At 67.4% G+C, this 57,298-nt stretch carries 51 protein-coding genes, 5 tRNA genes and 1 other RNA gene (1 of these 57 cut by a window edge); 31 read left to right on the top strand and 26 right to left on the bottom strand.

Annotated features, from left to right (window positions below; genetic code table 11):
* Both FM105_RS05330 and FM105_RS05325 read right to left on the bottom strand, forming a co-directional pair.
* Nucleotides 1-1,043, bottom strand: partial view of a flavin-containing monooxygenase gene (locus FM105_RS05330; RefSeq protein WP_087005912.1) — the 5' portion only. 832 nt of this gene lie to the left of the window's left edge; 1,043 of the gene's 1,875 nt are visible here — the first part of the coding sequence; its start codon is at nt 1,041-1,043; its stop codon lies beyond the left edge, outside the window.
* Nucleotides 1,044-1,147: 104 nt separating this feature from the next.
* Nucleotides 1,148-2,359, bottom strand: coding sequence for a serine hydrolase domain-containing protein (locus FM105_RS05325; RefSeq protein WP_179207080.1), 1,212 nt, complete (start codon nt 2,357-2,359; stop codon nt 1,148-1,150).
* Nucleotides 2,360-2,539: 180 nt separating this feature from the next.
* Between FM105_RS05325 and FM105_RS05320 the strand changes: the two genes are divergently transcribed.
* The 9 genes from FM105_RS05320 to FM105_RS05280 all read left to right on the top strand — a co-directional run bounded on the left by FM105_RS05320 (nt 2,540) and on the right by FM105_RS05280 (nt 12,203).
* Complete coding sequence (locus tag FM105_RS05320; RefSeq protein WP_179207079.1) at nt 2,540-3,187, top strand: TetR/AcrR family transcriptional regulator; 648 nt, start codon at nt 2,540-2,542, stop codon at nt 3,185-3,187.
* Nucleotides 3,188-3,536: 349 nt separating this feature from the next.
* Nucleotides 3,537-4,163, top strand: coding sequence for a recombinase family protein (locus FM105_RS05315; protein ID WP_087005902.1), 627 nt, complete (start codon nt 3,537-3,539; stop codon nt 4,161-4,163).
* A gap of 19 nt (nt 4,164-4,182) precedes the next feature.
* Entirely contained in the window at nt 4,183-5,628 is a 1,446-nt protein-coding gene (locus FM105_RS05310) for a Mu transposase C-terminal domain-containing protein (RefSeq protein ID WP_256970248.1), read from the top strand.
* Nucleotides 5,615-6,520 carry an AAA family ATPase gene (locus tag FM105_RS05305; protein ID WP_087005896.1) on the top strand — a complete coding sequence of 302 codons (906 nt, stop codon included), beginning with the start codon at nt 5,615-5,617 and terminating at the stop codon, nt 6,518-6,520. Before FM105_RS05310 ends, FM105_RS05305 begins: the two co-directional genes overlap by 14 nt.
* A 266-nt stretch (nt 6,521-6,786) precedes the next feature.
* A complete protein-coding gene (gene merA, locus FM105_RS05300; protein WP_087005893.1) occupies nt 6,787-8,232 on the top strand; it encodes a mercury(II) reductase in 1,446 nt (481 codons plus the stop codon).
* A 175-nt stretch (nt 8,233-8,407) separates the two neighbouring features.
* Nucleotides 8,408-9,757, top strand: coding sequence for a dihydrolipoyl dehydrogenase family protein (locus tag FM105_RS05295; RefSeq protein WP_087005890.1), 1,350 nt, complete (start codon nt 8,408-8,410; stop codon nt 9,755-9,757).
* Between the two features lie 169 nt (nt 9,758-9,926).
* The gene (locus FM105_RS05290; RefSeq protein WP_087005887.1) at nt 9,927-10,316 is read left to right on the top strand and encodes a heavy metal-responsive transcriptional regulator; all 390 of its coding nucleotides are present in this window, start codon (nt 9,927-9,929) and stop codon (nt 10,314-10,316) included.
* Between the two features lie 25 nt (nt 10,317-10,341).
* On the top strand, nt 10,342-11,643 hold the full coding sequence (locus tag FM105_RS14505; RefSeq protein ID WP_143275828.1) for a type IIL restriction-modification enzyme MmeI: 1,302 nt from the start codon (nt 10,342-10,344) through the stop codon (nt 11,641-11,643).
* 191 nt (nt 11,644-11,834) lie between these two features.
* Complete coding sequence (locus FM105_RS05280) at nt 11,835-12,203, top strand: hypothetical protein (protein WP_087005881.1); 369 nt, start codon at nt 11,835-11,837, stop codon at nt 12,201-12,203.
* Between the two features lie 496 nt (nt 12,204-12,699).
* On the opposite strand, the gene FM105_RS05275 is transcribed toward FM105_RS05280, so the two are convergent.
* Nucleotides 12,700-12,773, bottom strand: a tRNA-Ile gene (locus tag FM105_RS05275).
* Nucleotides 12,774-12,919: 146 nt separating this feature from the next.
* Between FM105_RS05275 and FM105_RS05270 the strand changes: the two genes are divergently transcribed.
* From FM105_RS05270 to FM105_RS05260, 3 genes are all read left to right on the top strand, one after another.
* Entirely contained in the window at nt 12,920-13,411 is a 492-nt protein-coding gene (locus FM105_RS05270) for a DUF3145 domain-containing protein (RefSeq protein WP_087005956.1), read from the top strand.
* 106 nt (nt 13,412-13,517) lie between these two features.
* Complete coding sequence (locus FM105_RS05265; protein WP_256970246.1) at nt 13,518-14,186, top strand: ABC transporter ATP-binding protein; 669 nt, start codon at nt 13,518-13,520, stop codon at nt 14,184-14,186.
* Between the two features lie 26 nt (nt 14,187-14,212).
* A complete protein-coding gene (locus tag FM105_RS05260; RefSeq protein ID WP_143275827.1) occupies nt 14,213-15,655 on the top strand; it encodes a hypothetical protein in 1,443 nt (480 codons plus the stop codon).
* A 23-nt stretch (nt 15,656-15,678) separates the two neighbouring features.
* Here the strand turns inward: FM105_RS05260 and FM105_RS05255 are convergent, their stop codons facing one another.
* Nucleotides 15,679-16,476, bottom strand: coding sequence for a thioesterase family protein (locus tag FM105_RS05255; protein ID WP_087005875.1), 798 nt, complete (start codon nt 16,474-16,476; stop codon nt 15,679-15,681).
* 158 nt (nt 16,477-16,634) lie between these two features.
* Here FM105_RS05255 and FM105_RS05250 point away from each other — a divergent pair, with 158 nt between their 5' ends.
* Nucleotides 16,635-17,597: an Fpg/Nei family DNA glycosylase gene (locus FM105_RS05250; RefSeq protein ID WP_087005872.1), complete on the top strand. Its 963-nt coding sequence runs from the start codon at nt 16,635-16,637 to the stop codon at nt 17,595-17,597.
* A gap of 3 nt (nt 17,598-17,600) precedes the next feature.
* On the opposite strand, the gene FM105_RS05245 is transcribed toward FM105_RS05250, so the two are convergent.
* Entirely contained in the window at nt 17,601-18,860 is a 1,260-nt protein-coding gene (locus tag FM105_RS05245) for an EAL domain-containing protein (protein ID WP_087005869.1), read from the bottom strand.
* Nucleotides 18,861-18,954: 94 nt separating this feature from the next.
* Nucleotides 18,955-20,508 carry an MFS transporter gene (locus FM105_RS05240; protein WP_087005866.1) on the bottom strand — a complete coding sequence of 518 codons (1,554 nt, stop codon included), beginning with the start codon at nt 20,506-20,508 and terminating at the stop codon, nt 18,955-18,957.
* A gap of 58 nt (nt 20,509-20,566) precedes the next feature.
* Between FM105_RS05240 and gluQRS the strand changes: the two genes are divergently transcribed.
* On the top strand, nt 20,567-21,478 hold the full coding sequence (gene gluQRS / locus FM105_RS05235) for a tRNA glutamyl-Q(34) synthetase GluQRS (RefSeq protein WP_087005951.1): 912 nt from the start codon (nt 20,567-20,569) through the stop codon (nt 21,476-21,478).
* Here the strand turns inward: gluQRS and FM105_RS05230 are convergent.
* Nucleotides 21,462-22,643 (bottom strand): glycosyltransferase, encoded by a 1,182-nt coding sequence (locus FM105_RS05230; protein ID WP_256970245.1) that lies wholly within the window; start codon nt 22,641-22,643, stop codon nt 21,462-21,464. The two genes, gluQRS and FM105_RS05230, sit on opposite strands and share 17 nt — an antisense overlap.
* On the bottom strand, nt 22,630-23,577 hold the full coding sequence (locus FM105_RS05225; RefSeq protein WP_087005859.1) for a DMT family transporter: 948 nt from the start codon (nt 23,575-23,577) through the stop codon (nt 22,630-22,632). Before FM105_RS05225 ends, FM105_RS05230 begins: the two co-directional genes overlap by 14 nt.
* A gap of 173 nt (nt 23,578-23,750) precedes the next feature.
* On the opposite strand from FM105_RS05225, the gene FM105_RS05220 reads away from it, so the two are divergent.
* A tRNA-Asn gene (locus tag FM105_RS05220) sits at nt 23,751-23,823 on the top strand.
* Nucleotides 23,824-24,013: 190 nt separating this feature from the next.
* A complete protein-coding gene (locus FM105_RS05215; RefSeq protein ID WP_087005856.1) occupies nt 24,014-24,430 on the top strand; it encodes a ChaB family protein in 417 nt (138 codons plus the stop codon).
* Nucleotides 24,431-24,576: 146 nt separating this feature from the next.
* Here FM105_RS05215 and FM105_RS05210 read toward each other — a convergent pair whose 3' ends face one another.
* The 6 genes from FM105_RS05210 to aceE form a co-directional block, all read right to left on the bottom strand.
* Nucleotides 24,577-25,818, bottom strand: coding sequence for a beta-ketoacyl-[acyl-carrier-protein] synthase family protein (locus FM105_RS05210; protein WP_087005853.1), 1,242 nt, complete (start codon nt 25,816-25,818; stop codon nt 24,577-24,579).
* Nucleotides 25,819-25,894: 76 nt separating this feature from the next.
* Nucleotides 25,895-26,146, bottom strand: a complete 252-nt coding sequence (locus FM105_RS05205) for an acyl carrier protein (RefSeq protein WP_087005850.1) — start codon at nt 26,144-26,146, stop codon at nt 25,895-25,897.
* 112 nt (nt 26,147-26,258) lie between these two features.
* Nucleotides 26,259-27,260: a beta-ketoacyl-ACP synthase III gene (locus FM105_RS05200; RefSeq protein ID WP_087005847.1), complete on the bottom strand. Its 1,002-nt coding sequence runs from the start codon at nt 27,258-27,260 to the stop codon at nt 26,259-26,261.
* Nucleotides 27,261-27,287: 27 nt separating this feature from the next.
* A complete protein-coding gene (locus tag FM105_RS05195; RefSeq protein ID WP_087005844.1) occupies nt 27,288-28,208 on the bottom strand; it encodes an ACP S-malonyltransferase in 921 nt (306 codons plus the stop codon).
* Nucleotides 28,209-28,258: 50 nt separating this feature from the next.
* Nucleotides 28,259-29,476, bottom strand: coding sequence for a PucR family transcriptional regulator (locus tag FM105_RS05190; protein ID WP_087005841.1), 1,218 nt, complete (start codon nt 29,474-29,476; stop codon nt 28,259-28,261).
* Nucleotides 29,477-29,604: 128 nt separating this feature from the next.
* Entirely contained in the window at nt 29,605-32,388 is a 2,784-nt protein-coding gene (aceE, locus tag FM105_RS05185; RefSeq protein ID WP_087005836.1) for a pyruvate dehydrogenase (acetyl-transferring), homodimeric type, read from the bottom strand.
* A 211-nt stretch (nt 32,389-32,599) separates the two neighbouring features.
* Here aceE and FM105_RS05180 point away from each other — a divergent pair, with 211 nt between their 5' ends.
* The 3 genes from FM105_RS05180 (at nt 32,600) to FM105_RS05170 (ending at nt 33,936) form a co-directional block, all read left to right on the top strand.
* Entirely contained in the window at nt 32,600-33,028 is a 429-nt protein-coding gene (locus FM105_RS05180; RefSeq protein ID WP_087005833.1) for a DUF3052 domain-containing protein, read from the top strand.
* Nucleotides 33,025-33,471: a redoxin domain-containing protein gene (locus FM105_RS05175; RefSeq protein WP_179207077.1), complete on the top strand. Its 447-nt coding sequence runs from the start codon at nt 33,025-33,027 to the stop codon at nt 33,469-33,471. Before FM105_RS05180 ends, FM105_RS05175 begins: the two co-directional genes overlap by 4 nt.
* A 72-nt stretch (nt 33,472-33,543) precedes the next feature.
* The gene (locus tag FM105_RS05170) at nt 33,544-33,936 is read left to right on the top strand and encodes an HIT family protein (protein ID WP_087005827.1); all 393 of its coding nucleotides are present in this window, start codon (nt 33,544-33,546) and stop codon (nt 33,934-33,936) included.
* A 3-nt stretch (nt 33,937-33,939) separates the two neighbouring features.
* On the opposite strand, the gene FM105_RS05165 is transcribed toward FM105_RS05170, so the two are convergent.
* A complete protein-coding gene (locus FM105_RS05165) occupies nt 33,940-34,467 on the bottom strand; it encodes a TetR family transcriptional regulator (protein WP_087005824.1) in 528 nt (175 codons plus the stop codon).
* A gap of 175 nt (nt 34,468-34,642) precedes the next feature.
* Between FM105_RS05165 and FM105_RS05160 the strand changes: the two genes are divergently transcribed.
* Nucleotides 34,643-34,719, top strand: a tRNA-Pro gene (locus FM105_RS05160).
* A gap of 128 nt (nt 34,720-34,847) precedes the next feature.
* Nucleotides 34,848-34,932 (top strand) — tRNA-Ser (locus FM105_RS05155).
* A gap of 78 nt (nt 34,933-35,010) precedes the next feature.
* Here FM105_RS05155 and FM105_RS05150 read toward each other — a convergent pair.
* On the bottom strand, nt 35,011-36,657 hold the full coding sequence (locus FM105_RS05150; RefSeq protein ID WP_087005822.1) for a hypothetical protein: 1,647 nt from the start codon (nt 36,655-36,657) through the stop codon (nt 35,011-35,013).
* 334 nt (nt 36,658-36,991) lie between these two features.
* On the opposite strand from FM105_RS05150, the gene FM105_RS05145 reads away from it, so the two are divergent.
* Nucleotides 36,992-37,068 (top strand) — tRNA-Val (locus tag FM105_RS05145).
* 39 nt (nt 37,069-37,107) lie between these two features.
* Nucleotides 37,108-39,033 carry a heavy metal translocating P-type ATPase gene (locus FM105_RS05140; protein WP_087005819.1) on the top strand — a complete coding sequence of 642 codons (1,926 nt, stop codon included), beginning with the start codon at nt 37,108-37,110 and terminating at the stop codon, nt 39,031-39,033.
* A 382-nt stretch (nt 39,034-39,415) separates the two neighbouring features.
* Here FM105_RS05140 and FM105_RS05135 read toward each other — a convergent pair whose 3' ends face one another.
* The 3 genes from FM105_RS05135 to FM105_RS05125 form a co-directional block, all read right to left on the bottom strand.
* Nucleotides 39,416-40,891, bottom strand: a complete 1,476-nt coding sequence (locus FM105_RS05135; protein ID WP_087005816.1) for a catalase — start codon at nt 40,889-40,891, stop codon at nt 39,416-39,418.
* An 81-nt stretch (nt 40,892-40,972) separates the two neighbouring features.
* Nucleotides 40,973-41,428 (bottom strand): Fur family transcriptional regulator, encoded by a 456-nt coding sequence (locus FM105_RS05130; RefSeq protein ID WP_179207076.1) that lies wholly within the window; start codon nt 41,426-41,428, stop codon nt 40,973-40,975.
* A 58-nt stretch (nt 41,429-41,486) separates the two neighbouring features.
* Complete coding sequence (locus tag FM105_RS05125) at nt 41,487-42,995, bottom strand: fatty acyl-CoA synthetase (RefSeq protein ID WP_087005949.1); 1,509 nt, start codon at nt 42,993-42,995, stop codon at nt 41,487-41,489.
* A gap of 70 nt (nt 42,996-43,065) precedes the next feature.
* Between FM105_RS05125 and FM105_RS05120 the strand changes: the two genes are divergently transcribed.
* On the top strand, nt 43,066-43,911 hold the full coding sequence (locus FM105_RS05120) for a Nif3-like dinuclear metal center hexameric protein (RefSeq protein ID WP_087005809.1): 846 nt from the start codon (nt 43,066-43,068) through the stop codon (nt 43,909-43,911).
* Between the two features lies 1 nt (nt 43,912).
* Nucleotides 43,913-44,644, top strand: a complete 732-nt coding sequence (locus tag FM105_RS05115) for a zinc ribbon domain-containing protein (protein ID WP_087005805.1) — start codon at nt 43,913-43,915, stop codon at nt 44,642-44,644.
* Between the two features lie 24 nt (nt 44,645-44,668).
* Here FM105_RS05115 and FM105_RS05110 read toward each other — a convergent pair whose 3' ends face one another.
* Both FM105_RS05110 and FM105_RS05105 read right to left on the bottom strand, forming a co-directional pair.
* On the bottom strand, nt 44,669-45,433 hold the full coding sequence (locus FM105_RS05110) for a YaaA family protein (RefSeq protein WP_087005802.1): 765 nt from the start codon (nt 45,431-45,433) through the stop codon (nt 44,669-44,671).
* A 129-nt stretch (nt 45,434-45,562) separates the two neighbouring features.
* Nucleotides 45,563-46,438 (bottom strand): SDR family oxidoreductase, encoded by an 876-nt coding sequence (locus FM105_RS05105; RefSeq protein ID WP_256970244.1) that lies wholly within the window; start codon nt 46,436-46,438, stop codon nt 45,563-45,565.
* A 157-nt stretch (nt 46,439-46,595) separates the two neighbouring features.
* On the opposite strand from FM105_RS05105, the gene rnpB reads away from it, so the two are divergent.
* An RNA gene (gene rnpB, locus FM105_RS05100) (RNase P RNA component class A) lies at nt 46,596-46,990 on the top strand.
* Between the two features lie 23 nt (nt 46,991-47,013).
* On the opposite strand, the gene FM105_RS05095 is transcribed toward rnpB, so the two are convergent.
* Both FM105_RS05095 and FM105_RS05090 read right to left on the bottom strand, forming a co-directional pair.
* The gene (locus FM105_RS05095; protein ID WP_087005799.1) at nt 47,014-47,319 is read right to left on the bottom strand and encodes a hypothetical protein; all 306 of its coding nucleotides are present in this window, start codon (nt 47,317-47,319) and stop codon (nt 47,014-47,016) included.
* A gap of 39 nt (nt 47,320-47,358) precedes the next feature.
* Nucleotides 47,359-47,946, bottom strand: a complete 588-nt coding sequence (locus FM105_RS05090) for an oxygenase MpaB family protein (RefSeq protein WP_087005796.1) — start codon at nt 47,944-47,946, stop codon at nt 47,359-47,361.
* 194 nt (nt 47,947-48,140) lie between these two features.
* Here FM105_RS05090 and FM105_RS05085 point away from each other — a divergent pair, with 194 nt between their 5' ends.
* Complete coding sequence (locus tag FM105_RS05085) at nt 48,141-48,497, top strand: iron chaperone (protein WP_087005792.1); 357 nt, start codon at nt 48,141-48,143, stop codon at nt 48,495-48,497.
* Nucleotides 48,498-48,501: 4 nt separating this feature from the next.
* Here the strand turns inward: FM105_RS05085 and ppgK are convergent, their stop codons facing one another.
* Both ppgK and map read right to left on the bottom strand, forming a co-directional pair.
* Complete coding sequence (gene ppgK, locus FM105_RS05080) at nt 48,502-49,344, bottom strand: polyphosphate--glucose phosphotransferase (RefSeq protein WP_087005789.1); 843 nt, start codon at nt 49,342-49,344, stop codon at nt 48,502-48,504.
* A gap of 63 nt (nt 49,345-49,407) precedes the next feature.
* Nucleotides 49,408-50,322: a type I methionyl aminopeptidase gene (gene map, locus FM105_RS05075; protein ID WP_087005786.1), complete on the bottom strand. Its 915-nt coding sequence runs from the start codon at nt 50,320-50,322 to the stop codon at nt 49,408-49,410.
* A 154-nt stretch (nt 50,323-50,476) separates the two neighbouring features.
* Here map and FM105_RS05070 point away from each other — a divergent pair, with 154 nt between their 5' ends.
* Nucleotides 50,477-51,190: a FadR/GntR family transcriptional regulator gene (locus tag FM105_RS05070; protein ID WP_087005783.1), complete on the top strand. Its 714-nt coding sequence runs from the start codon at nt 50,477-50,479 to the stop codon at nt 51,188-51,190.
* 85 nt (nt 51,191-51,275) lie between these two features.
* Here the strand turns inward: FM105_RS05070 and ald are convergent, their stop codons facing one another.
* Nucleotides 51,276-52,394 (bottom strand): alanine dehydrogenase, encoded by a 1,119-nt coding sequence (ald, locus tag FM105_RS05065; RefSeq protein ID WP_087005780.1) that lies wholly within the window; start codon nt 52,392-52,394, stop codon nt 51,276-51,278.
* Between the two features lie 168 nt (nt 52,395-52,562).
* Between ald and FM105_RS05060 the strand changes: the two genes are divergently transcribed.
* Genes FM105_RS05060 through FM105_RS05050 form a run of 3 tightly spaced genes read left to right on the top strand, consistent with a single transcriptional unit; the run spans nt 52,563 to nt 57,236 of the window.
* Nucleotides 52,563-52,757 (top strand): hypothetical protein, encoded by a 195-nt coding sequence (locus FM105_RS05060; protein WP_087005775.1) that lies wholly within the window; start codon nt 52,563-52,565, stop codon nt 52,755-52,757.
* A gap of 13 nt (nt 52,758-52,770) precedes the next feature.
* Complete coding sequence (locus tag FM105_RS05055; protein ID WP_087005944.1) at nt 52,771-54,108, top strand: glutamine synthetase family protein; 1,338 nt, start codon at nt 52,771-52,773, stop codon at nt 54,106-54,108.
* A gap of 2 nt (nt 54,109-54,110) precedes the next feature.
* Nucleotides 54,111-57,236, top strand: coding sequence for a bifunctional [glutamine synthetase] adenylyltransferase/[glutamine synthetase]-adenylyl-L-tyrosine phosphorylase (locus FM105_RS05050; protein WP_256970243.1), 3,126 nt, complete (start codon nt 54,111-54,113; stop codon nt 57,234-57,236).
* The last annotated feature ends 62 nt before the right edge of the window (nt 57,237-57,298 follow it).

Genomic DNA, 57,298 nt, shown 5'->3' with positions numbered 1-57,298 from the left:
AGTTCTTCCATGGTCTTCGCCGGCGGCATCTCGCGGAGTTTGGCCGCCATCACGGTCCAGCCGTCTTGGACCAGGTCGACGTCGCGCTGCTCGCCGGTCAAGAGGGCGCCGAAGTTGTCGCGGCGCTCCTGCTGCCAGCCCGGCTGCAGGCTGTTCCACCACTCCGGATCGGTCGGTTTGTTGCCACGCTCGCACACTGCTGATGGGGTGCGCTGGAAGACATAGAGGTGTTCAGCGTACTCGGCAGTGCGCGGCACGGACTGGATCGCGGTCGCGCCGGTGCCGATGATGGCGACCTTCTTGTCGCCGAGCTTCGTCATACCGCCGGTTGTGTCTCCGCCGGTGTAGTCGTAGTCCCAGCGGCTGGTGTGGAACGAGTGGCCCTCGAAATCGTGGATGCCGGGGATGCCGGGCAGCTTCGGCCGGCTGGCAGGGCCGATCGCGCTGACGACGAATCGGGCGCGGATGTCGTCGTTCCGATCGGTGGAGACCAGCCAGTGGTTGTTGGTGTCGTCCCAGCGCATCTGGCGCACGCGGGTGTGGAAGTATGCACGCTCATACAGTCCGTAGTGGCGGCCGATGCGCTTGGCGTACTCGAAGATCTCATCGACGTAGGAGTACTTCTCCTTCGGCATGTAGTCGAGCTCTTCGAGCAGCGGCAGGTAGCAGTAGGACTCGATGTCGCACTGCGCGCCGGGGTACCTGTTCCAGTACCACGTGCCACCGAAGTCTCCAGCGGCGTCGATGATCTTAAAGTCCTCGACCCCGGCCTCCATCAGGCGCGCGCTAGCCAGCAGGCCGCTGAAACCGCCGCCGAGGACCAAGACCTCGGTCTCTTCGGTGACCGGATCGCGGGTGAAGTTCGGATCAGCGTATGGGTCGGTCTCGTCGTACTTCGCGAACTTGCCGCTGACTTCGAAGTACTGATTATCGCCTTCGGGGCGGATGCGGCGCTCCCGCTCGTGCTGGTACTTCTGCCGGAGAGCTTCGATATCGAATTCAAGGGTTTGCAGGAGGTCGAGCTGATTTTCTGTCGCAGTCATAGCATTCCTTTTTCTTGTGATGGGGGAGGCGCGAGCTCGTGATGAGTACGAGCGCGCCGCGTCTCGTCCACTCGCGAGGCGGGCTTGGCGAGTGAGGAGTGGTGTCAGCGAGTCCAGACGCCGGGGGCGTTGGTGCGGTAGCCGAGTGATTCGTAGAGGCGGTCGACCAGGGATTGGCCGCGGTCGTTCATCAGCACTCCGGCTCCTTGCCGGTTCATCACGTAGCCGAACCCGATCCGTTCGGTCGGGTCTGCGAATCCGAGGCTGCCGCCGGAGCCGACGTGACCGAAGGCAGACGGACCCATGAGGACGCTCATCCCCGACTGTCCATTGGCCCGGTTGTCGATGGATTTCATGAAGCCCAGGGCAAAGCGGGTGCCGATCCGCAGGGTCTCGTCGCTGGCGGTGGCGGCCGCGATCTCCGACATCCGGGTCACCGTGTCGGGGCTGACCAGTCCACCGCCGCCGTTGGCCAGGGGTGTGTAGAGCTGGGCGAGGCCACAGGCCGTACCCACCCCACCACCACCACCGATCTCAGCAGCCCGGTTCTCTCGCACGTTGAAGTCGAGACCGGCATCAATGGTGTCCAGTGCTGACCGTGCACTGACGCTTGTGGGCTCCTCGATGATCGCTCGCGCGAAATCCGACTCATATTCGGCTCCGGGAACGTGGGCGATGATGGGTGCCACGGTCGGCTCGAGCTCCTCGGGCAGCCCGATGTGGAAGTCGATATTGCGGGGATCGGCGATCTCCCGGCGAAGGAACGTGCCCAACGACATGCCTGAGACTCGCCGGACCAGCTCGCCGACGACCCATCCGAAGGAAACCATGTGATACCCGTTGCGCGTGCCGGGCTTCCAGTACGGTTCCTGACGTGCAAGCAGGGTGCACATCTTCTCCCAGTCGGTCATGTCCAGTGGCTGGAGCGGCTCACGGAAAGCGGGCACACCAGCCTGATGGCTGAGCATCATTGCCACTGTGGTGTCTTCCTTGCCGTTGGTGGCGAACTCAGGCCAGTACTTCTTCACCGGGGCGTCCAGGTCCAGCTCGCCCCGGTCGACCAAAACGTGTGCGCAGATGGCGGTGACGCCCTTGGTGCTGGAGTAGACAACGGCGCGGGTGTTCTCATCCCATGGGCGGCCTGTCTCTTGGTCGGCCACTCCACCCCACAGGTCGACGACCGGCTGCCCGTCGAGGGTGATGTGCAGGGCAGCTCCCACTTCGCCCCGTTCGGTGAAGTTGCGCTCGAACTCCTCCCTCACAGCCTCGAACCTCGTGTCGCAGACGCCCTGAATCCCGTTAGCAGTCATAGTCATTTGCTGAGCCTTCCGTGTTTCGAACCGGCGGCGCGGGCATCTGCGACCGCGCCGGTTGTAACCAGCCCGCCTCATTGCGGACATAAGTAAGTAGTGACTTACTTACTTATGCGAGAACTGAAACACACTCTTGGAACCGTGTCAACGATCACACTGCTCGGGAGTAACTACACTGGGCTCATGCAACCATCGCCGTACCCCGCGTCCTCCCGAGCACGCCTGTCCGCGGCAGAACGCCGGCGACGTCTGCTCGACGACGCCCGCGAGGAGTTCATCCAGCGGGGTTTCAGTGCAGCGCGCACCAAGGACATCGCTGCTGCTACTGGTGTGAATGAAGCGTTGCTCTACAAGCATTTCGGCTCCAAGCAGGAACTGTTCGACTTGTCGATCCTTGAGCCTCTTGACCGCGCGATTGCCGGGCTCGTGGAGCGCAATTCGGAGCCACCGGAGACGTTCGACAGCACCGGTGACCAGGTGCGGGCGATGACAATCACCTTCGTCCGCGATCTGCTCGTGGCAATGGACGAGATCGGCCCGCTGCTGATCGCCGCATTGCACAGCGGGAACCGCTCGCCCTTGGAGGCATACAGGGACCTCATCGAGCCGTACTTTGAGACAATGAGCGAAGTCGTTGAAACGAACCTTCAGTCGTGGTCTCATCAGCCGTTCGATCCGCAATTGACCTCACGAATGGGTTTCGGTGCGGCATTCTTCATCACGCTCAGCGCGCAGGCAAAAGGCGAAGCGCTCGACCACGACGATGTCGCGGAGCAGATTGTGTCGATCTTCGTCGACGCGCTGCACACTCCAGACGCACCGCCGGCCTAGTCACGAGTGCACTCCACTCGTGGTTCTGCCGCCAGTGTCCGGTGGGTTCGGTTCCTCGACGGCGTTATCGGCTCTTCTAGCCAGGTTCCCCCCGCGGTGTCTCGAAAAGCAGCCCTTATAGCGACCCCGACCTGCCTCTCGAGTAACGAACGATTGCTGAGGCAACTGGAACGCCGTGCTGTGCATACGACTTCTGGCATTCGTGCAGGCGACTTCTGAAACTGACAGGGACACCGAAGACGAACATCCGCACCGATCGACCCCGGGCATGAATTTCCGTCCCACAAGTACGGCCCAGATTGGCATCCCATCCATCCCGTACAGAATCAGCTTTTGGTATGATCGGCGTATGGAATTGGGGTACGCGCGGGTTTCGACGGTCAAGCAAGACCTGGACCGGCAGATCGATGCTCTGGGTCAGACCGGCATCGCGGCCGAACGGATCTATGTGGACAAGAAGTCTGGGTCCACGGTCGATCGCCCCGGCCTGCGCGCGGTCCTGGAGTATGCCCGCGATGGTGACGTGATCGTCGTCCACACCCTCGACCGGCTCGGGCGCACGGTGCGCGACACGCTGAACCTGATCCATGATCTTTCTGAGCGCAACATCGGGGTGCGGAACCTCGCCGACCCGATCAAAGTGGACTCCTCCAACCCGGACGATCCGATGGCCCAGCTGTCCGTGGTGCTGCTGGCGCTGTTCGGACAGATGGAACGCACCTACACCCTGGAGCGCGCCGCCCATGCCCGAGCGGTGGCGACCGCGAAAGGCCGACGCGTCGGGCGGCCGTCTGTGGTGGATCCGGACAAGCTGGCCTACGCGGAGCACCTGCGGACGCTCGGGCACACGATGGCCGAGATCGTGGCCAAGACCGGGATCACCCGCACCAGCTTGTACCGCCATCTGCCACCGCGGCCTCCCGAATCGGTGACCGCCGGCCCGGAGCCTGCGGCCGACCCAGGCCCCGAGACCTGAACCTACGCAGGTGATCGGCATGGCGCAGATGAGCCCACAGGAGAGACTCACTCTGCTGCGCCAGCACCAGGACGGTGCCCCCTGGACACGGATCGCTGCGGAATCAGGCGTGCCAGTGCGAACACTGGCACGCTGGGCCGCGCAGTACCGTGCTGACCCAGCCTCCCGTGGCCTGCAACGCCTCCGCCGCGCCGATCACGGGACGAGGCGGATACCGCCAGAGCTGGTGGAGATGATCGAAGCTCTGGCGCTTCGCCGTCCTGAGCCCACGGCTGCATTCGTTCATCGCCGCGTCAGCGACATCGCTGAGAATCAAGGACTGACCGCGCCGAGCTACTCCAGCGTCCGGGCGATCATCGGTGCCATCGATCCGGGCCTGCGCACGCTCGCTCAGCACGGCGATGCCGCATACCGGGACCAGTTCGAAGCCGTTCTCCGCCGTACCGCAGCACGCCCGAACGAGCAATGGCAGGCCGACCACACGCTCCTCGACATCGCGATCCTCGACACGACCGGTACCCCAGCGCGGCCGTGGTTGACGGTGCTGCTGGATGACCACTCCCGTGCCGTCGCCGGCTACACCCTCTTTTTGGGCGCCCCGTCGTCCGAGCAGACGGCGCTGGCCCTGCACCAAGCGGTCCACCACAAGACGAATCCTGCCTGGCCCGTCTGCGGCCTGCCCGATGTGCTCTACTCCGATCACGGCTCGGATTTCACTTCCGCCCGCCTCGAGCGGGTCTGCCTGGACACGCAGATCCAGCTCGTCCACTCCCGGATCGGTATTCCGCAGGGACGCGGGAAGATCGAGCGGTTCTACGGCTCCATCACCACCGAGCTCCTACCGCACCTGCCCGGACATATCCCGCATGGAACGAAGGGAGAACCCCTCACGACCCCGACGCTGAGTCTTGAGCAGCTCGACGCGATCCTGGAACGGTTCATCGTCACCGAGTATCACCAGCGTCCACACTCCGAAACTCACCAAGAGCCCGCCCACCGCTGGGCAGCCTCCGGCTTCATTCCCCGCTCCCCGGCGCGACCGGAGGACCTGGACTTGCTTCTGCTGACTGCGGCGACCACGCGGAAGGTCCAACGCGACGGAATCCAGTTCGCCTCCACCCGGTACGTCTCCCCGGTCCTGGCCGCCTACGTCGGCGAACATGTCACCGTCCGGTTCAACCCGCGCGATGTCGGCGAGATCCGCGTCTACTTCAACGACGATTACCTTTGCCGAGCGATCGCTCCCGAACTCGCCGCCGATTCCATCTCGCTACGAGAGCTACAGGCTGCCCGGTCGAGGCGACGCCGTGACCTCAAGCGACAGTTGCGACACCGCCGCAGCCTGGCCGACGCGCTGCCGGCCGACACCCGGTACGTCCCACCTGAACTTCCGGAGGCGGAGCCGGTTACCGTCGAAGAGGAAGCCGCGCCACGACACCGATTGCGTCTCTATGCCACCGAATAAGTCCAAACACAGCCTTCTCAAGGAAGGCGACGACGGTCGCCGATTCCTTCTCGACGATTTCGGGGAGGTCAACGCCAGCGCCCCGCCACGACCCGACTTGCCGCCGTTCCAGATCACTCATGAGCACCGTCGCTTCGCCGAGTTCGCCGACGCGGTGCGCACCCACCGCTATATCGGCCTGTGCTGGGGACCACCGGGGGTCGGCAAGACCCTCTCCGCCCGGCACTACGCCGGCGCCGATGACTGGGAACAATGGGACTCCATCTTCACCGAGGACCTCGGCCCCGTACCGGAACGGGTGCTCGATGCTCGCACCGCGTTCTTCACCCCCACCGTCGCCGCGACCCCGCGCCAGATCGATCAAGGGCTACCGCGTGCTTGCCAACGAATCTCCTTTGCCGTGGACTTCGCCGAACACGGCGTCGTCGACCCCTACGTCCACACCCAGTCCCGCTCCAGCGGGCGCACCGAGCTGCTCATCATCGATGAAGCCGACCGCCTCAAGACCACCGGCCTTGAGCAGGTCCGTGACTACTTCGACCATCACCACATGGGCGTCATCCTCATCGGCATGCCTGGGATCGAGAAACGCCTCGCCCGTTACCCGCAGCTCTACAGCCGCATCGGCTTCGCCCACGAGTACCGCCAGCTGACCCCGGACGAGCTCACCGCAGTGCTGGCCAGACGGCTCCCCGCGGCAGGCGACACAGCAGACGGCGGTGTGGCTCACGCGACCGCCATCGCGACCATCGTTCGGATCACTGCCGGCAACTTCCGTCTCGTCGACCGACTACTCACCCAGATCGAACGCGTACAAACAGTGAACGATCTCGACGCGCTGACACCCGAGGTTGTCGAAGCCGCGCGGCAGGCCCTCCTTATCGGCCACTAAGCGACGCGAGAACCACGCCACTTACCTCTGCGACTCACAGCTCGAACTGGCCCAACGGACGACGCGCACCGGACCGTCTCAACAACCTGTCCATTAATAAGACACGCGATGTGCGCTCCGATGGAGCGAGAACGATTATTTGTGGGCTGTTATCGCAGTTACCCCCTTGACCTTCCCCCCGTGGGGAAGGTGCACAGTGGGGATCAACGCACCAATGAGGAAGACTTCTGTCGAAAGTTCTTCCTCGACGATTCGTGGAGGTCCCTGTGCCTGAAACTGCAACGTCCGAGTTCGATCTGGCCATCATCGGTTCCGGCGGCGGCGCGTTCGCCGCCGCGATCCGGGCGATCAGCCTGGGCCAGCGGGTGGTCATGGTCGAGCGGGGCACCGTCGGGGGCACCTGCGTGAACACCGGGTGCGTGCCCTCGAAGGCGTTGCTGGCCGCCGCCGACGCCCGCCATGTGGCCCTGGACGCTCCCGGCCGGTTCCCCGGCATCGCCGCCATCCCCGGCCCGGTGGACATGCCCGGGCTGGTCGCGGGCAAGGACGCCCTTGTGGAGGGGATGCGCTCGGAGAAGTACGCCGACCTGATCGAGGACTACGGGTGGGACCTGCGCCAAGGTGACGCCACTTTCACCGGTGACGCCCAGGACCCGGTGCTGGAGATCACGAACACAGACGGGGCCGTGGAAACCGTGCGGGCCCGGCACTACCTGGTGGCCACGGGCTCGACCCCGTGGGCCCCGCCAGTGGATGGTCTGGAGGAGGTCGACTACCTCACCTCCACGACGGCGATGGAGCTGCAGGAGGTCCCGGAGTCGTTGATCGTGCTCGGCGGCGGCTACGTGGCCCTGGAACAGGCCCAACTCTTCGCCCGGCTGGGCTCGAAGGTCACGGTGCTGGTCCGCTCCCGGCTGCTGTCCGGCGAGGAGCCCGAGGTCTCGAAGACGCTCATGGGTGTCTTCGCCGATGAGGGCATCCAGGTGGTGCGCCGGGCCGCGGTCGAGTCCGTGGCCACCGACCCGGCCACCGGCGGCGTCGTGGTGGCCGCCACCACGGGCGCCGGCCGCCAGGAGTACACCGCGGACCGGCTGCTGGTGGCCACCGGGCGCCGGGCGGTCACCGAAGGGCTGGGCCTGGAGACGGTCGGGGTCGCAACCGGGGACCGTGGGGAGATCACCGTGGAGGACACGCTCGCGACCTCCCACCCCCGGATCTGGGCGGCCGGGGACGTCACCGGGCACCCGGAGTTCGTCTACGTGGCCTCGGCCCACGGAATCACCGTGGTGGAGAACGCCTTCAACGACGCCGGGCAGCGGGTCGACTACACCCACCTACCCCGGGTCACCTTCACCTCTCCGGCCGTGGGCGCCGTGGGGATGACCGACAAGCAGGCCACAGCCGCCGGGATCCGGTGTGAGTGCCGGGTGCTCCCCCTGGAGTACGTGCCGAGGGCGCTGGTGAACCGTGACACCCGCGGGTTAGTCAAGATCGTTGCCGACGCCGACACCGGGCGGATCGTCGGGATCACCGCAGTGGCCAAGGACGCCGGGGACCTGGCCGCGGCCGGGGTCTACGTCCTGTCCGCGGGCATGACCGTGGATCAGCTGGCGACCCTGTGGTGCCCCTATCTGACGATGGCCGAGGGCCTAAAGATCGCGGCCCAGTCCTTCCGCACCGATGTCTCCAAACTGTCCTGCTGCGCCGCCTGAGAGCCGCCCCCAGCGCCCCAGCCCACGGGAAGCGCCCGTGACCGGCCACGATGCCTGTGCGGCGACCGGGCGGCTGCTGCTTACACCTCACGTCCTGCCCCGACACGAGCTGGGACGGCACGACGAGTTCAACGAGTAGAACCGAAAGATCCACTGCACCTGAAGGAGGAACATCATGAGCGCACATTTCGACGTGGCCGTGCTGGGCATGGGCCCCGGTGGTGAGGTCGCGGCCGGCCGCCTACTCAAGGCTGGGAAGAACGTCGCCGTCTTCGAGCGGGAGCTGATCGGCGGGGAGTGCGCCTACTGGGCGTGCATCCCCTCCAAGACCGTGCTGCGACCACCCGAGGCCCGCACCGAGGTCCACAAGGCCGCCGGGGTCTCCGGTGCCGAGGTGGACTGGGACACCACCCGCGAGTACCGCGACTACATGATCCGCCACCTCGACGACTCTGCCCAGGTCGAGGGCCTCGAGAAGCAGGGCGCCACCGTCATCAAGGACGAGGCCCGCCTCACCGGACCCGGACGGATCCAGGCCGGGGAGTGGGAGGTCACCGCCGAGCACATCATCATCGCCACCGGTTCCGAGGCGGTGGTCCCCCCGATCGAGAGGATCGAGGACATCACCGCCTGGACCAACCGGGAGACCTACACCACCCACGACCTGCCCCAGCGCGCGGTCATCGTCGGCGGCAGCGCCGTCGGCGTGGAGACGGCCACGTTCCTGGCCCGCTTCGGGGTGCAGGTCACCCTGGCCCACCGCGGGGACCGTCTGCTGGGTCGTGAGGACCCCCGGGTGGGAGAGCTCGTCCACGACTACCTGGCTGAGACCGGGGTCGACATTCGATTGAACGCCTCGGCGGCCAAGGCCCGCCGGGACGGTGAGGACAGCATCATCGAACTCGACGACGGCACCGAGGTCGCCGCCGATGTCGTGATCTTCGGCACCGGCCGCAATCCCCGCACCCAAGGCCTGGGCTTCGAAGACGCCGGGGCACGCCTGGGCGAGCACGGCGAGGTCCTCATCGACGAGCACGGCCGGGCAGGGGAGAACCTGTGGGCGATCGGTGACGTCACCGGTGTCATGCCCTTCACCCACGTGGCGAAGTACCAGGGGCGGATCGCCGCCGACGCCGTCCTCGGCCGCGCCCACCCCGCGACCTACGACGGGATCCCGCGGGTGGTGTTCGCCGACCCGGAGATCGCCGCCGCCGGGCTCACGCAGCAGCAGGCCGAGCAGCGCGGGATCCGCACCACCGCCACCGAACTGGACCTGTCCAACGCCATCGCCCGGCCCTGGACCTACGAGCAGGACCCGCGCGGCCATCTGGGGCTGCTGGCCGACACCGAGCGGAAGGTGCTGATCGGGGCATGGGCGATCGGCCCGCAGGCCGGGGAGTGGATCCACCAGGCCTCCCTGGCCATCCGTACCCAGCTGCCGCTGGAGACCCTGTTGGACCAGGTCGCCCAGTTCCCCACCTACCACGAGGCCTACCAGGCAGCGCTGGAAAAGCTCCAGGCCTAGGACCTACACGCCGACCCACACCCCGCCCGGAGACGCCGAAGGCGATCCGGTGGACACTTGCCCCTCCGGGGACGGGGTGGTCACCGTCGCACCGAGTCAGGCGGCGCACTGCGCCAGTACCTTCCTCTACTGTGTAAGGCCAAGGATCAGTCCAGGATCGAGGTGCACCGTGCGTATCGGTGAAGCGGCCGCCGCCGCCGACATGACGACCAAAACCCTGCGGTTCTACGAGCAGCAAGGACTGCTCCCCCCTGTGCACCGCTGTCCCAACGGATACCGCGACTACTCACCAGAAGCCGTCGCCCGACTGCAGTTCATCCGCCGCAGCAAAGTCGCCGGGCTCAGTCTGGCCGAGATTCGCGAGATCCTGCAGGTCCGCGACGCCGGGCGCGCTCCCTGCGCCCACGTGGCCGCCCAGCTGGCCCAGCAACTCGCCAGCCTCGACCGGCAAATCGCTGAACTTACCGCTCTGCGGGCCTCCGTGGCCGACTGCTACCAGAGCGCCGCCCAGGGGGACCCCGCCCAGTGCGACGCCGAGCAGATCTGCAGTTACCTCTGAGGCCGCCGCTGCGACTCAGAGGTCGATGAACACGGTGTTCCTTGGCCACTACACGCGCAACTCGGAGCAAGCGGACGATCTTAAGAGCGCATGGGGTGAAGACGTCAACGGCCGGCTGGATTATGTGACCGGCTGGCACGCTAAGACGAAGGACCTATTGGCGAATCGATCTGGCGAGTTCGCATACGTGACCACGAACAGCATCACGCAAGGCTTGCCAGTGCCTGCGCTCTTCGGCCCGCTCTACCGTGAAGGCTGGAAGATCAAGTTTGCGCACCGCACCTTCGCGTGGGATTCAGAGGCGCCTGGCAAGGCGGCCGTTCACTGTGTGATCGTTGGGTTTACTAAGGACCAAGCGGCTAGGCAGCGGCTTTGGGACTACCCCAATATTCACGGAGACCCAGTACCGCAACGCGTCGTGACAGGCGTCAACCCATATCTCATTGATGGCCCTGACCTCTTGGTGAAGACAACTACGAAACCGCTGTCGCCAACGATCCCACTCGTTCACTATGGCTCTATGCCGGCGGATGGCGGGCACCTCGTGTTCAAGGCCAAAGAGGGCAAGCGAGGTTTTGATTCCGATCCCGTTGCAGCGAAATACCTTCGACGTTTTGTTGGTGCGTCCGAGCTGCTCCATGGAACTGAGCGTTGGTGTTTGTGGCTTGAGGATCTCACGCAGGCCGACTTGAAGGCATCAAAGTTGCTCCGCGACACGATTGAAGCATGTCGACTGTGGCGGTCTGATCAGCCCGAATCTGGCGACGCCTACAAGCACCAGCACACTCCGCATCTTTTCAGGCCAAGTCGTCATGTTCCTCGCGCGCCTTATCTATGCATCCCTCAACACGTTACGGTTAACCGCCAGTACTGGACCGCAGCACGCCTTGAGCCAGAGTTCATTTGCGGAAACGCCAACTTCGTCGCGCCAGATGAAGACGGACTCTTGTTCGCGCTCATCTCATCCTCGATGTTCATCACCTGGTTGCGGGCCGTGGGAGGACGGATCAAGTCCGACCTTCGCTTCGCCAACACACTCGTCTGGAATACATTCCCCGCGCCGGAGCTGGATGAAGCAACGCGTGGTCGAATCATTAAAGCAGGGAGAAAGGTCGTCGAGGCCAGGGCTGAACGTCCTGACCGGTCGTTGTCAGAGCTCTACGAGCCTTACCTTCTGGGCGCTAACGCCAGTCTTCGGAAGGCTCACAATGCGCTCGACACCGAGATCGACAAGGCCTTCGGGGCACCTCGCCGGCTCCAGACCGAGAAGCAACGACTGGAACTCCTATTCCCTGCATATCAAGCGTTGGTAGCAGCCCAAGGCTAGGACGGAATCACTCGCGCCCTTCGTGCGCGGCGGTGTGGAGCGTCTAGATCAGTTATGCCGCAACGTTCGATCAGGTGTTAACAGATTGTCGCGCGTCGAAATGACGCCCGCGCATCTGACTGTTCGCTTCACAGCGCGCAAAGCCCGCGGGCCAGCGTGGCCCGCGCCCACGAGAGCGAGGAGTGCGGGGCATGGAGAGACTGGTGGGCGTGACGTTCGAGTCGGAGCGCGGAGCTGCGCGCACGGTGCTGAACGTGGCCGGCACGGTGACGCCGGCTGTCGTCGTTCGCGAGTGGTGCAGGGCTGGCGAGGCGGTGCATCTGGTGGGCTTCACGCGCGGCCTCGCAGACGGTCCGTGTGCGGTGTGGGCAGAGCATCTGGGTGTCGAGCCGGATGGAGACCCGGGCGTCGAGGCTGAGGCGTTGTCGCGCCTCGAGCCGGACGCTGTGCTCGAACGTGGCGTGTTAGATGCGGATGTCGAGGCTAAGCAGATAGCGGTGCTCGAGTCTGTCGTGCTCGAGCTGCGGGTGTTTGGCGCGGGCGACAGCGCTCTGTCGTGAGGCCCGTCGCGCTCGTGCGCGTGGTGCGCTTGTGGTCTTGAGCCGCGTCGTCCGGCTCGAGCGCTGGGCTTACTTGCGTGGCCAGCGGGGGGCATCCCCGCGCACGTAGGGGGAGGGACCCGCGTCTGCGCGATCCGAGGCTACCGGCCGTCTTAGCAGGGCACCGCCCTCGGGTTTAGAAGTCGATGACATCAAACAGCATCAAAAGATAGCAATTGCATTGCCGGCTCTTTGCTTCGCGGCGCGGTCCTGGCACTGCGCTGCGCGCCCGAGCGTGAGCGCGGCTCGCGGTCGTCTGCTGAGGGTCGATCCGGCAACGAGTCACCCCTGTTTCGAGGGATCGAAAAGTGCCACTAAAGTGCCACTTACTTTCAGAGTCAGGCCGAAACAGGCCGAACGCATATGGCTCGTCGTCTGTCAAGTCGAGCGTTCTGAGCGTATGAAGAAACCCCCGCGATCCCAGTGTTTACGCGGGATAGCGGGGGTTTCGAGGCGGTGCCCCCGGCGGGGCTTGAACCCGCGACAAAAGGATTATGAGTCCTCTGCTCTAACCAGCTGAGCTACAGGGGCGAGGTGCTCCGCGAGTGCGTGTCACCAGCAAAGACCCAGGATCAAGAGGGTCCTTCTTTGCCGTGCCTATAGTACAATAGCCGCATGCCGACTCGGCACGGATCGTTGGGGAAGACGTATCCGGGAAGAGGAGGCAACAGATGGATATGACACAGGGCGTTCTTTTCGTCCACTCAGCACCTCGTGCGCTGTGCCCTCACATCGAATGGGCCGCGGGCGGGGCTATCGGCGCGCATGCGAAGTTCGACTGGACTGAGCAGCCTGCCGCACCGGGCATGTTCCGTGCAGAGATCTGCTGGAAGGCGCCCGCAGGTTCCGGCGCCCGCATCGCGTCGGCGCTGCGCGGCTGGGACGGTCTCCGCTACGAGGTGACCGAAGAACCCAGCGAAGGTGTGGACGGCGGTCGTTGGAGCCACACGCCGGCGCTCGGCATCTACCATGCCGTCACAGATGCGCACGGCAACATCGTCGTACCCGAAGACGTCATCCGCACCGTCATGGTCCGCACCGCTGGGGATCCGATCGAGATGTCGACGGAGATGGAGCGCGTGCTCGGACAGGCCTGGGACGACGAGCTGGAGTCGTTCCGCTACGCCGGTGACGGAGCCCCCGTCCGGTGGCTCACCAAGGTCGGCTGAACGCACTCGGCCACTCCCTCCTCCGCCTCGAGCAGCGGTGGACACCTCGATGATGCGGTGTCCACCGCTGGTGTGTGCTCCCGTCCGGATCGCATAGGCTTCTGACGTGGCATCTGACCTGCACTCATCGTCCCTCGTCATCGTCGACGAAGCAGCTGTGACCCGCGGTGCGGACGCCCTCCTGCGGCCGTGCTCGGCATCCGTCGACCCCGGCGGGGCACTCGTCATCACCGGGGGCAACGGGTCGGGGAAGACCACGCTGCTGACACTGCTGTGCGGCTTGAGCACCCCCACTGCCGGCACCGTCCTCATCGACGGCCGCGCCCCCGATGAACGCTCACCCGCCTTCCGCAGCGCAGTCGCCGGAATGCTCGGTCTGCCGCCGTTGGCACGTGACCTCACAGTCGAAGAGCAGCTCCGACTCGTGACAGTGTCGTGGGGCGCGCCCGCTGCCGGTCCTTCCGGCCCCCACGCCGTCGCCCACCGGCTCCTCGATCGTCTGCAGATCGCCCACCTCGCGGACCGCTTCCCCCATGAGCTCTCGTCTGGTCAGCTCCAGCTCACCGGGCTCGCGCTCACTCTTGCGCGACCCTCCCACCTGCTGGTGCTCGACGAGCCCGAGCAGCGTCTCGACACCGAACGCCGCGGAGTCGTCGCGGGCCTGCTGAGGGAGTTGCGCGACGAAGGACGGGCTCTCGTCGTCGCGACGCACAGTCCGCAGATCGTCGATGCCCTTGCGACGGAGGTCCTGGACCTCGACGCAGCACATCCATGAGCCGGTGGTCGTCGCTCCCGTCACGCGTGCATCGTCTCGCTCACCCGCAGAGCGCGTCCGGCGATGGCTGGTACGCCGTGTACGCGAGTCTGCTCGTGGGAGTCGTGGTCGGCCTGCCACTGATGCGGGGTGCCGCGCAGGGCCTCGGCCAGCCCTCCGTCCTCCCGTTCCTGGAAGATCCACCCGTCGGCGCGCTGCCTGTGGGATTCTCCGCGGCCATCGCGGCCGCGGCGCTCGTGGGAGGAACAGCCGGTCCTGCGGTCCTGACCCCGTTCCTCACCGTTCATCTGGGCGGCAATCACCTCAGCCGCGCCCGGACCCTGCTGCGGCCCTTCCTCCGGTCCGCAGTCCTGCTGGTCTCGATGTGCCTGGTCGCTGCGGGGACGAGTGCGTGGACCCTCTGGAATGCCGGTGCCGTCGACGTCGCATCCGCCGTGCTGCTGGTCCTCATCGCAGGCTGCGCGGCATGGATCGTGAGCGTCGTCTGGCTGGCCGGACAGGCGTGCACCGCTCGCACGAGGGCCGTGCTCGTCCTCGCTGCCGTGGTGGCGGGCGCTGCCACCTCAGTGCCACCCGTTTCGCTGTTCCCGGTTCTGTGGAGCACGTCCGCCGTCGGTGCTGCGTTCTGGGTGGTGTGCGCGCTGGTGTCGTCTCTCCTCGTGCCCAGACTGCTCGTGCGTCTTCGGGGTGATGGCCTCCTGAACCACGCGCGGCGCCGGGACCTCGCGGCAGCCGCCGGGAGAGCGGGCGAGGTCGGTCACGCTCTGTCGACGTTCCGTCCGCTCCCACGCGTGGGTCGTCGCATGAATGCGGTGGCTGCGCGGGCCCCGTTCATCGTGACGATCGTCCGCAAAGACATCGTGGGTGCTCTCCGCACGCCGGTGCGAGGAGCCGTCGGCGCCGCAGGAGTCGTCGCGGCCGCAGTCCTGGTCGTCCTGTCGTTCGCGCTGCCGGCGGGTGTGATGTGGGTGGCCGCTGCCGCCGCCGCAGTCATCGGCTTCGCATCGCTGGGTGTTGTGAGCGATGGCTTCCGGCACGCGGCGGCCGGTGCCGGCCGACCGCCGCTCCACGGTGTGTCCACCGCACGCCTCATGGCGTCTCACGGTGCGCTGCCCGCGCTCCTCGTCGTCCTCGCGGCAGCCGTGGGGGCCGGGGTCGCGGCCGTGGCGGGTGTGCCCGCCGGTGCGGTGCTCGGGGCACTCGCGAGTCTGGCGCTGGTGGGGCTGGTGCGCGCGTGCGACAGCGCCCGAGGCCCACTGCCGGTCCGACTGCTCACTCCCGTCCAGAGTCCGGTCGGGGACTTCGCGGGTGCCGTCGTCGTCCTCTGGCAGGTCGAAGCGGTGGTCGTCGCGCTCAGCATCACCGTCGGGCTGACGTACGCGGTCTCCGCCAGTCTGTGGGCACTGGTCTCAGTCCCACTCCTCGCGACTGCGCTCGTGCTGCGCACGGGGAAGCGCCTGCGCTCGTAGTCAGCGGCGGATGCCGGCGGACGTCAGCCGACGTCCTGCGCCACCATCGCCTGCAGACCGATGCCGATCTTGCCGCGCTCGTCGGACAGGACATCGTGGACGATGCCGCCGTGCCCGCCCGCTGCGCGGGACGCCGCGTCCATCCGCAGCCATTCGCCCTCGAGATCCCGTTCGAGTGCCACGTGGAGATCGCAGTTGATGAAGCGATGCTGCCGGGGATCCAGGGAGAACGTGACCCCTCCTCCGGAATCGGCGAGGACGAGGACGCGCTGCCAGGGGGAGGGCTCCTCCTCATCGACGAGCGCATTGAGCTGACGACCCCACACGACGGTCGATCCGCCCTCGCCCGTCCCGCCGGACACGAATCGCCATTCGACGGATCGGCCGTAGCCGTTCTCCTCGGCTCCAGGGATGGGGCTGCCTGCCAGTACCGATGCGTCAGCCGGGCTGTCAGGGGGCGAGCCCTCACCGGTTGCGGCGAGTGTGGGGAAGTCGTCCGGTGCACGCAGGATCCGCCATGCGCGAGCGATGAGCGCAGGACGTCCGTCATCGGCGGATGCTGTGGCTTCGAGGAGCTCCATGGAACGGCCAGCGCGGAGCGTCTGGACCGTCACGGTGAGCGGTGCGACGGGCACCGGACCCAGTATGTCCGTCCGCACGTCTGCCAGGCGCATTCCGTCGCGCGGTTCGTGGAGCTCCATCTGCCGTGCCAGGAGTGCGGAGGGCGGGCCCGCGTGCTGGGCGTCCGAGCGCCAGGGTCCGCTGGTGGCCGCCGTCGACTCGAAGCGTCCCACATCAAGCTGCCGATAGAAGGGTTCCACGTGCACTCACCTCGTCGAGAGTCTGAACGATTGTTCGGTCATGGACGAGTCTCCCACAGTCGCACTGGACACTGCAGGTCCGAGACTGCGGAGGGTCGGGGCTCCGCGACGGTCCTAAGATGGTGTCGCCAGTCTGTGAGCAAGAGAGGACACCGTCCGTGCCCGAAGGCCATTCCGTCCACCGCATCGCTGTCCGCTTCCGGGAGGCGATGGTCGGTCGTGTCGTGCACACGACGTCGCCGCAGGGCCGCTTCGCCCGCGGCGCGGGACTCCTCTCCGGGCGGGTGATGGAGGAGTGCTACGCCGTGGGGAAGCAGATGTTCGCGCAGTTCGACGGCGACCTGCACCTGCGCGTCCATCTGGGGATCTACGGGGCGTGGGACTTCTCGATGCAGCTCCCCGATGCCGGGCACACAGGTGCGCTCGAAGGGCAGACCGGTGAGTACGCGGCGAGTCCGGGCTCCATGGGTGCGCCGCGCGCGGCCCGGGTGGCCCGCGTCCGGGCGGGTGAGGAGGAGACGGCGAGCGGCGCCTCGGGAGGGGTGGTCGTCTGGCCGCCGGAGCCGGTGGGCGCGGTGCGGGTGCGGCTGCTCACCGAAGACGTGTGCGCCGACCTCCGCGGTCCCACGGTCTGTGAGGTCCTCACGCCGGTGGAGGCAGCGGGACACCTCGAGAGGCTGGGTCCCGACCCCGCGGTCGACGGCAAGCGCCGGGGCTGGGTGCGGTTCCGCGACAAGGCGGCCCACCGCAGGACACCGATCGGAACGCTGCTGATGGACCAGGCGATGATCGCGGGCATCGGCAACATCTACCGCGCGGAGATGCTCTTCCGCGCGGGCATCGATCCCTACACCCGGACCGTCGATCTCGAGGAGTCGCAGCTGCGGGCACTCTGGGACGACTGGTGCAGACTCCTGCCGATCGGCATCGAGACCGGAGTGATCGTGACACGCACCGACCTGCGGGGGAGTGCGAAGCAGGACGCGCTCGACTCGGCGGAGAATCGTCACCACGTCTACGGCAGGGCGGGACAGCCGTGCCGCGTGTGCGGCACGGCGATCAGCCTCGCTCAGATGCAGGGGCGGAAGCTCTACTGGTGCGCGGGATGCCAGCGCCGGTGAGGATCAGCGCAGCGCGCGGATGCGGCTCATGACCGACCGGGCCGCATCGACGCAGGCGTAGCGATCGGTCGTCACGTAGACGTCGTACTCGACCCTGCCGTCCATGCCGGGCGCGGGACGGCGCTTGCCGACGGTCATGCCGGACCAGTCGGGTCCGACCATCACGACTGCGAGCTCCTGCTGGAGGGGGTCGGACGTATCGAGGGGGCCGCTCCATGCCGCCGGCACGGGCGGGGTGTCGAACCCGTTCGACAGCATGACGGTGTAGCCGGTGCTGTCCGCGATCCGCGCGTACCGTTCGATCGTCTCGTCGCGCAGCGTCTCGTGATCGGCGAAGATGCCGATCACGACAGCGGACTTGCCGGCGGTGAGCGTGCGCTCCTCCAGCGATGCCAGCTGCGCCTCGAGCATGTCCGCGTCCATGATCATCGGATCGCGGCCCAGTCCCTGAGCGATCGTGAAGGGTGTGCCCTGTGCGGGGAGATTGCGCGTGTAGTGCGCTTCGATGGGGTCCTCGCCGGCCGGATCCACCGGCGTGGGGGAGTGCGAGGGGACGCCGAAGTGCGGTCCCGTTCCGAACCGGGCTCCCATCGCGCGTGCCATGACGACGTCGGCGTCATCGCGGATGCCGTCCGCGATGATGATCGCCTCCGTCCGCTCGACGTGGGCGTGGAGGAGCCTGATGAGGTCCGCGATATGGGTGGTGTCCTCGATGTCGAGCACGTTGCGGTGCAGCGTCACGACAGAGGGATTCACCAGCGGTAGGAACGACGTGGTGCTCAGATCCATGCCGATCGACGACATGCCGATGCCCCACCCCAGGGAACGGGCCTGGCGGACGGAGCGCAGAGACATCGCCGGAGCCATCGCGACGCGCTCCGGATGGAGCTGCAGGATCGCGGACCGGTCGGGTTCGCCCGTCCTGTCCTCGACGGTGACCAGCGACTGCGGCTCCGTCGTCAGCAGGAGGCGGTTGTTCCGGGGGAGTTCGAGCGCCTCCGCCTCTCGCAGCGCGAGTGCGCGCAGCGACGAATCGAGGTCACCGGCCAGTGGCGACTCGCGCACCGCGCGCCGCAGGGCGATGAAGTCGTCGATGCCGAAGTGCGAGGATTCCGTGCTGCCGTGGAACACCTGATGCGCGACGACGGCGTCCGTGTCGAGGTCGACCACGGGACCGAAGAAGGTGGTGATGAGTCCGGAACGGACGAGCCCTTCGAGGTCGAGGTCCGATTCGATGCGCATGGAGGCGTCGGTCGTGCCCACGTCATTGTTCCCTTCAAGCGTCCTGCAACGACATCCATCGTCTCACGGACCCCTCGTGGGACCCGCCGCCGGGTGTCACACTCGCGCACCGATCTCATCTGTCGGAATTCTGCCTGGCTCCCTGGTTCCTGCGCCCCTGGAGGAGGTCGACCACTCCGACGGCGGCCGCAGCGGCGACCACGACGAAGATCACGGCGAATCCGACGACGAACGCAGTCATCCATCCGTGCGAGGCGAGCACGGTGAATGTGATGCCGGTGATGACCGCTATGCCGATGGAGGTGCCCACGCGCTGACCGGTCTGGAGCACGCCGCCGGCGGAGCCTGCGTACCGGAGCGGGACCTCTGAGAGGGTGAGGGTCTGATTGGGGCTGATGATCAGGGCCTGCCCCGCGCCCAGGAGGCCCAGAGTGCACAGGAGCCACCACTCGCTGGTGCCCACTGCGTAGTGGAGGACGACCGCTGTGACCGTGAGAGCCAGGCCGGTGAGTGCCAGGGCGAAGCCCCACAGGACGAGCGGTCTGCCGATGCGCGTGATGTGGCGACCGGCGATCGGCGCGAAGATCGCGTTGGCGAGTGCTGAGGGCAGACCGATGAGGCCCGCGGCGAGTGCGGTGTGCCCGAGCCCCGACTGCATCCAGAGGGCGAGCAGCACCCACACACTGGTCATGCCGAGGAAATGGACGCTCACGAGCAGCGTGCCGTTGGAGAACGACCGGGTGCGGAAGAGGTCGATGTCGACCATGGGCGCGTGACCGCTCCGCTTGCACCGCTTCTCCCACTGCACCCACACGACGACCAGGAGGAGCCCGATGGGCAGGGACGCCCAGATCCAGGTGCCCGCCTCGCGCTCGACGAAGGGCAGCATCACGAGCAGCGTTCCCATTCCGAGCAGGACGACGCCCAGGGGGTCGAGGTCGGTGATCCGGCTCATGCCGATCGCCATCCGTGAGGCGCGGGGCACCTCTGAGACGGCTCCGCTCGTCTGCGGTGTCGCAGCTGCTGAGTTCGCCGGGCTGCTGCCGACGGCCGCGCGCCACGCGGACGGTGGGAGCCAGAGGAATGCGCCGATCACGGCGAGCACCACGAAGGGCACATTCACGAGGAACGACGCGCGCCAGCCCCACTCCGCGCCGAACGCTGCGACGAAGACGCCGCCGAGCACGGGTCCCACGGCCACCGACACGCCGATGATCCCGCCGAACAGCCCGAACGCACGTCCGCGCAGCGCCCCTGCGAAGTACTGCTGGATGAGGCCCGTGACCTGGGGGTTGATGAAGCCGGACCCCAGGCCCATGACGACGCGCGCGACATTCAGCGTGAGGGGATCCGACGAGAAGCCCGCGACGAGCGATCCGGCGCCGAACAGCACGAGCCCCGCGATGAAGACCCGTCCCCGACCGTAGATGTCCCCGGCCCGCCCTGCGGCCACGAGCACGACGCCGAACGCGAGCGCGTATCCCGACAGGATCCATTGGAGCGCGGCTGAGCTCGCTGCGAGCGACGCCTCGATCGACGGGAGCACGACGTTGACGATGGACACGCTCAGCAGGGACAGGAAGGCGACGATCAGCGACACGAGGAGGATGCGCCGCTGCTCCGCCGTGAAGCCCTCGGCGTGCGCCGACGACCGGGTGGAATCTCTCACCTCCCCCTTATATGCCCTCCCACGGCCCGGAGCAATGACCGCCGCTACTGTGGAGTCCATGCTCACACCCGCCGGACGCTTCGCCCCCTCGCCCAGCGGCGACCTCCACATCGGCAACGTGCGCACCGGGATCCTCGCCTACCTGTGGGCCGTCACGACGTCCCGCGCATTCCGCTGGCGGGATGAGGACCTCGACCGCGTGCAGGAGGGTGCCGCGGAACGGCAGCTGGCGCAGTTCCGCGCGCTCGGCGTGAGGATCGACGGGCCGGTCGTCCAACAGTCGAGGAGGACCGATCTGTACGAGGCGGCGTGCGAGCGGCTCGCGGCGCGGGGACTCGTCTACGAGTGCTACTGCTCGCGCAGGGACATCCTCGCAGCACCCAGCGCACCCCACGCGCCGCCGGGAGCGTATCCGGGCACGTGCCGCGACCTCACCGACTCAGAGCGTGACGCGGCCCGGGACCGGCTGCGCTCGCTCGGCCGCGCACCGGCGCTCCGTCTCGCCGCGGATGGTCGCACCAGCTCGATCGACGACGTGCTGCTGGGGGTCGTCACCGCGCACGTCGATGATCTGGTCCTGCGTCGCGGCGACGGAGTCTGGGCGTACAATCTCGCCGTCGTCGTCGACGACGGGGACATGGGGATCGACCAGGTGGTCCGCGGCGACGACCTCGCCTCGTCTGCGCCCCGCCAGGCACACCTCGCCCGACTGCTGGGACTGCCGGTGCCGGAGTACGTCCATGTCCCACTGGTCCTGAGCCCCGCTGGCGCGAGGCTGGCGAAGCGCGACGGCGCCGTGACGATCACGCAGCTGGAGGAGCACGACTTCGACCTGTGGGCGTGGATGGGGCAGTCGCTGGGGTTCGGTCCGTGGACGAGCCTCGACGACGCCGTCGCACGCTTCGATCCTGCGGCCATGACCCGCGACGCGACGGTGTTCGACCCGCCCCCGCTCAGCGACGGCGCGTGATGACCGACCGGTAGATCTCCTCGAATCGGGAGATCGTCCTGCGGATGTCGTGCACCTGGACGAGGTCCTTCGACTCCTCGCCCATGGCGTGCCGCTGCGCGTCCGTGGCTGTGAGGACGCTTGTGAAGGCGCGGGCCAGGTCGTCGATGTCGCGCGGCCGGAACAGGTGGCCGTTGACGCCGTCGCGGACCAGGTGCGGGAGCGCGACCGCATCCGCGAGGACGACGGGGAGCCCCGAGGCCAGTGCTTCGAGCGTCGCGATGGATTGGAGCTCAGCGGTCGACGGCATGCAGAAGAACGTCGCGCGCCGGTACTCCTCGTCCAGCTGGGCGTCATCGATCTTCCCCAGCACATGGACACGATCACCGACGCCGAGGTCCCGTGCCAGTGCCGGAAGCACGGTCTCCTGATCGCCGGCGCCCACGATCCGCGCCTCGAGGCCCAGCGCCGGATCCGTGCGGGCGAGGGCCTGCACGATGTCCTGCGGTCGCTTCTCCTGCGAGAGTCTCCCGACGAAGAGGACCGAGGGCGGCGTGTGGTCAGCGGCCTCGGCGGCGGGAGCGGGGTCGTCGAAGCGAGCCAGGTCGATACCGCAGCTCACGGCCTCGACAGGGTGGTCGAAGCCGTTCTCCGTCAGCAGATCGCTCGCGAGCTGGGTCGGGACGGTGATGTGGTCCGCCTGCTGGAACCGGCTGCGCAGATCGGTCCAGGCGGCGTCTGTGGCGAGGTCCAGCAGGGGCCTCGGTACACGGACGTAGGGGCGGACGTTGTCCGGCATGAAGTGGTTCGTCGCGACGACGGGGATGTCCCGCGCCTTCGAGAGAGAGAACGCGTACCGCCCGATGACGAAGTGCGCCTGCGTGTGGACGACGTCCGGGCGGATGTCGTCGAGCAGCCGGGACAGGTCGGGCTTCACCTCCCAGGGCATGCAGATCATCCAGGTGGGATGCAGCGGCCAGTGGTGCGAGCGCAGCCGGTGCACGCGCACTCCGTCCTCCCACTCGTGGCGGGGGATGCCGGAGGCGGAGGGTGCGACGACGTGGACCTCGTGGCCGGCAGCGGCCAGGCCGGTGGCGAGGCGGTTGGTGAACGCGGCCGCGCCGTTGATCTCCGGAGGATAGGTCTCAGCGGCGATGAGGATGCGCAGCGGATCAGGGGATGGCACGGTCGGAGACCTCTTCGATCGACGGTGGGTCGGAATCATCGCCGTACTTCTGGTGGGAGCGACGGCGCTCCGCTTCGACGGCGTCCGGGTGGTGGCGTGACAGGAGGACGACGGAGGTGCAGGCGAGTGCGCCGAACGCAGCCATGCCCAGGATCGAGGCGACACCCGAGTCCGCCGCTTCGCCGAGGATCAGCGCACCGAGCAGGACGGCGATGATCGGGTCGATGACGGTGAGCCCGGCGATCACCATCTCCGGTGGTCCGGCCGCGTACGACGACTGCACGAACCATGAGCCGACGAGCCCGGATGCGGCGAGTGCGACCAGGTTGATCCAGGGCAACGATGAGAGGCCCTCCAGGAGACCCACGTCGACGATGTGGGAGCTGACGACGTGCATGTTCGTCGCGACGAACGCGAAGAGCACTCCGCCGCCCGTGATGAGGAGCAGCTGCCGCGGATGGGAGACGGTGAGGATGACGATCAGGCCCGCGACCGTGAAGGCGAGGGCGAGAGCGGCCAGGAGGTGCGCCTCCGCCGGGCTCGTGGGAGAGGTCGTCGCGACCAGGGCCGACACCGTCACGAACCCGGCGACTCCGACGACGCAGAGGACCACCGTGATGATGATGGACCGGTGGACGGCGAGGCTCCGGTGGTACATGCCGAGCAGGATCGAGATGACCAGAGAGAAGGCGCCCACCGGCTGCACGACCATCACCGGGGCGAAGGCCAGCGCGGTGACGTTGGCGACGATGCCCGCACCCATGATCAGCAGACCCAGGACCCAGTGCGGAGAGCGGAACAGGCTCACCAGTGTCCGCAGTCGCAGAGCTCCTTCGGAAGTCTGCAGGCCGGAGACCCCCCGATGCTGCAGGAGGGCTCCGTACGCGAGGGACACGGCTGACAGGAATGCCAGGCCGATGGCGAGAATGATCATCGGCTCTACGATACTGATCTCCCCTGGGGCGTTGCTGATGACCCGGCACGGAGCGGCGTGTGACGTCCGGCACGGCGCGTGATCTGCTCTCGCGACAGGGGCACGCCCCGTTTTGCGTCGTCGCGGAGACGGGTGCTATTGTTTCATCTCGTGTTCGCAAGTGTGAACACTATTCCTCCGTAGCTCAGTTGGCAGAGCATTCGACTGTTAATCGAAGGGTCGCTGGTTCGAGCCCAGCCGGGGGAGCCGAAGGTCAGAGCCCCATCATCGCGTCATGGACGCGAGGGTGGGGCTCTTTCCATGCGTGCTCGACTCCGGTGCGGCGCGGGGGCTGTGGCCGGAACCGTGCTTGGAGGCTGTGCATTCGCCGGTGGCGCGAGTACCGTGGATAAAGTCCAAGCTTCCTTGTCGATCATGTCGAAGAGAGGTGGACTCGATGCCCAAGACGACACAGCAGGGGAACGCCAAGGAGACGGAGATTCCCCAGACGCTCCAGCGTTCTGATCAGAAGGCCCAGCGCACCTGGGCGAAGGCATATGACTCTGCGATGGAGGAGTACGACGACGAATCGCGGGCCGCACAGACCGCGTGGGCGGCGCTCAAGCGCACGTACGAGAAGGTCGGCGACCTCTGGCAGCCCAAGGACGATTCGGGCCCGTCGGATTCGCGTGCGGAGGGAAGCCGCCGCAGCGGCGAGACGGCCGGAGGCGTCAACGCCAACGCGACGAAGGACGACCTGTACGAACAGGCGCAGGAGCTGGGCGTCGACGGCCGCTCCACGATGACCAAGGATGAGCTCGTCGAAGCGCTCGAGACGGAGAGTGATCGACGGACGAAGAAGAGCGCAGACTGATCCGCGGCGTGCGGGCTGCGCAGGCGCCGCACTGCGAAGAAGACGGAAGAGGAGGGGTCGGTGCGAGAGCACCGACCCCTCCTCTTCCGCTGACGGACCACACTCGTCATCCGCTGACGGACCGCTCACGGCCGGCAGGGTCCGCGTCAGATGCTCTTGAAGGCCACCACCGCGTTGTGTCCGCCGAACCCGAACGAGTTCGTGATCGCGGCGATGTCGCCGTCCGGCAGCTGAGCCGGAGTGTCGCGGACGATGTTCAGGTGCACGTCGGGGTCCACCGACTCGATATTGATCGTCGGCGGTGCCTGGCGGGTCTTGAGCGCCATGACGGTGAACACGGCTTCGAGTGAGCCGGCCCCGCCCAGCAGGTGGCCCGTCATCGACTTCGTCGCAGAGAACTGCGCATCGTCGACGGCGTCGCCCAGCAGCTTGTTGACCGCGAACGACTCCGGGATGTCGCCGACCGGGGTCGACGTCGCATGCCCGTTGATGTGCCGGACGTCCGAGGGGGTGAGGCCAGCGGATTCGAGTGCCTCGCTCATCGCGCGGATCGACCCGTCGCCCTCCGGGTGACCGGCGGTGATGTGGTAGGAGTCGTTGGAGGTCCCCCAGCCGGCGACCTCGGCATAGATCGTCGCTCCGCGGGCCTCGGCATGCTCACGGCTCTCGAGGATCAGCGTGGCGCCGCCCTCGCCCATGACGAACCCGTCGCGGTCCACGTCGAAGGGACGCGAAGCGGTCTCAGGCGAATCCGTGCGGCGTGAGAGCGCGCGCATCGAGGAGAACGCGGACAGGGTGATGGGGTGGACCGCTGCCTCCGCACCGCCGGAGATGACCACGTCGGCCTTGCCGGAGCGGATCATCTCGAACGCCTGGCCCAGGCTCTCCGTGGACGAGGCGCAGGCTGAGACGACGGTCTGGACGACCGCGCGGGCCTTGAACTCCATGCCCACGGCGGCTGCGGGCGCGTTCGGCATGAGCATCGGCACGGTGAGCGGCATGACGCGGCGAGTGCCCTCTTCCTTCAGGGTGTCCCATGCGTCGAGCAGGGTCCAGACGCCGCCGATCCCGGTCGCCCAGGACACCGCGAGGCGTTCGGGCTCGACGTCGGGGGAACCCGCGTCCTCCCAGGCTTCGCGTGAGGCGATGAGGGCGAAGCGGCTGGCGGGGTCGAGGCGCTTGGACTCGACCTTCTTGAGCCGCTCCTCGACGACGCCGGGAGCGACGGTGGCTGCGAAGTCGACGGGAAGCTCGTACTTCTCCGCCCAGTCGTTGTCGAGGGTGTGGGCGCCGCTGGTGCCTGCGAGCGCAGCCTGCCATGTCTCCTGGGCGGTCGCACCCAGGGGCGTGACGGCACCGATGCCGGTGACGACGACAGTGGAAGTCATTGTGTGGAACCTCGTCGAATCGTGGGGTGGGACCTCCGCGGGGCCGGGTTCGCCGGCCCCGCGGAAAGGGATGTGATCAGGCCTGCTGCGCCTTGACGATGTAGTCGACGGCGTCCTGGACCGTGATGAGGTCCTTGACGTCGTCGTCCGGGATCTTGACGCCGAACTTCTTCTCAGCGTTGACGACGATGGTCATCATCGAGATCGAGTCGATGTCCAGGTCGTCCGTGAACGACTTGCCGGCTTCGACGGCGTCCGTCTCCAGGCCGGTCTCTTCATTGACGATCTCTGCGAGTCCGGCGAGGACCTCAGCTTCGCTCTGTGCCATTCTTCATCCTTCTCTCTTCTTCCCGCCGGGCGTGGTGTGCGCCGCGGCGGCTTGCAGGAAACGTGATTCGACGACGATCCCAGCGAGATCTTACGTCATCGGTGTGCCGATCTCAGGGGAGGACGACCACCTGTGCGCCGTAGACCAGCCCCGCTCCGAAGCCGATCTGCAGAGCGAGCTTGCCGTGCAGGTCGGGGTTCTCCCGGAGCAGTCGTTCAGTGGCGAGCGGGATCGACGCGGCGGACGTGTTGCCGTTCTCCGCGATGTCACGGCCGATGATGACAGACTCCGGCAGCTTGAGCTGCTTCGAGAGCTCGTCGATGATCCGCATGTTGGCCTGGTGGGGGACGAACGCGGACAGGTCCTCCGCAGTGACCCCTGCCGCGTCGAGCGCCTGCTGCGCGACCTCGGCCATCTCCCACACCGCCCAGCGGAACACGCTGGGGCCGTCCTGGCGGAGGGTGGGGAAGGGGGCCTCGGGATCCTTCTTCATGTCCAGGAACGAATTGGTGACGCGGATCGTCTCCCAGTTCTCTCCCTTGGAGCCCCAGACGCTCTGGCCGATCCCGGGGGTGTCCGACGAGGACACGATGACAGCGCCTGCGCCGTCGCCCAGGAGGAAGGAGATCGAGCGGTCCGTGGGATCGATGAAGTCGGAGAGCTTCTCCACGCCGATCACCAGGACGTTGTCCATCACGCCGGACCGGACGAGGCCGTCCGCCTGTGCGATCGCGTAGCAGTAGCCCGCGCATGCTGCGGAGATGTCCCAGGCCGGCACGGGGCCGGTGCCCAGGCGCTGCGTGAGCGCGGAGGCTGCGGACGGCGTGGGGTAGCCGAAGGTCACCGTGGCGATGATGATGCCGCCCACGTCGCCGGGCCTGATGCCGGCGTTCGCGATCGCCTCCGATGCGGCTTCCTCGGACATGTCGAGGACGCCCACGTCTGCGCCCGCACGGTGTCGTGTGACGATGCCCGTGCGCTGCCGGATCCATTCATCGGAGGAATCGATGGCTTCGACGAGCGCATCGTTCGGCACGGCATGCTCGGACCGATAGCCGCCTATCCCGGAGATGCGCGAGTAGGTGTTGGCCGGTGTGGTCGTGAGAGTGGTCACTGGGGAGTCCTTCCCGGATGGTGGATCTCAGGCGCCCGCATGGGCGCGTACGAATTCTCGGGCTGCTTCGATGTCGTCTGCGGACTTCACGGGGAAGACCTCGACACCCTTCATCGCGCGCTTGGCGAGTCCGGTGAGGGTCCCGCCGGGAACCAGTTCGAGGATCCCGGTCACGCCGGATGCCAGGAGCGTCTCCTGGCAGAGGTCCCAGCGGACGGGATTCGTCACCTGCGAGACGAGGAGGTCCAGGTAGTCGTCGCCGGAGCGGACTGCCGTGCCATCGGAGTTCGTGAGGATCGTCACTGACGGATCCTTCGGCGTCAGGGTCGTCGCGGTCGCGGCGACGGCTTCTGACGCGGGGCTCATGAACGAGGTGTGGAACGCGCCGGCGACCTTCAGCGGGATCACGCGTGCGCGGTCCGGCGGGTTCGCGGCGAACTCCTCGATGCGGTCCTGCGCGCCTGCTGCGACCGTCTGTCCGCCGCCGTTCACATTGGCGGGTTCCAGTCCGGCCTCCGTGATGGCGGTGAGGACGCCGTCCGGGTCCCCGCCCACGACGGCGGCCATGCCGGAGGCCGCTGCTGCCGCGGCATCGGCCATCGCCGCTCCGCGGGCCTGGACGAGGGTCATGGCCTGGGCGGGGGAGAGGATGCCCGCGATGGCTGCCGCGCCGATCTCGCCGACGCTATGGCCCGCGACGATATCCGTCGTCAGGTCGTCGCCGAAGATCTCCGCGTGCGCAGCGATCGCCGCCGCGACGAGCAGCGGCTGAGCGATCGCCGTGTCGGTGATCGTCGCGTCGTCGGATTCGGTTCCGTGGGTGCGCAGGTCGATCCCGGACGCATCGGCGAGCTCGCCGAGCGTGGTGGAGAAGCCGGGGAGTTCGAGCCAGGACGTGAGGAAGCCGGCCTTCTGTGCGCCCTGTCCAGGGCATGCGGTGACTAGCACGAGCAGTGATATCCCATCGTTCGATTCAATGTTGCAGACTACGTGAGCTGTCAGGACCCTGAGGTGGGTTTGTGGGGTGGTGCCAACTGTCCCACCGTCGACAGTCGACCGAGCACCAAGGCTATGCGGATGACGAAGGCGGCACGGGGTTCGGTCGGGTCGTGGCCGATGAGACCCGTGATCTTCTTCAGACGGTAGCGCACGGTGTTCGGGTGGACGTGGAGGGAGCGGCCGGTCGCTTCGAGGGAGCCGCCGTGGTCCAGGTAGTCCGCGACGGTCTCGAGCAGGCTTCCGCTGCCGGCGGCGAGCGGCGCGTACACGTCATCGATGAGCGCTGCGGTCGCGATGCCGTCGCCGGCGATCGCGCGTTCCGGCAGGAGGTCGTGGGCGTGCACCGGGCGTGGCGTCGACTGCCAGGCGGAGGCGGTCCGCAGCGCCCACATCGCTGATTTGGCCGACGTGCCTGCTTCTGCGAGCGTCGAGACCTCCGGGCCCACCACGACGTCGGAGGGGCCGTAGTAGTGGGAGAGGGCCAGTGCCGCGGCATCGAGGTCCTCGGTGCCGCCCAGGACGATGAGGAGGCGGTCGTCGTGGATGCCGACGAGGACGTCCTCCGCCCACGTGCGGGCGGCGCGGCGGATCTCGGAGATGCTCTTGTGCGCGGAGCGGCGGGGTGCGCGGCCGATGAGGACGGACACGCTGCCCTGGGACTGCCAGCCGAAGGCCGCGGATCTGCTCGCGAGCTCGTCGACCGAGTCTCCTCGGACGAGTGCATCGATCACCATCGCCTCGAGGCGTGCGTCCCAGCTGCCGCGGGCCTCGGCGGCACGGGCGTAGATGTCTGCCGCGGCGAATGCGATCTCGCGCGAGTACACGAGGACGGCTTCCTTGAGTTCAGGCTGCTCGCGCGGCTGGGCGAGGTCCGGTACGCGCTCCTCGACGACCTGGACGACGACGCGCAGCAGCTGCAGGGTCTGCTGGAGGGAGACGGAGCGGACCAGCTCCCGTGGAGCGGAGCGGAAGACGTCGAGGACGCCGCGCAGGGGAGTGGCGGGGTCCTGGTACCAGTCGATGAAGGACGAGATGCCCGACTTCGCGACCACCGACACCCACTGCCGGTCTGCGGGGTCCATGCTGCGGAACCACGCCAGACGTGCATCGAGGCGCTGGATGACGACGTGCCCCAGCTGCTCTTCGCGGGCCTGCAGCCTGCGGGCGGTGTCAGTGCGCCCGGGGGACGCCTGATGGGTCGATCTCGAAGCCAGCATGCAAGCACACTATCGTGCGTGAGCCCCTATGACGTTGTGGACACTCGACAACTCCGCACAGAAAGACAGCGGGGTGGGGTCGGCCGCTGGTGCAGCCGTCCCCACCCCGCCGTCGTGCGGAGGGTCTGTCAGGCGGCGCCGCCCTCCAGGGAGCCCGAGGTGCCTGCAGTCGGATCGTCGAGCTCGTACTTCTTCGCTGCTTCCGTCGCCTTCGAGATATCGATCTCTCCGCTGTCGGCCAGGCTGATGAGAGCCTGCACCGCGATGGACGGGCCATCGATGAGGAAGTGGCGGCGAGCCGCCGGTCGGGTGTCGGAGATCGCGTAGCCGTCTGCGCCGACCGATGAGAAGTGGTTCGGCACGTACTGACGGATCTGATCCTGCACCGCCCGCATGTAGTCGCTCGCGGCGACGACGGGACCTGCCGTGTCCTTCAGTGCGGAGGTCACATGGGGCACCCGCGGCTCCGCGGACGGGTCGAGCAGGCGCTGCTCGTCCGCCGCGAGCCCGTCACGGCGCAGCTCACTCCACGAGGTCACGGACCAGATGTCCGCGCTCACGCCCCAGTCGTCCGCCAGCAGCTGCTGGGCCTCGTACGCCCATGCGACAGCGACGCCGGACGCCAGCAGCTGGACCTTCGGTCCACCGTTGTCCGGGCCGTCCGCCAGCTTGTACATGCCCTTGAGGAGGCCGTCGACGTCGAGGTCCTTGGGCTCCTTGGGCTGCTGCATCGGCTCGTTGTACATCGTGATGTAGTACATGACGTTCGGGTCGACGGCCGGGTTCTCCTCATCCTGCCCGTACATCCGTTCGAGCCCGGCCCGCACGATGTGGCCGATCTCGTAGCCGTATGCGGGGTCGTAGGAGAGGATCGCCGGATACGTCGATGCGAGCAGGTGCGAGTGGCCGTCGCCGTGCTGGAGTCCCTCACCGGTGAGCGTCGTGCGTCCGGCGGTCGCACCGAGCACGAAGCCGCGGGCCATCTGGTCCCCGGCCGCCCAGAAGAAGTCACCGGTCCGCTGGAACCCGAACATCGAGTAGAAGATGTAGAAGGGGATCATCGGCTCGCCGTGGGTGGCGTAGGACGTGCCCACCGCGGTGAGTGCCGACGTGGCTCCCGCCTCGTTGATGCCCACGTGGAGCAGCTGCCCGTCCGTGGCCTCCTTGTACGCGAGGAAAAGGTCGCGGTCGACGGAGATGTAGTTCTGCCCGTGGGGGTTGTAGATCTTCGCAGTCGGGAAGAACGAGTCCATGCCGAACGTGCGCGCCTCGTCCGGGATGATCGGCACGATGCGGTGGCCGATCTCCTTGTCGCGCATGAGGTCCTTGAGGACGCGGACGAAGGCCATCGTGGTGGCGATCGTCTGCTTCCCCGACCCGCGCCGGGCGGCTTCGTACGCTTTCTTCCCGGGCAGCTCGATCTGCGTGTACTTCGACCGGCGCTCCGGTGAGTACCCGCCGAGCTTGCGACGACGCTCCTGCAGGTACTGGATCTCCGGGGCATCCTCGCCGGGGTGGTAGTACGGCGGCTTCTTGGGATTCTCCTCGAGCTGCGCGTCCGTGATCGGGACGGAGAAGTGGTCGCGGGCCAGCTTGAGGTCCTCGATCGTCATCTTCTTCATCTGGTGCGTCGCGTTGCGCGCCTCGAACGACGGCCCCAGCGAGTAGCCCTTCACGGTCTTCACGAGGATGACCGTGGGCTGGCCCGTGTGCGCCTGTGCGGCACGGTAGGCGGCGTACACCTTGCGGTAGTCGTGGCCGCCGCGCTTGAGGTTCCAGATCTGTTCGTCCGTGAGGTCGTCGACCATCGCCTTGGTGCGGGGGTCGCGACCGAAGAAGTTGTCGCGGACGAAGCCGCCGTCCTCCGCCTTGTAGGTCTGGTAGTCGCCGTCCGGCGTCTGGTTCATGAGGTTCACGAGTGCGCCGTCGCGGTCCTTGGCGAGCAGCGCGTCCCATTCGCGGCCCCAGACGACCTTGATGACGTTCCAGCCGGCACCGCGGAAGTACGACTCGAGCTCCTGCACGATCTTCCCGTTGCCGCGCACGGGACCGTCGAGGCGCTGGAGGTTGCAGTTGATGACGAAGTTCAGGTTGTCGAGCTCTTCGTAGGCTGCGACGTGGAGCATGCCGCGGCTCTCCGGCTCGTCCAGCTCACCGTCGCCCAGGAATGCCCAGGTCTGCTGCTGTGAGGTGTCCTTGATCCCGCGGTTGTGCAGGTACTTGTCGAACTGCGCCTGGGTGATGGCGTTCATGGGGCCGATGCCCATGGAGACGGTGGGGTGCTCCCAGAAGTCCTGCATCTGGCGCGGGTGCGGGTAGGAGGGGATGCCGAGGTTCTTGCCGTCGACGATGTGGCTGGCCTGCTGGCGGAATCCGTCCAGCTGGTCCGCGCTCATGCGTCCCTCGAGGAAGCTCCGGGCGTACATGCCGGGGGAGGCGTGGCCCTGGTAGAAGACGTGGTCGCCACCGCCGGGGTGGTCCTTGCCGCGGAAGAAGTGGTTGAGCCCCACTTCGTAGAGCGTCGCGGAGGACGCGTAGGTCGAGATGTGGCCGCCCACCTCGATGCCGGGCCGCTGCGAGCGGTGCACCAGCATGGCGGCGTTCCAGCGGTTCCAGCGGCGGAAGGTGCGCTCGACCTCTTCGTCGCCGGGGAACCACGGCTCTTCCTCGGGGCTGATCGAGTTGATGTAATCCGTGGCCGTGAGGCTGGGGACGCCCACATTGCTCTTGCGTGCACGGTCGAGCAGGCTGAGCATGATGTACCGGGCGCGGACAGGGCCCGCCTCAGCGATGAGACCGTCCAGCGAATCGAGCCATTCCCTGGTCTCCTCCGGATCGATATCCGGGATCTGACTGGGGAGACCGTTGAGGATCGGTCCTCCAGGATTAGTCGGCACGACATTCCTCCTCATTGAAGTTGCGGTGCTGCTGCACAGCACCTGCGGGCTGCGCCACGGTGGCCCGGTGGAGCCGTCTGCGGTGGCACTGCCCACTCTGGGGTTGCCTCCAGCATATGGGTTGAACGGCTCAGCGGACGAGCGAAGACGTGTTGCTCGCCTCTCATTCCAGGGGAATCGCACCCCGGGCGTTTGCCCGGCGGTCAGGGATGTGGAGAATGGTCGCATGAGCACTTCTGCCTCAGAGAGGGACACGCAGGACTCCGCATCGACTCCGCTCGACTTCAAGCGGGGACAGTACGTACAAGAGATCGGCTACGACGAGGACGTCGATTTCGATCTTCGCGAATCGATCGAGAAGGTCCTTGAGGAGGAGCTGGCCGATGACGACGTTGATGACGTCTTCGATGCGATCATCATGTGGTGGCGCGCAGATGACCCGGATCTCACGGATGCGATAGTCGACGCGCAGACCACCCTGTCCACCGGCGGCATCATCTGGCTGCTGACACCGAAGCCCAACCGCGACGGGCATATCCGTCCGGCCGACATCTCCGACGCCGCGCCCACAGCCGGCATGCACGTCACCTCCACGGTGAGTGCTGCGCCGGACTGGTCCGGCTACCGGCTGGTCGGCAAGAAGAACTACGGGTGAGTGGGCGCACCCTTCCGGATCTCTCCCTCCCCGCACACACGGGAGAGGACGTTCCGCTCCTGACGGGAGCGGAATCCGGAGGGGTGCTGCTCGTCTTCGTCCCGTACGCCTTCACACCCGTCTGCGCTGATGAGCTGGTGACACTGGTCGGGCTGGCCGGCCGGCTCCGTGCGCGCGGGATCGCGCCGCTGGTCGTCTCGTGCGACACGAAGTACACCCTGCGCGCGTGGGCGATCGCCGAACTGGGCGATGCGTGGGACAGCGTCCCGCTCCTGTCGGACTTCTGGCCCCACGGGGCCCTCTCGCGTGCCTGCGACGTCTTCGACCATCGCCGAGGCGGGCCGCACCGCACAGCGCTCCTCGCCGACTCGTCCGGTTCCGTCGTCGACGAGGAGACCGCGGACTTCGGGACTCCGCGGGACCTCGGCCGCTTCGTGCGGTGAGCCGCTGGCGGCTACGCTGAATCCGACATGACTGTGTGGGCCTCACGGGCCCCGGAACACGGAGGAGAACACGTGGCATCCCTCTTCACCAAGATCATCGAGAACGAGATCCCGGGCGTCTTCGTGTACGAGGACGAGCTGTGCGTGGCGTTCCTCGATGTGCAGCCGATGACCGAGGGACACGTCCTCGTCGTCCCCCGTGAGGAGATCGTGCACTGGGTCGACCTGGACGACGACCTCTCTGCGCATCTCTTCGCGGTCGCCAAGACGATCGGCAAGGCGCAGAGCGAGGCGTTCGAGTGCGAGAAGGTGGGACTCATGGTCCAAGGCTATGAGGTGCCCCACGTGCACATCCACGTCTGGCCCACGACCTCTCTCGCAGACTTCGACGCGAGCCGTCGAGCGGACTTCACGGACGCTGCAGTGCTCGAGGAGGCGGCGGAGAAGATCAGGCGGCGACTCTGAGCCTCAGCCGGTCAGCAGTCGGGTGAGACCGGTGCGGAAGGAGGCTTCGGCGTGACCGTCGGAGCCTCCTCCCGTGGTGCGCGGCGCGAGTGGCTCGCCCGCGAACAGACGTCGGTTCTGCAGGATCGCGATCGAGCCCAGGACGTACGGGATCACGAAGTCGCGGGTGTCCGCATCGAGATCTGAGAGGGCTGAGGGCAGCACCGTCGGACCGGAGTGCGAGTAGGCCAGGAGCACGATGTCCGCGCTCTCGCGATAGCGCAGGAGCACGCCCCGGTACGTGGTGATCGCGTCGACCGTGCTGGCGAGCCGGCCCTGGCCCGGTGCGGGCCGATCGAGGTCGTCGGCTTCTGCGCCCATCCGTGCTGCCAGGAGGACGAACAGCGACTGCTTGTCTGCGACATGCCAGTAGAGGGCGGACGGCTGGACGTTCAACTCCCGTGCGAGTCGACGCATCGTGAGGTCGCCCAGACCGAAGTCCGAGAGGATGCGCATCGCAGCGTCGGCGACACTCTCCGTAGTGAGAGCCATACCCCTCCTGAGGCGGTGTGCAGGGCGATCGATGAGGTCCGTCGGCACGGGAGAAGACCGAGCGGATCCGCTGTTCTGCTGTGTCGCACCTTACCGGCTCCTCGATTAGGAGTTCGCAGGTCATTATGGTTAAACTGTGTCTCGCTGTCAGGTTCTCAGGAACCGTCCACAGCATCGGGATATAGCGCAGCTTGGTAGCGCGCCTCGTTCGGGACGAGGAGGTCGTGGGTTCGAATCCCGCTATCCCGACCAGCAGAAACGCCGGGGCATCATCACGATGTCCCGGCGTTCTCATGTCCGGTGATGAGCCGGTTCTGCTAATGTCCAGGTGCTCCACGGCATGTGCGAGAATAGCTGGGCGCCGGCTTCGGTCGGCGAGTGGTGAGTTGACAGAGCGGCCGAATGTGACGGTCTTGAAAACCGTTGACCTGCAAGGGTCCGTGGGTTCGAATCCCACACTCACCGCAGGTGGAACGCAAGAGGTGCGGGCCGGGAGGACATCCTCCCGGCCCGCACCTCTTGCGCGTCAGCGGCTCACCGCGCTCAGAAGGTGTCCCGGCGCTTCGGCCGCGAGCTGAGCATGACCGTCGCTGCGCCCACTGTCAGCAGACCGGCCGCTGCGATCGCGAGGATGCCGGCATCGGAACCGGTGCGCGGCAGCTCGGATCCGCTGTCGCCGTCATCGCCCGCGTCTCCCGTGACCGTGAAGGAATCGGTGGCCGTCTCGCCGCCGCAGCTGATCGAGACATTCCAGGTTCCGACGTAGTCCGCCGCATTCGAGCCCGTCCCGTAGAAGGAGAACGAGGCCGCGCCGTCATCGTCCGCTTCGATCCCGTCCGCGTACGCCACCTCGTCGGTGCCCGGCCACATGACCTCGAGCGAGACCATATCGCCCGGCAGGCAGTTGGAAGCAGTGACTTGGACGCCCGTGTCGTAGTCCATGAAGCTCGCCGCGGACAGGGTCTCGGGCGACACCGTGATCGCCGGGTCCAGATCTGCCTCGTCGGAGTCGTCCCCGTCGTCTTCGCCGGGCTGACCATCGTCGCTGTCATCCGACTCGTCCCCGTCGTCCGACCCGTCGCCGCCGTCCTCGCCCTCGTCGGAGTCGTCTCCGTCGTCAGAGTCGTCGTCCTCGGACCCGACGGTGAACTCGACATCCGCGGAATCGAGCACCACGTCTTCGCCTGCGAGCTCGATCGTGAAGGTGCCGGCGATGACGTCGGCGCTGTAGTCGCCATACCACTCGATGAAGTAGGCGCCGACCGCATTGCCGTCCTCGTCGGCTTCGACCTCGAACTCCGTCGACAGGTCCGGGGTGTCGTCCGGTGCGATGACGCGGAACGTGTACCACTCGCCCGGTGCCAGGTCCGTCGCGGCGATCTGCAGGCCGCGGTCGCCGGGCTCCTCACCCTGCGGGACCATGACGTCATCGACCTCGATCGAGTTCGGCAGGTCCAGTGCGGGATCCGCCTGGACCTCTTCGTCCTCGTCGGTCTCGTCGTCTTCGATGTCGTTGAGGATCTCGAACGAGCCTTCGTCGACCGTCACGCCTTCTGAATCGGTGACCGACACACTGCGGTCTCCGGCGAAGGACTCCAGGTCTGCGTCGGAGTCGACCTCGATCGTGTAGGACTCTGTGAACAACCCGTCCGCGGAGGTGGTCACCTGGCGTTCGCCTGACGTTTCGGGCCCGCCCGTGACGGTGACGGTGTACTGCGTCTCCGGCTCGAGTTCGGTTCCGGTGATGGTCGCGCCGCTGGGCGCCTCGTCGCCGGAGACATAGACGACGTCGGTGAGACGGACGTCCTGCGGGGTGACCGTCACGTCAGCTGTGTCGGCGTCCTCAGTCGGGTCCTCGGTCGGTTCTTCCGTGGGCGCTTCAGTCTCTGTGGCTCCGTCCGTCGGCTCGTCAGACGTACTGTCGTCTGACGGCTGGGGCGATGAGGGCTCCTCGGGCTCCTCGGGAGTCTCCTCGTTCTGGCTCGGTTCTTCCTCCGCGGGCGCCTCTGCCTGCGTCTGCTGCTTCTCCTCGGGCTCCTGTGTGGGAGTCGCCGTCGGGTCTGCGGCCGAATCGGAGAGAGTGACGTTCTGCGCGTCCGAATCCTGCGCGTGCGCTGCGGCCGGTGCGAGAACGAGGCCCGCCGCTGTGAGGGAGGCGAGGACGGCGGGGGCGAGGGTCTGCTTCTTCATCACCGATGCTCCATTCCGGTTCTCCGCGGTCCGGGCGGAGGATCCTGACGTCGACCGGACCCTCCACGGTGAGGGAGAACCGATCTCTTGAGGCCCACAGTAGGAACACAGGGGATGCGGAACAATTATTGATCATTGTGTTCGGACCGTTCTGCCGATTCGTCATCAAACGTGACCGACCGTGATCGTTCCGTAATCCGTATGTCGCAGGAAAGACGCTTCTTGCGCAGTTCGGCGCAAGTTCGCCTGGTGCGCTCCGACGTGACGCGCTTCAGATGAATGATGAACGGATGGCACCCGTGTGCGATACTTGAGCCGCCGCATGAGCGGTGTGGGGCCTATAGCTCAGTTGGTCAGAGCACCTCGTTTACACCGAGGGGGCCGGGGGTTCGAGTCCCTCTGGGCCCACCAGAAGGTCTTTGTTCGAAAAGAAGGACTGAGGACGCGGCAGTGCCAGCACAGACCGTCACACCTGACACCGGACAATCGCCGCGCGCGACCTCACCGACAGTAGAGCTTCTCCGCAGCCGCAAGCTCATGATCTTCGTGATGCTCGGGCTGACGGCCGGGGTGGTGCTCTGGCTGACCGGCCTGACGACAGCTCTCGCTGTCACCGCCTACCTGGTGCTCAGCGTCGTGATCGTCATCACTGCCTCAGGCATGGTCCGGGATCTGATGCATGGTCATTGGGGGCTCGACGTCCTTGCTGTCATCGCCATGATCGCCACTCTTGCTGTGCATGAGTATGTCGCGGGGCTCATCATCGCGTTGATGCTCACAGGGGGCGAAGCGCTGGAGGATCTGGCCGCGCGTCGTGCAAGCCGGGAACTCGACCAGCTGCTGACCCGAGCCCCAGCGTTCGCAGGGCGGATCCACCCGGTGACCGGGGAAGTCGAACGAGTGGCGATCGAAGAGGTCGCGGTGGGCGATGCGCTGCTGGTGCGATCCTCGGAGATTCTCCCGGTTGACGGACTGCTGCTGTCGGATCACGCGACGATCGATGAATCGTCGGTGACCGGTGAGCCGATCCCGGCGAGCTGTCGCGCGGGCGACCCTGTGCTGTCTGGGACGGTGAACGGCACCACGAGTTTCACGATGCGCGCTCAGAAGGTGGCGGCCGATTCTAACTACGCATCGATCGTGCGGCTCGTAGAAGAAGCCGTGGAATCCCGCGCACCCATGGTGCGCCTCGCCGATAGGTATGCGCTGCCGTTCACTGCTGTTTCGCTGCTCATCGCAGGCCTCGCCTGGTTCCTGAGCGGTGACCCGGTGCGTTTCGCTGAGGTGCTCGTGGTTGCGACACCGTGCCCGTTGCTGATCGCTGCACCTGTCGCGTTCATGGGGGGTATGAGTTCAGCCGCGAAGCTGAACGTCATCATCAAAGATGGTGGCGTCCTGGAGGTGCTCGCCCGGGTTCGTTCGGCAGCGTTCGATAAGACCGGCACCCTGACGCAGGGTAAAGCCGATGTGGTGGATCTTCACCCGGCCTCCCGCACGGCGAGCGAGACGCTGCGGCTCGCGGCTGCCGCTGAGCAGTACTCCGTGCATGTGTTCGCCGACCCCATCGTGGCAGCGGCAAGAACCCACCAGCTCGAATTGCCGGAAGTGACGCATGCTGACGAAGTGGCGACGAATGGGGTGCTCGCCTCCCTGGTAGGGGGGGCCGTGGTGCGAGTCGGGAAACCTGCGTTCATCGAAGAGGTGACCGGGCCGATCGCCCGCCCCGCACTCCAAGCTGGAGAGACGGCCGTGTACGTGGCAGTCGGTGACGAACTGGCGGGCGTCATCATCCTGTCCGACCCGATTCGTCCGAACGCAGCAGACACCGTGACCCGCCTTCGCGAAGCCGGCGTGACAGAGATCGCGATGGTGACCGGCGACGTCACATCCACTGCAGAGTCCGTCGCACACGCGGTTGGCATCCAGACGGCTCACGCTGAGACCACGCCCCGAACCAAAGTCGAGATCGTACAAGCCATGCGGCCGCGGCCCGTGCTCATGGTCGGTGACGGGATCAACGATGCCCCCGTGCTGGCAGCCGCTGACGTAGGCATCGCAATGGCGGGCCGAGGGGCCACTGCTGCGAGTGAGTCGGCAGCGGCGGTGATCACCTCGAATGACATTGCGCGCGTGGCAGATGTCGCGTATGTCTCGCGGCGGACCGTGCAGATCGCGTTGCAGTCGATCTGGATGGGCATCGTCATCTCAGTGGGCTTGATGCTCGTTGCCGCATTCGGGTACCTACCCGCAGTGGTGGGTGCCCTCCTGCAGGAGATCGTCGATCTCGTCGCCATCGTGTGTGCACTCCGAGCGCTCCGAGCGCACAAGGGGGCGCGGCGAGACCGCGTCACTGGACATGAACCGCCAGCTGGGTGAATCAGTCGGCCAGATAACACTGGACGATGCTGATCGGTGTCGAGACGGCGACGTGGGGCGGGCAATCGTGGGACCACTCCCTGTGTGTTCTTGACGGAACTGCTCCTGGGTTCCCACGGCGGCCATCGAACGGGTCGAAGCGCTTGGTATGAATACCTCGCCACCATCTGGGACGCATCCGTTGTGGGGAGTACCTCTGGAGGTCCGTCCACTCATCGCAAGCTCGCGATCCACACAGTGACACGGAGCGGCGGCCTTCTCTGCCTATCGACGGGTGCCGATGCGACGGAAGCCCCGTCGCCGCGGATATCCGTGGCGACGGGGCTTCCGTCATGCTGCGTCAGAAGTCCGGAGATCCCGGCGAGCGCGCGTCACGCGAGGCTCAGGCCTGTGCCTTCCCGGTCTTCTCGAAGTAGAGATCCTGGATGCGCTGGCCGACCTCGGCGTCGATGTTCTTCCAGTACTGGAAGACGTTCGACAGGACGGGCTCCTGGACCTCGGGGATGAGGCTGCCGGTGACCGTCTCGACGAGGCGGTCGCGCTGCTCATCGGTGTAGACCTCGCGGACCAGCGTGTGCGCCTGTCCGAAGTCGTCGTCCTCCGAGTGCAGCGAGTACGCCGAGCGCACCAGAGAGCCGTCGGACTCCCAGCCGTTGTCCACCTGGCCCTGGGTGTCCTGGTAGGCGCGACCGTACGAGTTGGGCGCGTACACCGGGGCATCACCCGAGTGGTGGTACTGCATCGCGCCCTCCTTGTCGTAGGAGTTCGTCGGGTTCTTCGGCGCGTTCACCGGCAGCTGGTTGAAGTTCGTGCCGATGCGGTGACGCTGCGCGTCCGGGTAGGAGAACACGCGGCCCAGCAGCATCTTGTCGGGCGAGACGCCCGTGCCGGGCACGGTGTTCGCGGGGCTGAAGGCGGCCTGCTCGATCTGTGCGAAGTGGTTGACCGGGTTCTCGTTGAGTGTGAACCGGCCGACGCGGTGCAGCGGGTAGTCCTTGTGCGACCAGGTCTTCGTGAGATCGAACGGATTGAAGCGGTAGGTCTTCGCCTCTTCGTACGGCATGATCTGCACCGACAGAGTCCAGCTGGGGTGATCTCCGCGCTCGATCGCGTCGAACAGGTCACGGCGGTGGACGTCCGCGTCCTCAGCGGCGAGCTGTGCCGCTTCGTCGTTCGTCATGTTCTGCTCGCCCTGTTCCGTGTGGAAGTGGTACTGCACCCAGAACTTCTCGCCCTCCGCGTTGATCCACATGTAGGTGTGCGACGAGTAGCCGTTCATGTGACGCCACGTCTTCGGCAGGCCGCGGTCGCCCATGAGGTAGGAGACCTGGTGAGCTGATTCCGGCGAGTTGGTCCAGAAGTCCCACTGCATGTTCGCAGAGCGGAGGCCGGAATCCGGCGTGCGCTTCTGCGAATGGATGAAGTCCGGGAACTTCATCGGATCGCGGACGAAGAAGATGGGCGTGTTGTTGCCCACCATGTCGAAGTTGCCCTCGTCGGTGTAGAACTTCAGGGCGAAGCCGCGGACGTCGCGCCACGAGTCCGGCGAGCCCAGCTCACCGGCGACGGTGGAGAAGCGTGCGAGCATGCGGGTCTTCTTGCCCGGCTGCAGGAAGTCCGCCTTCGTGTACTTGCTGACGTCCTCGAGCACCTCGAACTCACCGAAGGCGCCGGAGCCCTTCGCGTGGGGGCTGCGCTCCGGGACGCGCTCACGGTCGAAGCGTGCGAGCTTCTCCACGAGGGCGACGTCATGGAGCATCAGGGGGCCATCGGCGCCGACGCTCAGCGAGTGGGCGTCGGATTCGCGCGGCGCGCCGGTCTCCGTGGTCGAAGGCTTTGTCGGATCAAACTGTGTCATGTTCTTCCTTCCGATCGAAACATGTCTCTGCAGGAGAGGTTGAGGGGGACTGGGGCCGGTTCGGGGCAGCGCGGGCAGGCATCAGGCCGTCGAGGCGTGGGATGCCTCCCACGCGCCGACGCACTCCGTGCAGACCGCCTGGAACGTGACGTCTGCGCTGAGGAGCACAGGCATCCCACTGGTGCCGACGGGGGAGAGGCACGGAGCATCTCCGGTCACGCAGTCCACGTCCTCGATGCGGTGGCACACCACACACCGGATGTGATGGTGGTTGTCGTCCGTCCGCGTCTCGTAGCGGGCTGCGCCCGGTGCGTCGACGCGACGGAGAAGACCCTTCTCCGTCAGGTCGTTCACGACGTTGTGGACGGATTGCATCGAGAGTGACGGGAGCTGTTCCGCGATGCCGGCATGGACTTCCGCCGCAGTGCAGTGCGGGTTCGCGGTGAGGAAGTCTAGTGCGGCGACACGGCCCGGTGTGGCGCGCATTCCAGCGCGGCGCACCTGGTCCGTGAGGTCGGCTTCCTGCATTCTCTGCATAGTTTTAGGGTAGTCGCTCTTTTGTGTTGTGGCAAATAAGGGGCAGGCAGTCGGCCCCTCAGGAGCGCAGCTGGCGCTTGAGGATCTTCCCGGAGGTGTTCTTGGGCAGCTCATCGATGAAGTGCACCGCCTTCGGCACCTTGAACGGTGCGAGGCGTTCGCGGACGTGGGCGATGACGGCATCGCCGTCGATCTCGCCCTTCTTCACGACGTAGGCAGTGATCGCCTCGATCCACTTCTCATCCGGAGTGCCGACGACGGCGACCTCTGCGACGGCGTCGAGCTCGAAGATCGCGTCCTCGACCTGGCGGGAGGCGACGAGCACGCCACCCGTGTTGATGACGTCCTTCACTCGGTCGACGACTTCGATGAAGCCCTCCTCATCCTGGACCACGAGGTCGCCGGAGTGGAACCATCCGCCCCGGAACGCCTCTTCCGTCGCTTCGGGCTTGTTCCAGTACCCCTCGCAGAGCTGTGGCGAGCGGTAGAGGATCTCACCCTGCTCGCCGGGAGCCACGTCCTTCCCGGAGGAGTCGACCACGCGGGTCTCGACGAAGAGCACGGGACGGCCGGCGGACCCGGGGTGCGCATCGTGCTCCTCGGGTCGCAGCACGGTGGCGAGAGGGCCCATCTCCGACTGGCCGAACGCGTTGTAGAAGCCCATGCCCGGCAGCGCCTCGCGCAGTCGTGCCAGGACGGGCCCGGGCATGATGGACGCGCCGTAGTAGCCCTTCGTGAGGCTGGAGAGGTCACGTGCACCGAACTCGTCGTGATTGGCGAGTGCGACCCACACGGTGGGCGCGGCGAAGAAGGCTGTGATCCGCTCCTTCTCGAAGATCTCGAACAGCTGGGCCGGAACCGGTCCCGGAACGATGAGGTTGTATCCGCCCTTCATGAGCGACGGGAGCATGAACACGTGCATCTGCGCCGAATGGTACAGCGGCAGGGCGTGGACCATCCGGTCGGATGCTTCGAAGTCCAGGACGTCGAGGCAGCTGAGGTAGTGGTGGATCAGCGCGCGGTGGGTCATGATCGCGCCCTTGGGCGATGACGTCGTGCCGGACGTGTAGAGCAGCTGGGCGACGTCGGTGTCGACGACGGTGAACTCGTCATCACGCTGGGGCTCCCCGCCGTCAGCGGCGGCGACCGGCACGAGGTCCTCGAACGTCCGGACCGACAGCGTCGGGCCGGAGGCCGTCGCCGTCACGTGCTCCGCGAGCGCGGCATCTGCGAAGACGACGGTGGCCCCGGAGTCCGTGAAGAAGTAGTCGAGCTCATCGCCGCGCATCTGGAAGTTGATGGGGACGTGGACGAGCCCCGCCCGCGCACAGGCGAGGTACGTGAGGACGTAGAGATCCGAGTTCGCGCCGAATGCGGCGACGCGGTCCCCGTGCTCGAGGCCCAGCCCCACGAAGTGGCGGGCCAGGGCGGTCACGGCGCCGTCCCACTGACGGTAGGTCCACGTGCGATCGCCGAATGCGACGGCGGTCGCGTCGGGGGTGCGCTGTGCCGTGCGGCGCACGACGTCGGCAACGGTGCTCTGACGAGGTGATGTGGTCTGTCCCATGATCAGAACGTATCGGACGCGGGTGACGCGTGCCACTCACGTCCGAGTCGTGGTCGACTACGGTGGAGTCATGGTCGAACCCACGCTCGCGCAGGTGCGCGCACTCATCGATGAACTGTGGCCGGAGGCGTACGCGGAGGCGTGGGATTCCGTCGGGCTGACCGCAGGCGATCCGACTGAGCGGGTGACGTCCGTCCTGCTGGCGGTCGACCCGGTGGACGACGTCATCGCGGAGGCCGAGGAGACCGGTGCAGACGTTCTCCTCACCCACCATCCCCTCCTGCTGAGGGGGATCACCTCGGTCGCCTCCGACACTCTCAAGGGCGGACAGCTCACACGCCTCGTCCGTGCCGGGATCGCGCACATCGCCGCCCACACCAATGCTGATTCACAGCTGGGAGGCGTCTCCGACGCGCTCATCGAGACGCTCGGGGTGCCGGTCGAGGGACCGCTCGTGCAGACGGCCGGAGCTCCGGACGGGGTGGGCATCGGCCGCTGGGGCGACCGTGAGCCCACGACGGTGCGTGCGCTCGCGGAGACGCTCGCGAAGGTCCTGCCCGCCACCGTGACCGGTGTGCGGATCGCAGGCGATCCCGACGCCGAGGTCCGCCGAGTCGCAGTCTGCGGAGGTGCGGGCGATGGTCTCTTCGATTCCGTCCGAGAGGTGGGCGCCGACGTCTACATCACCTCCGACCTCCGACACCATCCCGCGACCGAGGCCCGGGACACCGCACATCGCGGCGCCGGCCTCCCGCACCTCATCGACATCTCACATTGGGCCGCGGAATCGCTGTGGCTCGACCGGGCGGCTGAATTGCTGGGAGAGGTGGCGGCCCAGCGCGGCTGGAACCTGCGCGTCAGGGTCTCCACCCGGCGCACCGACGCGTGGACGCTGCGGATCGCACAGGAGGACTGATATGGCCGACGAACACCTCTCAGAGGAGCAGGCAGCCGCACTGCGCGAGTGGATCGCGGAGGGCTCGCACCTGCGCACGCTGCAGCACGAGGCGAAGCAGACTGAACGACTCGAGGCGCTGCGCGCTCTTGCAGGTGAGCATGGCGAGCTGCAGAACGAGCGCACTCGTCTCGCCGCGGTGCACGCCGAGCAGGAGAAGGCAGCCCGCGACGCGGAGAACAGCGCCGATGACGTGCGTGAGCGTGTGATGCGCACGGAGACGCGCCTCAACGACGGCACTGGACTCACCTCGCGGGACCTCATGGGACTGCAGGATGAGATCGCGGGCCTGCGCGAACGCATCGACCTCATCGAGGGCGAGCAGGTCGAAGCGCTCGAAGCGGCGGAGGAGACAGCCTCGCAGCTGGCGGACACGACTGCGAAAGCGGAGGAGGTCGCGGCCCGCGGACGCGAACTGCAGGCAGAGCGCGCGAGCGAGGACGAGCGCCTCACCGGTGAGATCGCGGAGGTCGAGAAGATCCGTGCGTCACTGCTCGAGCGGATTCCCGCTGATCTGCACGGTCGTCTCCGGGCGGAGGGCTCGTATCCGGCTGCCGCTGTCGTGACCGCAGGCTCGTGCGGGGCCTGCGGAGAGCAGCTCTCCGGCATGCTCGGAGACACCTACCGGAACCTCGGTCCCGGAGGCATGCTCGACTGCGACGGCTGCGGAGCCCTCCTGCTCAAGATCGCGTGACGTCCGTCGCCGTCCGCGTCGCGATCAGGACTCCGGCAGCACCACGGTGAGGGAAGCGGGCTTCCTGCCCGCAGCGGGCGTGAGCTCGACCTCGTACCAGGCGGATGCGGCCTCGGCGACGTCTTCCGCTGTGGAAGGCAGTGCGGCAGGCGAGCGCAGCAGCCTGCCGACCAGCTCACCGCGGGTGTGCTTCGCGAAGTGGGAGACCACCTTCCGCGCTCCGCTGCGCACCTGGACCACGTCGATCGTGACGACCTGTGCAGACGGCCCCGGCCACGCAGCACGGTAGTCAGCGGAGCGGCAGTCGACCAGCAGCTCGTCGGCGAAGGCTTCGTTGAGCACCGGCGCCAGCTGAGGCCTCCACCACGTCTTCGCTCGACCGAACTCCGGCAGCTGCGCTCCCATCGACAGTCGGTACGCGGGGATCAGATCGTCGATCCCGACGATGCCGAACAATCCCGACATGACGTGGACTGCGGACCGCTTCTCCTCAGGGACCTGTGCGAGGTCCTCCGCGCCCATCGCTGCGAAGAGCACTCCTGTGTAGACCGAGCTGGCCGGCCCTGTCGGAGCACTCGCCAGGCGGGTGTTCGCACGGACCTCCTCGTGCAGCGATTTCCCGACGCCCAGCAGGGTGAGCGCGTCGCTCCGCGTGGAGGTCTCGACGAGCGTCTGGAGCATCTGGTGCCGTGCCTCACCGAGCTGCGGGAAGGTGAGTCCGGCGACGTCCACGGGATCCCCCGAGCAAGGCGGCGTCTTGCCCTCCGACGGGGGGAGCAGGATCTTCACGGGGCATGTCCTCCTGGTGACGCCGCGGGCGGGTGGAGATCGGAGTGACCGACCACGAGGACTGTACCGGTCGCCGCGATGCGAGGAGCGACCGGGTGAACGCGGATCGTGGGGAACCGCCGGGTCCTCCTACGCGGACTTCTCCTGGGCGCTCCTTCGGAAGAACTCCTCGAGGTGATGCTCACCCCACCGCTCCCCGATCGCGTCACGGGTGAACCCCTCTGACAGGAACTCCGCGAGGACGGCTGTGCGGCCACCGACGCGTCGGGCTGCCCAGACTCCTGCCGTCACCGCTGCCGCCGGGATCCGGATCATACGGCAGGGCTTCCCGACGGCAGCGGCCGCGAGCCTCCCGACCTGGTCGAAGGTGAGGACGTCCGGACCGCCCACGTCCCAGCTGCCGCTGGTGTCGCCCAGACGGTCGGCGCAGTAGGCGGCCAGGTCCGCGCCGTGGATGGGTGCGATCCTGACTCCGCGTCCGGGCGGCAGCAGGACGAATCCGGATCGGGCCATCGACAGGAACTCGCTCATGTCGGAGAAGTAGGCCGACGGATTCACGATCTGGTGTGCTGTCGACGACCGGGTCAGTGCCTCGGAGAAGGCCGTCTTCGACCGCGTGATCAGCGACCGGCCGACCGCTGCGTGCATGACGTTGACGAAGAGGAAGGAATCGACCGACGCATTCTCCGCCTCCTCCAGCAGGCGCAGGTTGGCCCGGTAGTCGATGTCCCACGGGCTGGCCTTCTGCCGGGTGACACCGAGCGCGGAGCACACCCGGTCAGCCCCCTCGCAGAGTCCGGCGACGAATGACGGCGCTGTGATATTGCCTTCGCACCACTCCGCGACGCGACCCGCCAGCGACGGAGCTCCGAATGCACCGGGCTGTTCGGCGCGCTTCCGTGATCGGACGATCGCGCGGACTCGGTACCCCCGGTCAGAAAGCTCCTGCACGAGGTACCGACCGATGTACCCGGTCGCACCCGCAACTACGGCCAGCTCGGACACGGTGACTCCTCTCACTCCGGCTCGTCTCAGGCTGGCTGAGCCGGCAACCTTGTCTCTGCAGTGTGGGACACCGTTCCGGCGGCCCACAATGGTGAGCGTCGGGGTGCCGTGCCCAGCGCGGCGGAGCGCGACGAGGCGGTAGACTGTCGCGTCGAGGACAGGTCGCTGGACGGCCGCGGCTCAGCAGTGGCGAAAGCCGCTGGGCTGAGGAACGTCCGGGCTCCGCAGAGCAGGGTGGTGGCCAACAGCCACCCGGGGTGACCCGCGGGAAAGTGCAACAGAGAGCAGACCGCCCGGACCGGGAGCGATCCTGGGACGGGTAAGGGTGAAACGGTGGTGTAAGAGACCACCAGTGCTGCAGGTGACTGCGGCAGCTATGCAAACCCCACCCGGAGCAAGATCGGACAGACGGCGTTCGAGGGCTGCTCGCCCGAAGCCGTCGGGTGGATCGCTCGAGGCCGCTGGTGACAGCGGTCCCAGATAGATGGTCGTCGCGTGCACCGGGGTGACCGGGTGCACGAACAGAACCCGGCGTACAGGCGGCCTGTCCTCACCATCAGCCTCGGCTGACGTGCCTACGCGGCATCTGACGGGGCTCTCTCATACGCGGGGCGTCCGTCCTCGGTCGCTTCGAGCAGCTGTCCGAGGATCGCCTCGTTCGTCGCGATCTCCTTCTCGAGGGCGACCGGCAGCTGCTTCAGGAACTCGAATCTCTGTGCGACGAGCGGCACCTGCAGCGCCTCCGACACCTGGATGGATCGCCGCGGGACGTTGAGCCAGTCGGCCATCTCATCGCCGTGGATGATGCGGATCTGCGCCTCGGTGCGTTCGCGCAGCGGCTCCTCCGGCAGCTGCAGGACGACCGCCAGCTGCTGTGCCACCGCGCCGTGAGGGCGTTGACCAGCGATCGCGAGCCTTCATCAGGCTTCCCGGCCACTGCTGCGATGGCCTGCACCCATCTGCTCGGACGATTCATGGTCGTCGAGGCCGGACCGCACGTCATCGGGGATCCTGAGCAGGCCGCCGATCGTCTGCCAGAAGTAGTAGACGTCTCGGACCTCTTCGACACTGACACTGAGCTCATAGCCCATCTTCTGGAGCCCGCGGTAGGGGACGTAGGTGAAGTCGAACCATGTGCGGAGCATGTCGATCGCATTGATCGGCGTGCCGTACTCGTCTGTGCCGCCACCGTGGCTGAGGTGCTGTGCGCGGGAATACGCGTGCATCGCTCGCACCATCCCGGTGTGCTCGAATCCGCCGTGGCCGGGCTGGAGCGCATCGCGGAAGTACAGGTGGTAGCTCCAGTTCCGGGTGTCAGTGAGTCTGCGCAGCGCACCGTCGACCAGCCGACCGGTCCGGACGAGCACTGAGGAGATCGCCGGGCTCGCGTAGGTATTGGACAGCGATCCCGGACCGAGCGCGACCGAATGGGCGAGCACTGGGATGGCCAGGTAGATCCTGCGACTGCGGTCCATCCGCTCCCAATCGACGCCGACCAGCGCGGGCATCGCCGAAACGTGCTGCGAACGCGCCTCTGTCGCTGCGTCCGCGAGGCCACTGCAGGTTGTCCATGGTCACTCCTTCGGAACCAGGTTATACGCGTGTTCAGTGGGCGCCAGTCTAGCGCACGGACCGTGGGGACTAGTCTGAGGAAGGAACGAGCCAAGAGCCGGACCACCGCGAAGAATCGGGAGCGACTTCCATGACGACGATCGACGACCACGACGCGTATATAGCCGCGGCACCCGAATCCTTCCAGCCTTCCCTCAGGCAGCTCCGCACGGTTCTGAGACGCACCCTGCCGGACGCGGAGGAGATCGTGGCCTACAACATGCCGGGGTTCAGGATCGGCGGCACCATCGTCGCGGGCTATGCGGCGTTCAGCAAGCAGTGCGGGCTGTACGTCTCTGCGGGCGCAATCAGCGCACACGCCGAGGACATCGCGGTCGCCGGACTCAAGGCGACGAAGACCGGAGTCACATTCTCGCCACGCAGACCGATCCCGGACGACCTCGTCGAACGGCTGGCGCTGGCGTCGCGGAAGGATGCAGAGGCCTGAAAGGTCAGCCGACCTTCCGACGCACCTTCATCTTGCCCTTGTTGTGGCCCAGCAGGCCCGCGCCCACGATGCCCGCATTGTTCAGCAGCTCGGCTGCGCGAATCGGCGTCTCCACGTCGATGTCCGACAGGAAGTCCGCAGCGCGCTTCGAGATGCCGCCGCCCACGATGAAGAGGTCCGGCCAGAACAGCCGCTCGAGTTCGCGGTAGTAGACGGTCAGCCGCCTGCACCACTCCTGCATGTCGTACCCATCGCGGCGCATCGCCGCGACCGACGTGCGCGTCTCCGCCGCGACCCCGTCGACCGTGAGGTGGCCGAGCTCCGTGTACGGGAACAGCCTGCCTCCCGCGAAGAGCGCTGTGCCGATCCCGGTTCCCAGCGTCGTCATCATGACGGTGTCCTTGCGGTGGTCCCGGCCCGCTCCGTACGTCATCTCCGCGAGCCCCGCGGCGTCCGCGTCATTCGCCATATGGACCTTCGCCCCGAGTGCGTCACTCAGCGCGTCGACGATCGGGAACCCGTCGAACGCGGCGTCCAGGTTGCCCGTGAACTGCACAGTGCCCTGCTTGATGACCCCGGGGAACGCGCAGCCGATCGGCAGCCTCTCGACGTGGCCGGCCGTGGGGAGGAGGCCGGCTTCCTCCGACTGCTCGCCCAGTGTGCTGACGACGGACGCGACCGTCGCGATGACCGCCTGCGGGGTCGCCGGCTGCGGAGTGTCCTCGCGGACACGGCTCCCCAGCATCGTCCCGGTCGCCACGTCGACCAGTCCGGCCTTCGTCCCGGTGCCGCCGATGTCGATGCCGATGGCCAGTCGTGACGTCGTGAGGGTCTCGCGCTGTGACATGGGTGAACGCCTTTCGGATCCGGGCGGCATGCGCCGCACGGGGACGAGCGGGATGTGCGGTGTTCAGGCGGGGGATCCGGGCCCGTCGGCGATCGCCGCGCCGGGGGAGGGGAGCGTCAGGATGTCGGCGCCCGTGTCCGTGACGACGAGCGTGTGCTCGAACTGCGCGGAGCGCTTGCGGTCCGCAGTCACGATGGTCCAGTCATCGTCCCACTGCTCCCACTTCTCCGTCCCCAGATTGAGCATCGGCTCGATCGTGAAGACCATGCCGGGCTCGATGACCTCACTGTGGTTCGGCGCCGCATCGTAGTGCGGGACGATGAGGCCGGAATGGAATTCGCGTCCGACGCCGTGCCCCGTGAAGTCGCGCACGACTCCGTAGCCGAACCGCTGGGCGTACTTCTCGATGACCCGTCCGATCACATTGATCTGACGACCCGGCTTCACCGCGCGGATCCCGCGCATCGTCGCCTCGTACGTGCGCTGGACGAGCAGCCGGGACTCCTCGTCGACGTCGCCCACGAGGAACGTGAAGTTCGTGTCGCCGTGGACGCCGTCCTTGAATGCCGTGATGTCGACGTTGACGATGTCTCCGTCCGCCAGCACCGTGGAATCGGGGATGCCATGGCAGATGCACTCGTTGACCGACGTGCACGTCGACTTGGGGAACGCCCGGTACCCCAGCGTCGACGGATAGGAATCGTGGGCGACGAGGTAATCGTGGGCCACCGCGTCGATGTCGTCCGTGGTGATTCCCGGACGGATCATCCGGCCGATGGCCTCCAGCGCGTCTGCGGCGATGCGTCCCGCAGTCCGGATCCGCTCGACTTCTTCGGGGGAGTGGAGGTCGCCGCCGCGGCCCTCGTCCGGCACGTCTCGCCCGACGTATTCAGGCCGCGGGATGGAGGCGGGGACGACGCGCTGCGGCGACAGGCGGCCGGCGGTGAGAGTGCCCAGGGGCGCAGTGGATCCATTCATGATGCGGCCAGTCTAGCGAGCGCGCGGATGACATCGGATGAGGGTCCGCGCAGGTGTGCCGGCGACGGCGCACGGACCTATATCCTGGACGCGGCGAGCGCATCGGATGGCACGGAGCGGCTCGTCTCACGGAGCGCGCAGCGGGAGGTGGAGGATGGGACTGCAGGCGGACGCGTCCTTCGCCGATCTCTCCGACGTCGTCTCCGCCGCGTCGACCCCCGGCCAGATCGCGGACCACATCATGGCGTCGATCGCCGCGGGCGCCCTTCCGGAGGGCACGCGCCTGCCTGCCGAGCGCGACCTCGCAGACGCACTCGCCGTCTCCCGCTCGAGCGTGCGTGCCGCACTCTCCACGCTGGAGCGCGCGGGCTTCGTCGTCCGTCGCCGAGGCCGCGGCGGCGGAACCTTCATCTCCCGTGTCGAGGCCAGCCGGGTCGACGTCTACGCGGATCGGCTCACGGAGTTCCGACGTGCCCGCCGCGATCTGCTCGACGCCCGCGCGATCATCCAGAACCGCGTCGCCGCTGCCGCCGCAGACCGGCGGCCGGACGACTCCGTGGCGCAGCTGCGCCGCCGTGCGCTCGACTATGAGAGTGCCACGACGGCCGCCGAGGCCCGCACGGCCGACGCACGGCTGCATCACGCGATCGCCCTGGCCGCCGGCAATCCGCACCTGGTGGAGATCGCCCAGGAGCTGGACCGGAAGATCAATGCGGGCTTCCGCCACGACCCCTTCTCGGACTCGCTGTTCGCCCGCGCCTGCGCGGACCACACCGCGATCGTCGATGCGATCGCCGCGGGCCGGGCGGAGGACGCCGGCCGCCTGTGCGAGGCGCACTTCCGCAGCACGACGATGTCCGGCTCCTGAGGACGACGATGGCCGGCCCCCCCGGGAGGAGGGGCCGGCCATCGCGACGGTGATCGCGCGCTGCGGGGAACGGGAGTCGGGCGCGTCAGCCCGCCAGGGCCTCGGCGACGTCCTGGTGGTCCATGCCGAAGGCCTGGGCCACGGGAGCGTTCGTGAGGCGGCCCGCGGCCGCATTGAGCCCGCGACCCAGCGCGACGTCGGCTCCGAGGGCCTCCTTCCAGCCCTTGTCCGCGATGCGCCCGATGTACGGCAGCGTCGCGTTCGTCAGTGCTCGCGTCGCCGTGACCGGAGCGGCCCCGGGCATGTTCGCGACGCAGTAGTAGAGGGTGTCGTGCACCGCGAAGGTCGGGTCATCGTGCGTGGTGGGCCGCGATCCCTCGAAGCAGCCGCCCTGGTCGATCGCGATGTCGACGAGCACGCTGCCGCGGCCCATGCCGGCGACCATGTCGTCGGTGACGAGCTTGGGGGCACGGCTGCCGGGGATGAGCACGGAGCCGATGACGAGGTCCGAGCGCTTCACGGATTCGGCAATGTCCAGGGGCGTCGACATCTTCGTCTGGAGCCGGCCGTCGAAGACCTCGTCGAGGTAGCGCAGTCGGGGCAGATTCACGTCGAAGATCTCCACGTGCGCACCCATGCCCACCGCGGCGCGCGCGGCAGAGGCGCCTGCGGCGCCCGCGCCGATGACGGTCACATGGGCGCGATCCACTCCCGGGACTCCCGGCAGCAGCACGCCGCGACCGCCGGCGGGGCTCAGCAGGTGGTGCGCACCCTCCTGGACGGACAGACGACCGGCGATCTCGCTCATCGGGGCGAGCAGGGGCAGCCCTCCGCCGTCGGGCTGCACCGTCTCATACGCGATCGCGGTCGTGCCCGCGGAGAGGATCGCCTGGGTGAGGGATTCGTCCGCGGCGAGGTGGAGGTACGTGAAGAGGATCAGATCGTCGCGGAGGAAGCCGTGCTCTTCGGGGAGCGGCTCCTTCACCTTCACGACCATGTCGGCCCTGCCCCAGATCTCTGCGGCGTCCTCGATGATGCGCGCGCCCGCGGCGGCATACGCCTCGTCGTCGAAGTGCGCGCCCAGTCCGGCACCGGACTGCACCGCGACCTCGTGGCCGCGACCCGTGAGGTCGTGGACCCCGGCCGGCGTGAGCGCGACGCGGCGCTCGGCGCTCTTGATCTCCGTGGGAACGCTGATGCGCATGGTGTGCTGTCCTCCATCGTCGGCTGTGACGATCCGAGCGTAGACGCTCAAAGGTGTGCGCACCAAACCTTTTGTGCTCGGACGACATGCTCCGTTGGCCCCGACCCGCGACGATCGCGGCGGTAGGCTGGACGCACGATTCGCATGACCACCCGCGAGGAGGCACCCATGGCTGACACCCCGACGCCCGAGCACTACTGGTTCAACACGAAGTCCGGGCAGGTGGAGAAGGGCCCGCAGAGCAGCTGGGAGAACCGGATGGGCCCCTACGACACGGAGGCGGAGGCACGCAGCGCGCTCGACACGGCGGCATCCAAGTCTGCGCAGTGGGAGCGCGAGGACGCGAAGTGGGAGGACAGCTGAGCCGATGGCGACGATGAGCAAGCAGCAGGACTTCGTCCTCAAGACGGTCGAGGACCGCGACGTCCGCTTCATCCGACTCTGGTTCCCGGACGTGCTGGGCCGGCTGAAGTCGGTGGCGATCGTGCCCGCGGAGCTCGAGGGGGCATTCGGCGAGGGGATCGGATTCGACGGCTCGTCGGTCGAGGGCTTCTCGCGGGTCTACGAGGCGGACATGGTGCTGAGGCCGGATCCGTCGACGTTCTCGCTGCTGCCGTGGCGGGGTGAGACCGAGCCCACGGCGCGGATGATCTGCGACATCCATTCGCCCGACGGCGGGCCCGCACCGGCGGATCCGCGCAACGTGCTCAAGCGGAGTCTGGCGCGCGCCGCGGACGCGGGCTTCACGTTCTACGTCCACCCGGAGATCGAGTTCTACCTCTTCCAGTCCGGCGAGCTGGGCGGCTCCGCCCCCGTCCCCGTCGACACCGCGGGGTACTTCGACCATGTGAACGGAGGAACGGCGAACGACTTCCGCAGGGAGGCGGTGCAGACCCTCGAGACGATGGGGATCAGCGTCGAGTTCTCCCACCATGAGGCGGGGCCCGGTCAGAATGAGATCGATCTGCGCTACGCGGACGCGCTCACGATGGCGGACAACGTCATGACCTTCCGCGCGATGGTCAAGGAGGTCGCCGTGGAGCAGGGCGTGTACGCCTCCTTCATGCCGAAGCCGCTCGCCGGTGAGCCCGGCAACGGCATGCACACCCATGTCTCCCTCTTCGAAGGGGAGACGAACGCCTTCTACGCGCCGGGCGCGGAGTACCAGCTGTCCTCGATCGGACGGCATTTCGTGGCCGGACTGCTGCACTACGCACCGGAGATCACCGCGGTGACGAACCAGTACGTGAACTCGTACAAGCGGCTGTGGACGGGGCACGAGGCTCCCAGCTACATCTGCTGGGGGCACCGCAACCGGTCTGCGCTCATCCGGGTGCCGCAGTACAAGTCCGGGAAGGAATCGTCGGCGCGGGTCGAGTACCGCGGACTCGACTCCGCGGCGAACCCGTACCTCGCGTACGCGCTCATGCTCGCCGCCGGTCTCCAGGGGATCGAGGACGAGCTCCCGCTCCCGGAGGAGGCGGAGGACAACGTCTGGAGGCTCACGGATGCGGAGCGCCGCGCCCTGGGCATCCGCTCGCTGCCGCAGAGCCTCGACCACGCGATCTCCCTCATGGAGGACAGCGAGCTGGTCGCCACGACGCTGGGCGAGGAGGTGTTCGACTTCTTCCTCCGCAACAAGCGGCAGGAGTGGGCGAGCTACCGCGATCAGGTGACGCCCTTCGAGCTCGAGCGGCTCTTCGGCTCGCTGTGACGATGACTCGACGGGGGAGGAGCAGCGACCCGTCCCGGTCGAGCTCGCGCAGGCGGCCCAGCAGGGTGCTGCGGTTCCTCGGCGAGGTCGACGAGCAGCTGGGGACGTCGCTCGCAGATGATTCCGCCGTGCGAGCGCTCTTCGCAGCGGCCGTCGATCCGGATGCGGCGGCGCTCGGGCTGCTGCGCATCGTCGAAGCGGCGGATGCGTGCGATGACGCAGGGCTCCTCGACGCGCTGCGCGAGGAATCCGCGTCCCCGTCGACCGGCCTCCTGCCGCGGATCGTGACCGTCGCCGGCGCGTCCGAGGCGCTCACGGACCACCTCGTGCGTCACCCGGCGTCGGCGCTCGGCCTGCGAGGAGAGGGGCCGCTGCTCCTCGATTCTCCCGGCGCGGGTGCCGAAGCACTGCGGGATCTGCTGCTCCACGCAGTGGGCGCAGACTCCGATCGGGACGTCGCATCCCCCGTCGCGACGCGCACGGGACAGGAGGGAGTGGACGCGCTGCGCCGCGCGTATCGCGACGAGGTGCTGCGCCTGGTCGCCGACGACCTGGGGTCAGCCGAGCCCGCCCGCGTCGTCGACGAGATGTGCCGCATCCTGTCCGACCTGGCGGGTGCGGCGGTCGAAGCGGCGCTGGCGATCGCACGCGCGGAGCTGGATCCCCACGTGCGGGTGCGGATGGCGGTCATCGCGATGGGCAAGTGCGGTGCACGCGAACTCAACTACGTGTCGGACGTGGACGTGGTCTACGTCCACGCGCCGGGCGATGACGCACCGGACGATGCGGTTGCTCCGGACGACGACGGGGTGAAGGCCGCAGAGGACATGGTCGCGCGGATCACGGAGATCGTCGGTGCGGCGGGGCAGGAGCCCGCGCTCTGGGAGCTCGATGCCGCACTCCGCCCGGAGGGGAAGTCGGGCCGACTCCTGCGCACCGTCGACGAATTCGACGCCTACTACTCGGACGTCGCGGAGTCGTGGGAATTCCAGGCCCTGCTGAAGTCCCGTCACCTGGCCGGAGACGTGTTCCTGGGCAGGGAGTGGGCAGACCGGATGCGGCCCCATGTCTGGTCGGCCAGCCAGCGCGACGGGTTCGTCGAAGGTGTCCGCGCGATGCGGCGCAGGGTCGTCTCCCTGCTGCCCACCCAGCAGGCGGACGCGCAGATCAAGCTGGGCCGCGGCGGCCTGCGCGACGTGGAGTTCTCCGCACAGCTCCTCCAGCTGGTCCACGGCGGCGTGGACGAATCGATCCGCGCTCCCGCCACCCTCCTGGCCCTGTCGCGGCTGGGAGAGCGCGGCTACATCGCACGGTCCGACGCACGGGGCCTGGACGAGTGCTATCGGTTCCTCCGGGTGGTGGAACACCGCCTCCAGATCCCGCGACTGCTGCGCACCGCGGTGATCCCGCAGCTGGAGGACCGCAGGAGGAGGCTCGCCCGCGCAGTGTACTCCACGGGGGATCGGACCACCGCGCGCCTGGACCGTGCGCTGGCAGACGTCCGTCGCCGGGTGCGCTCGTACCACGAGCAGATCTTCTACCGCCCCATCCTCGACGCAGCGAGCTCCGACACCGTGCTGACCTCGCTCACCGCCGCGGATGCGCGGGATCGGCTGTCCGCATTCGGCTACCGGGATCCGAAGGCAGCGCTCACCCACATCCAGGCGGCGACGTCGGGAGTGAGCCGTGCGGCGGTGATCCACGGGCAGGTCCTGCCGGCGATGCTGGACTGGCTCGCAGAAGGGGTGAACCCCGACTCAGGACTCCTCGCGTTCCGTCGTCTGGGTGAGAGCCTGAGGGACTCGAGCTGGTACCTGAGGCTGCTGCGCGATTCTGGATCAGCAGTCCATTCGCTGGCGGCCGTGCTGTCCGCATCCTCCTATGCCACGAGTCTCCTCCAGCATGTGCCGAACGCCGTCGCGTGGATCGACGACGACTCCGCGCTGGCACCCCGTCCGCGGGAGTCGATCGCCCGTGAAGCACGGACGCTGCTGGCGCGCCACGGTGCCCGGGCGCTGCAGCCGCTGCGTGCGCTGCACGGCAGGGAGGTCCTGCGGACCGCGCTCACCGACGTGCTCGAGCAGCCGGGGGTGGACGAGATCGCCGCCGCGCTGTCGCGCAATGCGGACGTCTACCTCGACGCGCTGGTCTCCGCGCTCCGCCTGTCCATGGACGACGAGGGGGTGCCGCCCTACGAATTCGCGGTCATCGCGATGGGCCGGCTGGGCGGGGCGGAGATCGGATACTTCTCCGACGCGGACGTGATGTTCGCGTACCGGCCCAGCGGGGATCCGGCGGCGCCCGGGTCCGCCGGCCCCACCTCCGAGGACGCATCGAAGCTCGCCGCGCACGTGAAGCGCCTGGCGCTGGCCCTGACGAAGGAGGCGTCCCGACCGGATGCGCTGCCCGGCATCCTGGTGGATTCCGATCTGCGGCCCGAAGGGCGCTCCGGGCCTCTGGTGCGCAGCCTCGAATCGTACGCTTCGTACTACGCGAAGTGGTCGGAGCCGTGGGAGGCCCAGGCGCTGCTGCGCGCACGCCCCATCGCGGGGGACGCAGCGCTCTGCGAGGACTTCGTGGCCCTGATCGACGATCTGCGCTACCCGGAATCCGTCCCGGAGCGCTCAGTGCGGCAGATGCGGAAGCTCAAGGCGCGGATGGAGGCGGAGAGGCTGCCGCGCGGCGCTGACCGTCGCACGCACCTCAAGCTGGGCAGGGGCAGCCTGAGCGACGTGGAGTGGACGGTGCAGCTGCTCCAGCTCAGCCACGGCCGCAGGGTGGAGGAACTGCGGACGACCTCGACCCTGCCGGCACTGAGCGCGGCCGTCGATGCCTCACTGATCGCGGAGACCGATGCGGACGTGCTGCGTGAGGCGTGGCTGCTGGCCTCCGGCCTGCGATCCGCTGCGATGCTGTTCCGCGGGCGCACGGCCGCGTCGCTCCCGGCGGATCTCTTCGAGCTGGAGGCCTGCGCCCGACTGCTCGGATACCCCGCAGGGCGGAGCAGGGAGCTCGCAGAGGACTACCGCAGCGCCACGCGGCGTGCCCGCCGCGTGGTCGAGAGGCTCTTCTTCGGCTTCGACGGCACCGCGGACGCCGATGACCCGTGGGCGAACCGGCACGACTGAGCGGCCAGACGAAGCGGCCTGACGAAGCGGCCTGACGAAGCGGCCTGACGAAGCGGCCTGAC

The sequence above is a fragment of the Brevibacterium yomogidense genome, from assembly GCF_900163715.1.
GTDB classification, from domain to species: domain Bacteria; phylum Actinomycetota; class Actinomycetes; order Actinomycetales; family Brevibacteriaceae; genus Brevibacterium; species Brevibacterium yomogidense_A.
The sequence above is the reverse complement of the archived record's forward strand: the minus strand, read 5'-3'. Positions and strand labels throughout refer to the sequence as shown.

Bases quoted from the DNA above. Each gene is read 5' to 3' on its own strand.
- FM105_RS05150 (WP_087005822.1), bottom strand. From the start codon at position 36,657: ATGAAGAAGCAGACCCTCGCCCCCGCCGTCCTCGCCTCCCTCACAGCG.
- FM105_RS05070 (WP_087005783.1), top strand. From the start codon at position 50,477: ATGGGACTGCAGGCGGACGCGTCCTTCGCCGATCTCTCCGACGTCGTC.
- FM105_RS05325 (WP_179207080.1), bottom strand. From the start codon at position 2,359: ATGACTATGACTGCTAACGGGATTCAGGGCGTCTGCGACACGAGGTTC.
- FM105_RS05210 (WP_087005853.1), bottom strand. From the start codon at position 25,818: ATGACTTCCACTGTCGTCGTCACCGGCATCGGTGCCGTCACGCCCCTG.
- FM105_RS05305 (WP_087005896.1), top strand. From the start codon at position 5,615: ATGCCACCGAATAAGTCCAAACACAGCCTTCTCAAGGAAGGCGACGAC.
- FM105_RS05115 (WP_087005805.1), top strand. From the start codon at position 43,913: ATGGCCGACGAACACCTCTCAGAGGAGCAGGCAGCCGCACTGCGCGAG.
- FM105_RS05190 (WP_087005841.1), bottom strand. From the start codon at position 29,476: ATGCTGGCTTCGAGATCGACCCATCAGGCGTCCCCCGGGCGCACTGAC.
- map (WP_087005786.1), bottom strand. From the start codon at position 50,322: ATGAATGGATCCACTGCGCCCCTGGGCACTCTCACCGCCGGCCGCCTG.
- FM105_RS05320 (WP_179207079.1), top strand. From the start codon at position 2,540: ATGCAACCATCGCCGTACCCCGCGTCCTCCCGAGCACGCCTGTCCGCG.
- FM105_RS05215 (WP_087005856.1), top strand. From the start codon at position 24,014: ATGCCCAAGACGACACAGCAGGGGAACGCCAAGGAGACGGAGATTCCC.
- FM105_RS05090 (WP_087005796.1), bottom strand. From the start codon at position 47,946: ATGCCCGCGCTGGTCGGCGTCGATTGGGAGCGGATGGACCGCAGTCGC.
- FM105_RS05135 (WP_087005816.1), bottom strand. From the start codon at position 40,891: ATGACACAGTTTGATCCGACAAAGCCTTCGACCACGGAGACCGGCGCG.
- FM105_RS05310 (WP_256970248.1), top strand. From the start codon at position 4,183: ATGGCGCAGATGAGCCCACAGGAGAGACTCACTCTGCTGCGCCAGCAC.
- FM105_RS05130 (WP_179207076.1), bottom strand. From the start codon at position 41,428: ATGCAGAGAATGCAGGAAGCCGACCTCACGGACCAGGTGCGCCGCGCT.
- FM105_RS05315 (WP_087005902.1), top strand. From the start codon at position 3,537: ATGGAATTGGGGTACGCGCGGGTTTCGACGGTCAAGCAAGACCTGGAC.
- FM105_RS05085 (WP_087005792.1), top strand. From the start codon at position 48,141: ATGACGACGATCGACGACCACGACGCGTATATAGCCGCGGCACCCGAA.
- FM105_RS05055 (WP_087005944.1), top strand. From the start codon at position 52,771: ATGAGCAAGCAGCAGGACTTCGTCCTCAAGACGGTCGAGGACCGCGAC.
- FM105_RS05125 (WP_087005949.1), bottom strand. From the start codon at position 42,995: ATGGGACAGACCACATCACCTCGTCAGAGCACCGTTGCCGACGTCGTG.
- FM105_RS05295 (WP_087005890.1), top strand. From the start codon at position 8,408: ATGAGCGCACATTTCGACGTGGCCGTGCTGGGCATGGGCCCCGGTGGT.
- ald (WP_087005780.1), bottom strand. From the start codon at position 52,394: ATGCGCATCAGCGTTCCCACGGAGATCAAGAGCGCCGAGCGCCGCGTC.
- FM105_RS05280 (WP_087005881.1), top strand. From the start codon at position 11,835: ATGGAGAGACTGGTGGGCGTGACGTTCGAGTCGGAGCGCGGAGCTGCG.
- FM105_RS14505 (WP_143275828.1), top strand. From the start codon at position 10,342: ATGAACACGGTGTTCCTTGGCCACTACACGCGCAACTCGGAGCAAGCG.
- FM105_RS05225 (WP_087005859.1), bottom strand. From the start codon at position 23,577: ATGATCATTCTCGCCATCGGCCTGGCATTCCTGTCAGCCGTGTCCCTC.
- ppgK (WP_087005789.1), bottom strand. From the start codon at position 49,344: ATGTCACAGCGCGAGACCCTCACGACGTCACGACTGGCCATCGGCATC.
- FM105_RS05120 (WP_087005809.1), top strand. From the start codon at position 43,066: ATGGTCGAACCCACGCTCGCGCAGGTGCGCGCACTCATCGATGAACTG.
- FM105_RS05205 (WP_087005850.1), bottom strand. From the start codon at position 26,146: ATGGCACAGAGCGAAGCTGAGGTCCTCGCCGGACTCGCAGAGATCGTC.
- FM105_RS05060 (WP_087005775.1), top strand. From the start codon at position 52,563: ATGGCTGACACCCCGACGCCCGAGCACTACTGGTTCAACACGAAGTCC.
- FM105_RS05180 (WP_087005833.1), top strand. From the start codon at position 32,600: ATGAGCACTTCTGCCTCAGAGAGGGACACGCAGGACTCCGCATCGACT.
- gluQRS (WP_087005951.1), top strand. From the start codon at position 20,567: ATGCTCACACCCGCCGGACGCTTCGCCCCCTCGCCCAGCGGCGACCTC.
- FM105_RS05270 (WP_087005956.1), top strand. From the start codon at position 12,920: ATGACACAGGGCGTTCTTTTCGTCCACTCAGCACCTCGTGCGCTGTGC.
- aceE (WP_087005836.1), bottom strand. From the start codon at position 32,388: ATGAGGAGGAATGTCGTGCCGACTAATCCTGGAGGACCGATCCTCAAC.
- FM105_RS05165 (WP_087005824.1), bottom strand. From the start codon at position 34,467: ATGGCTCTCACTACGGAGAGTGTCGCCGACGCTGCGATGCGCATCCTC.
- FM105_RS05050 (WP_256970243.1), top strand. From the start codon at position 54,111: ATGACTCGACGGGGGAGGAGCAGCGACCCGTCCCGGTCGAGCTCGCGC.